The 57,671-nt window shown below is 50.7% G+C and carries 51 protein-coding genes; 29 read left to right on the forward strand and 22 right to left on the reverse strand.

All coding sequences use genetic code 11. The annotated features are described in order from the left end of the window. From ACFVYJ_RS00005 to ACFVYJ_RS00030, 6 genes are all read left to right on the forward strand, one after another. The coding region (locus tag ACFVYJ_RS00005) for a hypothetical protein (protein WP_463254680.1) at window positions 1–180 on the forward strand (180 nt) is incomplete at its 5' end. 87 nt (window positions 181–267) lie between these two features. Next, window positions 268–1,446: a cell division protein FtsZ gene (ftsZ, locus tag ACFVYJ_RS00010; RefSeq protein WP_419414119.1), complete on the forward strand. Its 1,179-nt coding sequence runs from the start codon at window positions 268–270 to the stop codon at window positions 1,444–1,446. Window positions 1,447–1,526: 80 nt separating this feature from the next. Further along, window positions 1,527–2,441, forward strand: a complete 915-nt coding sequence (gene lpxC, locus ACFVYJ_RS00015) for a UDP-3-O-acyl-N-acetylglucosamine deacetylase (RefSeq protein WP_419414120.1) — start codon at window positions 1,527–1,529, stop codon at window positions 2,439–2,441. A gap of 229 nt (window positions 2,442–2,670) precedes the next feature. Then, complete coding sequence (gene secA, locus ACFVYJ_RS00020; protein WP_419414121.1) at window positions 2,671–5,412, forward strand: preprotein translocase subunit SecA; 2,742 nt, start codon at window positions 2,671–2,673, stop codon at window positions 5,410–5,412. A 67-nt stretch (window positions 5,413–5,479) separates the two neighbouring features. Further along, entirely contained in the window at window positions 5,480–6,697 is a 1,218-nt protein-coding gene (gene argJ, locus ACFVYJ_RS00025; RefSeq protein ID WP_419414122.1) for a bifunctional glutamate N-acetyltransferase/amino-acid acetyltransferase ArgJ, read from the forward strand. Between the two features lie 20 nt (window positions 6,698–6,717). Next, on the forward strand, window positions 6,718–7,644 hold the full coding sequence (locus ACFVYJ_RS00030) for a Nudix family hydrolase (protein ID WP_419414123.1): 927 nt from the start codon (window positions 6,718–6,720) through the stop codon (window positions 7,642–7,644). Here the strand turns inward: ACFVYJ_RS00030 and yacG are convergent. The 5 genes from yacG to pilB are packed head-to-tail and all read right to left on the reverse strand — an operon-like array spanning window position 7,625 to window position 12,268. Then, entirely contained in the window at window positions 7,625–7,849 is a 225-nt protein-coding gene (yacG, locus tag ACFVYJ_RS00035) for a DNA gyrase inhibitor YacG (RefSeq protein ID WP_419414124.1), read from the reverse strand. The genes ACFVYJ_RS00030 and yacG overlap by 20 nt on opposite strands. Before the next feature lie 3 nt (window positions 7,850–7,852). Then, window positions 7,853–8,464, reverse strand: coding sequence for a dephospho-CoA kinase (gene coaE, locus ACFVYJ_RS00040; RefSeq protein ID WP_419414125.1), 612 nt, complete (start codon window positions 8,462–8,464; stop codon window positions 7,853–7,855). 2 nt (window positions 8,465–8,466) lie between these two features. Further along, a complete protein-coding gene (locus tag ACFVYJ_RS00045; protein WP_419414126.1) occupies window positions 8,467–9,309 on the reverse strand; it encodes a prepilin peptidase in 843 nt (280 codons plus the stop codon). 3 nt (window positions 9,310–9,312) lie between these two features. After that, the gene (locus ACFVYJ_RS00050) at window positions 9,313–10,539 is read right to left on the reverse strand and encodes a type II secretion system F family protein (RefSeq protein WP_419414127.1); all 1,227 of its coding nucleotides are present in this window, start codon (window positions 10,537–10,539) and stop codon (window positions 9,313–9,315) included. A gap of 16 nt (window positions 10,540–10,555) precedes the next feature. Beyond that, window positions 10,556–12,268, reverse strand: a complete 1,713-nt coding sequence (gene pilB / locus ACFVYJ_RS00055) for a type IV-A pilus assembly ATPase PilB (RefSeq protein WP_419414128.1) — start codon at window positions 12,266–12,268, stop codon at window positions 10,556–10,558. Window positions 12,269–12,591: 323 nt separating this feature from the next. On the opposite strand from pilB, the gene ACFVYJ_RS00060 reads away from it, so the two are divergent. Both ACFVYJ_RS00060 and ACFVYJ_RS00065 read left to right on the forward strand, forming a co-directional pair. Further along, window positions 12,592–13,029, forward strand: a complete 438-nt coding sequence (locus ACFVYJ_RS00060; protein ID WP_419414129.1) for a pilin — start codon at window positions 12,592–12,594, stop codon at window positions 13,027–13,029. Window positions 13,030–13,093: 64 nt separating this feature from the next. Next, on the forward strand, window positions 13,094–13,432 hold the full coding sequence (locus tag ACFVYJ_RS00065) for a hypothetical protein (protein WP_419414130.1): 339 nt from the start codon (window positions 13,094–13,096) through the stop codon (window positions 13,430–13,432). A gap of 145 nt (window positions 13,433–13,577) precedes the next feature. Here the strand turns inward: ACFVYJ_RS00065 and nadC are convergent, their stop codons facing one another. After that, window positions 13,578–14,429, reverse strand: coding sequence for a carboxylating nicotinate-nucleotide diphosphorylase (gene nadC, locus ACFVYJ_RS00070; RefSeq protein WP_419414131.1), 852 nt, complete (start codon window positions 14,427–14,429; stop codon window positions 13,578–13,580). 83 nt (window positions 14,430–14,512) lie between these two features. On the opposite strand from nadC, the gene ampD reads away from it, so the two are divergent. Further along, on the forward strand, window positions 14,513–15,067 hold the full coding sequence (gene ampD / locus ACFVYJ_RS00075) for a 1,6-anhydro-N-acetylmuramyl-L-alanine amidase AmpD (RefSeq protein WP_419414132.1): 555 nt from the start codon (window positions 14,513–14,515) through the stop codon (window positions 15,065–15,067). Here ampD and ACFVYJ_RS00080 read toward each other — a convergent pair. After that, the gene (locus ACFVYJ_RS00080; protein ID WP_419414133.1) at window positions 15,064–15,786 is read right to left on the reverse strand and encodes a 16S rRNA (uracil(1498)-N(3))-methyltransferase; all 723 of its coding nucleotides are present in this window, start codon (window positions 15,784–15,786) and stop codon (window positions 15,064–15,066) included. The two genes, ampD and ACFVYJ_RS00080, sit on opposite strands and share 4 nt — an antisense overlap. 225 nt (window positions 15,787–16,011) lie before the next feature. Here ACFVYJ_RS00080 and ACFVYJ_RS00085 point away from each other — a divergent pair, with 225 nt between their 5' ends. The 6 genes from ACFVYJ_RS00085 to phbB all read left to right on the forward strand — a co-directional run bounded on the left by ACFVYJ_RS00085 (window position 16,012) and on the right by phbB (window position 23,365). Further along, a complete protein-coding gene (locus ACFVYJ_RS00085; protein WP_419414134.1) occupies window positions 16,012–17,379 on the forward strand; it encodes a DUF4856 domain-containing protein in 1,368 nt (455 codons plus the stop codon). 23 nt (window positions 17,380–17,402) lie between these two features. Further along, window positions 17,403–18,410, forward strand: coding sequence for a sterol desaturase family protein (locus tag ACFVYJ_RS00090; RefSeq protein WP_419414135.1), 1,008 nt, complete (start codon window positions 17,403–17,405; stop codon window positions 18,408–18,410). 91 nt (window positions 18,411–18,501) lie between these two features. Then, a complete protein-coding gene (locus tag ACFVYJ_RS00095) occupies window positions 18,502–19,551 on the forward strand; it encodes a Fe(3+) ABC transporter substrate-binding protein (protein WP_419414136.1) in 1,050 nt (349 codons plus the stop codon). A gap of 104 nt (window positions 19,552–19,655) precedes the next feature. Continuing rightward, window positions 19,656–21,314, forward strand: a complete 1,659-nt coding sequence (locus ACFVYJ_RS00100) for an ABC transporter permease (RefSeq protein ID WP_419414137.1) — start codon at window positions 19,656–19,658, stop codon at window positions 21,312–21,314. 11 nt (window positions 21,315–21,325) lie between these two features. Beyond that, window positions 21,326–22,462, forward strand: a complete 1,137-nt coding sequence (locus tag ACFVYJ_RS00105) for an ABC transporter ATP-binding protein (RefSeq protein ID WP_419414138.1) — start codon at window positions 21,326–21,328, stop codon at window positions 22,460–22,462. A 153-nt stretch (window positions 22,463–22,615) separates the two neighbouring features. Next, window positions 22,616–23,365 carry an acetoacetyl-CoA reductase gene (phbB, locus tag ACFVYJ_RS00110; protein WP_419414139.1) on the forward strand — a complete coding sequence of 250 codons (750 nt, stop codon included), beginning with the start codon at window positions 22,616–22,618 and terminating at the stop codon, window positions 23,363–23,365. Window positions 23,366–23,415: 50 nt separating this feature from the next. Here the strand turns inward: phbB and ACFVYJ_RS00115 are convergent, their stop codons facing one another. Both ACFVYJ_RS00115 and ACFVYJ_RS00120 read right to left on the reverse strand, forming a co-directional pair. After that, window positions 23,416–26,232, reverse strand: coding sequence for a DUF349 domain-containing protein (locus ACFVYJ_RS00115; RefSeq protein WP_419414140.1), 2,817 nt, complete (start codon window positions 26,230–26,232; stop codon window positions 23,416–23,418). A gap of 168 nt (window positions 26,233–26,400) precedes the next feature. Continuing rightward, the gene (locus ACFVYJ_RS00120; RefSeq protein ID WP_419414141.1) at window positions 26,401–26,832 is read right to left on the reverse strand and encodes a YchJ family protein; all 432 of its coding nucleotides are present in this window, start codon (window positions 26,830–26,832) and stop codon (window positions 26,401–26,403) included. A 97-nt stretch (window positions 26,833–26,929) separates the two neighbouring features. Between ACFVYJ_RS00120 and sbcB the strand changes: the two genes are divergently transcribed. Both sbcB and ACFVYJ_RS00130 read left to right on the forward strand, forming a co-directional pair. After that, complete coding sequence (sbcB, locus tag ACFVYJ_RS00125) at window positions 26,930–28,390, forward strand: exodeoxyribonuclease I (protein ID WP_419414142.1); 1,461 nt, start codon at window positions 26,930–26,932, stop codon at window positions 28,388–28,390. Further along, the gene (locus tag ACFVYJ_RS00130) at window positions 28,387–28,836 is read left to right on the forward strand and encodes a hypothetical protein (protein WP_419414143.1); all 450 of its coding nucleotides are present in this window, start codon (window positions 28,387–28,389) and stop codon (window positions 28,834–28,836) included. Before sbcB ends, ACFVYJ_RS00130 begins: the two co-directional genes overlap by 4 nt. Here the strand turns inward: ACFVYJ_RS00130 and ACFVYJ_RS00135 are convergent. Beyond that, window positions 28,833–31,670: an insulinase family protein gene (locus ACFVYJ_RS00135; RefSeq protein ID WP_419414144.1), complete on the reverse strand. Its 2,838-nt coding sequence runs from the start codon at window positions 31,668–31,670 to the stop codon at window positions 28,833–28,835. The two genes, ACFVYJ_RS00130 and ACFVYJ_RS00135, sit on opposite strands and share 4 nt — an antisense overlap. A 177-nt stretch (window positions 31,671–31,847) precedes the next feature. Between ACFVYJ_RS00135 and ACFVYJ_RS00140 the strand changes: the two genes are divergently transcribed. From ACFVYJ_RS00140 to ACFVYJ_RS00150, 3 genes are all read left to right on the forward strand, one after another. Beyond that, window positions 31,848–32,231: a DUF6394 family protein gene (locus tag ACFVYJ_RS00140; protein WP_419414145.1), complete on the forward strand. Its 384-nt coding sequence runs from the start codon at window positions 31,848–31,850 to the stop codon at window positions 32,229–32,231. Between the two features lie 9 nt (window positions 32,232–32,240). Then, window positions 32,241–33,947, forward strand: a complete 1,707-nt coding sequence (locus ACFVYJ_RS00145) for a potassium channel family protein (RefSeq protein WP_419414146.1) — start codon at window positions 32,241–32,243, stop codon at window positions 33,945–33,947. An 84-nt stretch (window positions 33,948–34,031) separates the two neighbouring features. Next, the gene (locus ACFVYJ_RS00150; protein WP_419414147.1) at window positions 34,032–34,892 is read left to right on the forward strand and encodes a Tim44 domain-containing protein; all 861 of its coding nucleotides are present in this window, start codon (window positions 34,032–34,034) and stop codon (window positions 34,890–34,892) included. A gap of 49 nt (window positions 34,893–34,941) precedes the next feature. Here the strand turns inward: ACFVYJ_RS00150 and yaaA are convergent, their stop codons facing one another. From yaaA to ACFVYJ_RS00165, 3 genes are all read right to left on the reverse strand, one after another. After that, complete coding sequence (gene yaaA, locus ACFVYJ_RS00155) at window positions 34,942–35,718, reverse strand: peroxide stress protein YaaA (protein ID WP_419414148.1); 777 nt, start codon at window positions 35,716–35,718, stop codon at window positions 34,942–34,944. A 94-nt stretch (window positions 35,719–35,812) separates the two neighbouring features. Next, window positions 35,813–36,046: a DUF2789 domain-containing protein gene (locus ACFVYJ_RS00160; protein WP_419414149.1), complete on the reverse strand. Its 234-nt coding sequence runs from the start codon at window positions 36,044–36,046 to the stop codon at window positions 35,813–35,815. Window positions 36,047–36,150: 104 nt separating this feature from the next. Further along, window positions 36,151–36,447, reverse strand: a complete 297-nt coding sequence (locus tag ACFVYJ_RS00165; RefSeq protein ID WP_419414150.1) for a hypothetical protein — start codon at window positions 36,445–36,447, stop codon at window positions 36,151–36,153. A gap of 175 nt (window positions 36,448–36,622) precedes the next feature. On the opposite strand from ACFVYJ_RS00165, the gene ACFVYJ_RS00170 reads away from it, so the two are divergent. The 3 genes from ACFVYJ_RS00170 (at window position 36,623) to ACFVYJ_RS00180 (ending at window position 39,770) form a co-directional block, all read left to right on the forward strand. Further along, a complete protein-coding gene (locus ACFVYJ_RS00170) occupies window positions 36,623–37,903 on the forward strand; it encodes a tryptophan--tRNA ligase (protein ID WP_419414151.1) in 1,281 nt (426 codons plus the stop codon). 19 nt (window positions 37,904–37,922) lie between these two features. Then, entirely contained in the window at window positions 37,923–38,771 is an 849-nt protein-coding gene (locus ACFVYJ_RS00175) for a sulfurtransferase (protein ID WP_419414152.1), read from the forward strand. 69 nt (window positions 38,772–38,840) lie between these two features. Beyond that, complete coding sequence (locus tag ACFVYJ_RS00180; protein WP_419414153.1) at window positions 38,841–39,770, forward strand: Dyp-type peroxidase; 930 nt, start codon at window positions 38,841–38,843, stop codon at window positions 39,768–39,770. Here ACFVYJ_RS00180 and ACFVYJ_RS00185 read toward each other — a convergent pair. Both ACFVYJ_RS00185 and cysK read right to left on the reverse strand, forming a co-directional pair. Continuing rightward, window positions 39,750–40,688: a bile acid:sodium symporter gene (locus tag ACFVYJ_RS00185; protein ID WP_419414154.1), complete on the reverse strand. Its 939-nt coding sequence runs from the start codon at window positions 40,686–40,688 to the stop codon at window positions 39,750–39,752. The genes ACFVYJ_RS00180 and ACFVYJ_RS00185 overlap by 21 nt on opposite strands. A 75-nt stretch (window positions 40,689–40,763) precedes the next feature. Next, the gene (cysK, locus tag ACFVYJ_RS00190) at window positions 40,764–41,732 is read right to left on the reverse strand and encodes a cysteine synthase A (protein ID WP_419414155.1); all 969 of its coding nucleotides are present in this window, start codon (window positions 41,730–41,732) and stop codon (window positions 40,764–40,766) included. Window positions 41,733–41,916: 184 nt separating this feature from the next. On the opposite strand from cysK, the gene ACFVYJ_RS00195 reads away from it, so the two are divergent. Then, complete coding sequence (locus ACFVYJ_RS00195) at window positions 41,917–42,405, forward strand: tetratricopeptide repeat protein (RefSeq protein WP_419414156.1); 489 nt, start codon at window positions 41,917–41,919, stop codon at window positions 42,403–42,405. Here ACFVYJ_RS00195 and ACFVYJ_RS00200 read toward each other — a convergent pair. From ACFVYJ_RS00200 to ACFVYJ_RS00215, 4 genes are all read right to left on the reverse strand, one after another. After that, entirely contained in the window at window positions 42,402–43,820 is a 1,419-nt protein-coding gene (locus tag ACFVYJ_RS00200) for a DUF4139 domain-containing protein (RefSeq protein WP_419414157.1), read from the reverse strand. The two genes, ACFVYJ_RS00195 and ACFVYJ_RS00200, sit on opposite strands and share 4 nt — an antisense overlap. After that, the gene (locus ACFVYJ_RS00205; protein WP_419414158.1) at window positions 43,813–45,798 is read right to left on the reverse strand and encodes an SUMF1/EgtB/PvdO family nonheme iron enzyme; all 1,986 of its coding nucleotides are present in this window, start codon (window positions 45,796–45,798) and stop codon (window positions 43,813–43,815) included. Before ACFVYJ_RS00205 ends, ACFVYJ_RS00200 begins: the two co-directional genes overlap by 8 nt. Before the next feature lie 107 nt (window positions 45,799–45,905). Next, on the reverse strand, window positions 45,906–46,754 hold the full coding sequence (gene kdsA, locus ACFVYJ_RS00210; protein ID WP_419414159.1) for a 3-deoxy-8-phosphooctulonate synthase: 849 nt from the start codon (window positions 46,752–46,754) through the stop codon (window positions 45,906–45,908). 39 nt (window positions 46,755–46,793) lie between these two features. Next, a complete protein-coding gene (locus ACFVYJ_RS00215; RefSeq protein ID WP_419414160.1) occupies window positions 46,794–47,210 on the reverse strand; it encodes a hypothetical protein in 417 nt (138 codons plus the stop codon). Window positions 47,211–47,392: 182 nt separating this feature from the next. Between ACFVYJ_RS00215 and ACFVYJ_RS00220 the strand changes: the two genes are divergently transcribed. Beyond that, the gene (locus ACFVYJ_RS00220; protein ID WP_419414161.1) at window positions 47,393–47,914 is read left to right on the forward strand and encodes a HugZ family pyridoxamine 5'-phosphate oxidase; all 522 of its coding nucleotides are present in this window, start codon (window positions 47,393–47,395) and stop codon (window positions 47,912–47,914) included. An 8-nt stretch (window positions 47,915–47,922) separates the two neighbouring features. Here the strand turns inward: ACFVYJ_RS00220 and ACFVYJ_RS00225 are convergent, their stop codons facing one another. Then, window positions 47,923–48,132 (reverse strand): DUF2788 domain-containing protein, encoded by a 210-nt coding sequence (locus tag ACFVYJ_RS00225; RefSeq protein ID WP_419414162.1) that lies wholly within the window; start codon window positions 48,130–48,132, stop codon window positions 47,923–47,925. Between the two features lie 388 nt (window positions 48,133–48,520). On the opposite strand from ACFVYJ_RS00225, the gene nrdA reads away from it, so the two are divergent. The 3 genes from nrdA to yfaE all read left to right on the forward strand — a co-directional run bounded on the left by nrdA (window position 48,521) and on the right by yfaE (window position 52,274). Then, window positions 48,521–50,785, forward strand: a complete 2,265-nt coding sequence (nrdA, locus tag ACFVYJ_RS00230) for a class 1a ribonucleoside-diphosphate reductase subunit alpha (protein ID WP_419414163.1) — start codon at window positions 48,521–48,523, stop codon at window positions 50,783–50,785. Between the two features lie 78 nt (window positions 50,786–50,863). Further along, on the forward strand, window positions 50,864–51,994 hold the full coding sequence (gene nrdB / locus ACFVYJ_RS00235; protein ID WP_419414164.1) for a class Ia ribonucleoside-diphosphate reductase subunit beta: 1,131 nt from the start codon (window positions 50,864–50,866) through the stop codon (window positions 51,992–51,994). Between the two features lie 13 nt (window positions 51,995–52,007). Next, complete coding sequence (yfaE, locus tag ACFVYJ_RS00240) at window positions 52,008–52,274, forward strand: class I ribonucleotide reductase maintenance protein YfaE (protein WP_419414165.1); 267 nt, start codon at window positions 52,008–52,010, stop codon at window positions 52,272–52,274. A gap of 240 nt (window positions 52,275–52,514) precedes the next feature. Here the strand turns inward: yfaE and ACFVYJ_RS00245 are convergent, their stop codons facing one another. Together ACFVYJ_RS00245 and cysG are read right to left on the reverse strand one after the other, a co-directional pair. Continuing rightward, the gene (locus tag ACFVYJ_RS00245; RefSeq protein WP_419414166.1) at window positions 52,515–54,266 is read right to left on the reverse strand and encodes a diguanylate cyclase; all 1,752 of its coding nucleotides are present in this window, start codon (window positions 54,264–54,266) and stop codon (window positions 52,515–52,517) included. A 445-nt stretch (window positions 54,267–54,711) separates the two neighbouring features. Then, a complete protein-coding gene (gene cysG, locus ACFVYJ_RS00250) occupies window positions 54,712–56,136 on the reverse strand; it encodes a siroheme synthase CysG (protein ID WP_419414167.1) in 1,425 nt (474 codons plus the stop codon). 154 nt (window positions 56,137–56,290) lie between these two features. Here cysG and ACFVYJ_RS00255 point away from each other — a divergent pair, with 154 nt between their 5' ends. Beyond that, complete coding sequence (locus ACFVYJ_RS00255) at window positions 56,291–57,409, forward strand: enoyl-CoA hydratase/isomerase family protein (RefSeq protein ID WP_419414168.1); 1,119 nt, start codon at window positions 56,291–56,293, stop codon at window positions 57,407–57,409. Window positions 57,410–57,671: the final 262 nt, after the last annotated feature.

Below are 57,671 nucleotides of genomic sequence, written 5' to 3' on the forward strand. Positions count from 1 at the left end.
CATGGTGTACGGGGCATGGAAGATATTCTACGCAACCCGATCTATGCCACCGGCCTGGGATTGTTACAGTACGCCAAACAGGACCGCAGTGGGCAGCCTCCGGTGGTGGATGTCGCAGACTTGCCGGTCAAAGAAAATATTATTTTAAAACTTAAAACCTGGATTCAGAACAGTTTCTGAAATCCGTGATGAAGATTTAATACCGCGCCGGAATGTAGTCGTAGGCGCACAACCTAAGTACCAAGCGTGTACTTAAAGGAGCTGGAGATGTTCGAACTGATGGATAGCGTACCGCAGAATGCGGTAATCAAGGTGATAGGCATTGGCGGTGGCGGTGGTAATGCCGTACGTCATATGGAAAACGGCGATTTGGAAGGGGTAGAGTTTGTCTGTGCCAATACCGATGCGCAGGCCTTAAGCTCGATGCTAGCTCAAACAGTTCTGCAACTGGGCAATACCCTGACAAAGGGCCTGGGCGCTGGCGCCAATCCGGAAGTCGGCCGTGAAGCCGCGATGGAAGATCGCGAACGCATTGCTCAGCTGTTGGATGGTGCCGATATGGTATTTATCACAGCGGGTATGGGCGGTGGAACCGGCACAGGTGCGGCACCAATTGTTGCTCAGGTAGCGAAAGAACTCGGCATATTGACCGTCGCAGTTGTGACTAAGCCGTTCCCGTTTGAGGGGCGTAAGCGCATGAGTATCGCGTTAGAAGGTATTAAGGAGCTACGCGAAAATGTGGATTCCTTGATTATTATTCCAAATGAAAAGCTCATGCAGGTGCTGGGTCGTAATTGCACCCTGCTCAACGCATTTGAGTCTGCTAATGATGTGCTCAAAGGGGCTGTTCAGGGTATTTCTGATCTGATTACCCGCCCGGGTATGATCAACGTCGACTTTGCTGATGTGCGTACCGTGATGTCAGAAATGGGCATGGCGATGATGGGAACCGGTACTGCTATTGGCGAACATCGCGCGTCGGAAGCAGCGGAAAAAGCAATTAAGAGTCCGTTGCTGGATAATGTTGACCTTAAAGGTGCCAGCGGCATCCTGGTGAATATTACGGCCGGGCTGGACCTTGGATTGGGTGAATTCACTGAGGTGGGTAACCTGGTAGAAGAGTACGCCTCAGAGAATGCCACGATCGTGATTGGCACAGTCATTGAGCCTGAACTTACCGATACCATCAAAGTTACAGTCGTGGCAACGGGTCTGGATAAAGCTGATGCGCCGGCAAAGCCGGTACCAGTGGCCGGTTCTGGCACTAAAAAAGCCGATGGATCACTGGATATGGCTCAAATTGAACTGCCAACTATATTGCGCCGCAAAAAAAATGAGGCGCTGGATGGACCGGCAAGAACTGAAGCGTCAACAATGCAACAAACAGGCACGGAAGGTGATAGTTATTTGGATATTCCAACTTTTCTGCGTCGACAGGCTGACTGATGGGGCAGTTTGCTTGTTACGTAGGTAATATATTTGTTATCATCTGTCGCTAATATAGCCCTATTTTATCTGGCACAGGCATGATCAAACAGAGAACGTTAAAAAACAGCATCAAAGCCACTGGTATCGGTTTGCATACCGGTCAGAAGGTATATCTGACGCTGAAACCAGCACCAGTGAATACCGGAATCGTTTTCCGTCGTACTGATCTGGATCCGGCAGTCGAAATTTGTGCGCTTGCACACAATGTGTCAGACACTACCCTGTCCACCAATCTGGCTCAGGGTGATGTGCGGGTTGCTACGGTAGAACACTTGCTTTCCGCTATGGCCGGTTTGGGCATCGATAATGCTTATATCGAATTGAGTGCCGAAGAAGTGCCGATCATGGACGGCAGTGCAGCACCCTTTGTCTTCCTGATTCAGTCCGCGGGTCTGGAAGAGCAGAATGCGCCCAAGCAGTTCATTCGCATCAAGAAAGAAGTTCAGGTCGAAATGGATGGCAAAACTGCCAGCTTTAAACCTTTTGATGGTTTTAAAGTTGGCTTTCGTATCGACTTTGATCACCCTGCATTCGACGGTCGGAAAATGGAAGCTAGCCTGGATTTTTCCAGCACCTCTTTTGTGAAAGAAGTGAGCCGGGCGCGTACCTTCGGTTTTATGAGCGATTATGAATATCTACGCTCTCAGAATTTGGCGCTGGGTGGCAGTTTTGACAACGCAATTGTTGTGGATGATTACCGGATTCTGAATGAAGATGGTCTGCGTTATGACGATGAATTTGTTAAGCATAAGGTACTGGATGCTGTGGGCGACTTGTACCTGCTCGGCAAAAGTTTGATTGGTGAGTTCTACGGTAATAAATCCGGCCATCATTTGAACAACCGTTTGCTGCGTACTTTACTGGCGCAGGAAGATGCCTGGGAAATCGTGACATTTGAAGATGGTGCAGAAAATGCGCCGATCTCTTATCAGCAGCCGGTTGCTGCTGTCTGAGAAAAATAAATATCTTAAAAGCCGAGCCCTGAGGGTTCGGCTTTTTTGTTTCTACTGCTGGGGCGAAAGCTGAATGTTTTTGTTTCTGGACAAAGATCATCCCTTTGGATTCAAATTTTTGTCCCAATAAAGGTAGAATGCTGACTTTGTTTTGCTGCCGGGTGAGGGAGTTTTTTCCACCGAGCGAACAAGCAACCCGATAAGAATTCATACAAGGTGCCGGCGAAAAATGCTGACAGGATTGTTTAAGAAAGTATTTGGTAGCAAGAATGATCGTGAGCTGAAGCGAATGGGGCGCACCGTTGCCACCATTAATGCGCTAGAAGCGGATTATGAAGCGTTAAGTCCAGAACAAATCAAGGAAAAAACCGCCGAGTTTAGACAGCGTCTGGCTGAGGGTGAAAAGCTCGACAGGCTGTTGCCTGAAGCTTTTGCATTGGCGCGTGAAGCATCCAAGCGCGTTATGGGTATGCGTCACTTCGATGTACAGATGATCGGTGGTATGGCGCTGAATGATGGCAAGGTTGCAGAGATGCGTACTGGTGAAGGTAAAACGCTCGTCGCTACCCTGGCCGCATACCTGAATGCACTGCCTGGTGAAGGTGTGCATGTTGTCACCGTCAACGACTACCTTGCCAGCCGAGATGCCGAGTGGATGCGTCCGCTGTACGAAGCGTTGGGCTTAACCGTTGGCGTCGTGCTCTCCGGGCAGCAAGCGGAGCAGAAACGTGCTGCTTATGCTGCAGACATTACTTACGGGACCAACAACGAGTTCGGTTTTGATTATCTGCGAGACAATATGGCGTTCAGCCTGAATGAAAAAGTTCAGCGCGATTTTAATTTTGCCATTGTCGATGAGGTGGATTCTATTCTGATCGACGAAGCGCGTACCCCGCTGATTATCTCGGGTCCTGCGGGTGACAGCTCAGAGCTGTATCGCACCGTCAATCAACTCATTCCGCAGCTGATACAGTTTGAAGGTGAAATTGATCCACAAGATGACAGTCAGGAAATTGCTGAACACTTCGCTGTTGATGAGAAAAACCGTACGGTAGAACTCACCGAGGCAGGCCACCAACTGGTGGAGGATTTGCTGATCAATGCGGGTCTGCTGACAGAGGGTGAGAGCTTGTATGCACCTCAGAATCTGAACCTGCTGCATCATATTCTGTCTGGCCTGCGAGCACACCACCTGTTCCAGCGCGATGTAGATTATATTGTCCAGAACAATGAGGTGGTGATTGTTGATGAGCACACTGGCCGAATCATGCCAGGCAGGCGCTGGTCTGAAGGTCTGCATCAGGCAGTAGAAGCTAAAGAAGGGGTGCATATTCAGAATGAAAGCCAGACTTTTGCGTCGACCACCTTCCAGAACTACTTCCGTTTGTATGAAAAGTTATCGGGTATGACGGGTACCGCGGATACAGAAGCATTCGAACTGCGTCAGATTTACGGTTTGGATGTGCTTGTTATTCCAACCAACAAACAGGTTACGCGAAAAGATTCGAATGACCTTATCTACATGACCATGGAAGAAAAGTACGAAGCGATTATCGAAGATATTCGTGACTGCCAGGCGCGTAAACAGCCTGTATTGGTGGGTACTGCGTCGGTAGAGTCATCTGAGTTAATCTCATCTGCGCTGACTAAGCAGAAGATTACCCATAATGTACTGAATGCCAAAAACCACGCGGGTGAAGCAACCATTATCGCGGATGCGGGTCGTCCCGGTGCGGTGACGATTGCTACCAATATGGCAGGTCGTGGTACCGATATTGTGTTAGGCGGTAAGCTCGAAGCTGAACTGGCGGCATTGGACAATCCATCTGAAGCACAAATTGCTGAAATTAAGGCTGACTGGGTGCAACGTAACCAGTTGGTATTGGATAGCGGTGGTTTGCATATTATTGGTACTGAGCGCCATGAGTCCCGGCGTATCGATAACCAGCTGCGTGGTCGTGCAGGCCGTCAGGGTGATCCAGGGTCTTCGCGTTTTTATCTGTCGCTGGAAGATGATTTGATGCGGATTTTTGCTTCCGATCGTGTCCGTCAGTTGATGCAGGCGCTGGGGATGGAGCGTGGTGAAGCGATCGAGCATAAAATGGTCAGCAATGCGATTGAAAAAGCCCAGCGTAAAGTTGAGGGGCGTAACTTCGATATTCGTAAATCGTTGCTGGAATATGATGATGTCGCCAATGATCAACGTAGCGTGATTTATGGGCAGCGCAATGAACTCATGGCGACTGAAGATATTTCCGATACTGTTATTGCCGTTCGCGAAGAAGTAGTCGATAACAAAATTTGTGAATTTATCCCGCCACAGAGCCTTGAAGAACAGTGGGATGTGGCAGGATTGGAAAAAGCTCTGGAAACCGATTTTGCGGTGGCTTTGCCGTTACAGGCGTGGCTCGATAATGATGACTCTCTGCATGAGGAAACGCTGAAACAGAAGATTCAGGACTCCATAGCAGATGTTTATCAGCAGAAAGAGGCGCAGGTCGGGGTTGATACTCTGCGCAACTTCGAGAAGCAGGTAATGCTGCAGGTTCTCGATACTCTTTGGAAAGAGCACCTGCAAACCATGGATCATCTGCGTCAGGGGATTCATCTACGCGGATATGGTCAGAAAAATCCGAAACAGGAATACAAGCGTGAAGCCTTTATATTGTTCCAGGAGCTGCTGGAAAATATTAAACGTGATGTGATTCGTATTCTGAGTCACGTTCAGGTTCAGCAACCTGAGCAGGTTGAAGCGTTGGAGCAGCAGCGTCGAGAGCAGGCTGCACAACAGAAAATGGATTTCACGCATGCCCAGAGCAGTGGTATGTCTGAAGATGGCGTTGCTGATGAACAGCAAGCGGCGTCAGCGGACACTCCGTTTGTGCGTGAAGATCGGAAAGTCGGCCGTAATGAACCATGCCCTTGTGGCTCGGGTAAAAAATACAAACAGTGTCATGGCCAGTTAAGTTAAATTAGCGGTCAGTTTTATGTCTGAAAGCAGCCCTGGGCTGCTTTCTTGCTTTGATGAGGTAATGTTTATGGCAGTAGGCCCCGATACGCTTCCCATGCTTTATCCAGTAGCCGGTTTTCGTTTGGGTATCGCCTCGGCGGGCATCAAAAAGCCGGGACGTAAAGATGTTGTGGTGATGGAGCTTGCAGAGGGCGCCACTGTGGCGGGGGTGTTTACCACCAATGCGTTTTGTGCCGCCCCCGTCACACTGTGTAAAAAACATATGTCCCAGGTAGCGAGTCGCTATTTGCTGGTGAATACCGGCAATGCTAATGCCGGTACAGGGCAGCAGGGAATGCTGGATGCGCAAGCTTCCTGTCAGGCATTAGCGCAGTTGACAGGGCAGCCGGTTGCGTCTGTGTTGCCTTTTTCTACCGGTGTGATTGGTGAAAAGTTACCGGTCGATAAAATTATTGCGGCTCTGCCTGCGGCGCTGGAAGGATTGTCTGAGACTAACTGGGAGCAAGCTGCGACAGGTATCATGACCACAGATACGCGGCCTAAAGCGGCTTCTATTCAGTTTGAATGGCAGGGCAAGACGATTACCCTTACGGGTATCAGCAAAGGGGCCGGCATGATTAAGCCGAATATGGCGACAATGCTAGGTTATGCTGCCACTGATGCAGCAGTGAGCCAGGAGTTGCTGCAATGCTTGTTGCGTGAGTCAGCAGAAAAAAGCTTTAACCGAATTACGATTGACAGTGATACGTCCACTAATGACGCGTGTATGCTCGTGGCAACGGGTGCTGTGGGGGTTGAAGTCAGTGAAGCCAATCCAGCATTACTGGCGTTATTCCGGAAGCATTTACAGGCCCTGATGTTACAACTTGCCCATGCGATTGTGCGCGATGGCGAAGGTGCGACTAAGTTTGTCACAGTTCAGATTGACGCTGCTGCGACTACCCAGGAAGCGCTGGATACTGCCTATGCCATTGCGCATTCGCCCTTGGTGAAAACCGCGTTGTTTGCATCAGATCCGAACTGGGGGCGAATCCTGGCCGTGGTAGGTCGAGCAGGCTTGCAGGATCTGGATGTCGATCAGCTTGAAATCTATCTGGGCGATGTATGCATTGTACGTGATGGTGGTCGTGCTGCTGAATACACTGAGTCCGCCGGTCAGGCCGTAATGAATGGCGAAGAGATTACTATTCGAGTTGTACTGAACCGCGGCACTATTACAGAAACGGTTTGGACTACAGACTTGTCCCATGATTATGTCAGTATCAATGCTGACTATCGTAGTTAACAGCTGGCAGTAAGCGTGTAATGAAACAGATCCACGTCGCGGCGGGTGTCGTCAAAAATGCTCAGGGGGCAATTCTTCTGGCTCGCCGTCCTGTAGATAAACATCAGGGCGGTTTGTGGGAGTTTCCCGGTGGCAAAGTCGAGCCTGGTGAATCTGCTCAAGCAGCGCTGGCAAGGGAGTTGGCTGAAGAGGTGGGTATTGACATAACTGCCAGTCGCCCACTGATACAGGTTGCACATCGTTATCCAGATAAATCAGTGTTACTGGATGTGTTTTTAGTGACCGGTTTTTCTGGTGAGGCGAGGGGTTGTGAAGGCCAGGCGATTTGCTGGACTGAGCCTGAAAATTTACACCAATTTGAATTTCCGGCTGCCAATACACCGATTGTGGCGGCCTGTCAGTTACCAAACAGGTTACTTATTACGGGTGATGTAGCTTCACCGCAACGCTGTCTGAGGCAAGTCGAAAGTGCGTTTTCCCGGGGGGTTGGAGCGGTTATGCTGCGCACCGCTCACCCGGATAGAATCGAAATTGCCGCGGAATTGCAGTTGCTGTGTCGGCAACAGCATAAGTTATTTATCCTGAATGGTTCTGTGGCAGAAGCTGAAATGCTTGGTGTTACTGCATTGCATTTGAATAGCCAGCGATTAGGCGAAATTTCTGGTCGAGATGCCTTTGCCGGGCAGTGGTTGAGTGCGTCTTGTCATAGCCCTGAAGAATTGCGGCTGGCCGCAGAAAAGGGGATGGATTTTGCGCTGTTATCGCCGGTCATGCAGACTGCATCACATCCCGAGGTTGCCCCGGTGGGGTGGCAGCAATTTTCAGACTGGACCCAATCCTGTGCCATGCCGGTCTTCGCGCTCGGTGGCCTGCATGAAGCAGACCTTGATGTCGCATACCACCATGGTGCTCAGGGTATTGCCGCTATCAGTGCTTGGTGGGATTAAGCGGCACCTGTTGCTCAAAATCTTCTGCTTCAGAACTGCTTTGGTCACTGTTGCCAACCGTCGGAATTTGGTATTCCTCATTGGCCCAAGCACCCAAATCAATGAGCTTGCAGCGCTCACAGCAGAAAGGGCGAAAAGGGTTATCTGTGGTCCAAAGTGATTTCTTGCCACAGCTGGGGCAATTGACATGTGGCTTACTGCTCATAGCTTAACTGCTGTCCTTGAGTTGTTGGTTTAATACTGACATCAGGCGCTGAATTTCGTTGGCAAGATCTGTTTTATCACCCGAATTATCAAGGATAAAGTCTGCTTTGTCGCAACGTGCATGCCGTGGCATCTGAGCCGCAATAATAGCACGTACTTGGGCTTCTGAATTTTCGTCCCGTTGCATTGTACGCTGGAGTTGCAGGTTTTCCGGCAGATCAACGACCACAATGTAATCGGTCAAAGTATGCTGATCCGTCTCTAATAATAACGGTGAGCTGAGTACATTAAAGCTGTCTGTGGGGTTTGCCAGTAACTGGACGATTCGCTGGCGAATTAATGGATGCAGTAGCTTTTCAAGCCAAGTGCGCTCAGCAGGGTCAGCAAAAATAATCTGTCGCAGGGCGGGGCGGTTTAGTTCGCCTGTTTTGTCGAGTATGGATGGGCCAAAGTGCCGGGTTATTTGCTGCAGGCCAAAGCTGCCCGGAATCACAACTTCCCGCGCTACGACATCGGCATCAACAATTGATATGCCCAGTGCCTGCAAATGATCCGATACTGCAGTTTTCCCGCTGCCTATACCGCCGGTCAGGCCAACTACAAATGGACTTTTCATACTCAGAATCCGGCAAATTGCAGATAACTGCCGGTGATCTTGTCACCCCATAACAAAGCAACCCAGCCGGCAATTGCCAGGTAAGGTCCAAAGGGTAGTGGTTGCTGGTGCTCATGACGTTTGCAGACAACCAACGCGATGCCTAAAACGGCGCCAACTAATGAGCTGAGTAGAATAATCAGGGGGAGTTGGGCGATACCTGCCCATGCGCCCAGCGCGGCAAGCAGTTTGAAGTCGCCATAACCCATGCCTTCTTTGCCGGTGAGTAATTTAAACCCCCAAAATACGGCCCAGAGGGACAGATAACCAGCCGCCGCACCCCAGATTGCACTTTCCAACGCGGTAAATAAGCCGGTGGTATTAATTAGCAGTCCCAGCCATAAAAGGGGTAGAGTCAGATTGTCAGGTAATAGTTGATGATCAATATCAATAAAGATCAGACACAGTAAAACCCAGCTAAAAACGATCAAAGCAAGAGTTTGAAACGTGAGTCCGTACAGATAAAACAGGCCGCAGCCGAGTGCGGCGGTAAATAGCTCTATCAATGGATAGCGAACCGAAATACCCGTTTTACAATTGCTGCACTTACCGCCGAGAAAGAGGTAGCTAATGATGGGAATATTTTCGTACCAGCGGATCTGATGGTTACAGGTTGGGCAGCGAGATGCGGGAATGGCCAAATTCAGGCAGTCGGTTGGTTCTACTCCGGTACGTGCTGCTTCCCATTCCCGCTCCAGCATCAAGGGGACGCGATGAATGACGACATTTAGGAAGCTGCCTACCGCCAGCGAAAAAATACCGACAGCAGACAGTAATAGCCAAAAAGAGGTTGAATCTGACAGCATTAATTAGCCAACCACGTTACCCAACTGGAAGATCGGCAGGTACATGGCAATGACTAGACCGCCCACCAGAACACCGAGTACTGAAATGATCAGCGGCTCGATTAGGGCGGACATGTTGTCCACAGCGTCATCTACCAGGCCTTCATAGTAATCGGCTACTTTGGACAGCATCTGTTCAAGAGAACCGGCTTCTTCACCAATGGCGATCATTTGGCTGGCCATGTTCGGAAACAGGCCGGTCACAATAATGGCATCTTTCAGTGATTGACCGGTGGAAACGCTGTTTCGGATTTGCAAAATCGCTTCACGGTATATCACGTTGCCTGAGGCGTTGGCAGAAGATTCGAGGGCTTCCACTAATGGCACGCCTGCGGCAAAGGTGGTTTCCAGGGTGCGGGTAAACCGGGCAATAGCAGCGTTGTGCAGTATGCCGCCGATGATAGGGATTTTCAGGCTGGCACGGTCCATAAAATCGCGAAATTTCTGTGACGTTCTACGCGCGCGATTAAAAGCCACAATTCCGGCAACAGCTAAGCCAGCAGCGACAAACCACCATTTCTGGGCATATTCAGATAGATTGATAACAAAACGGGTAAATGCAGGCAGGTCAGCACCAAAAGCTGAAAAAGTGACTTCAAACTCTGGTACCACTTTTATTAATAGGACGGCAGCAACCACCATGCCTACAACAATTACGGCTGCTGGGTAGGTCATTGCCTTACGAATTTTGGCTTTGAGGGCCTCTACTTTTTCTTTATAGGTGGCGATCCGATCCAGCATCTCTTCTAATGAACCTGATTGTTCACCGGCGTGTACCAGAGTGCAATAAAGTTGATCAAAATGCAGTGGGTGTTTGGCAAGGGCAGCGGATAGATCCAGGCCGCCATTTATATCCTGGCGAATGGCCATAATCAGCTCTTTCATTGGATCTTTTTCTACCCCATTGGCGGTAATTTCCAGTGCTTGCACCAAGGGTACGCCGGATTTCATCATAGTCGCCATCTGGCGCGAGAAAAAGGCGATATCAACCGCTTTAACCGGGCGTGATTTCTTGTCAAAGAGGGGGATCGTTAACTCCCGGTTGACTTTTTTCGGAACAATGCCTTGTTTACGCAGCAGGGTCTTTACCTCAGCAACACTAGCGGCCTTGATTTTCCCTTTGCTGGTATTGCCGTTTTTGTCCTTTCCCTGCCAGGCAAAAGATGCGGATTTTTTTTGTGCTTGTGCCATAGTCGCTTACCTGCGTTTAGGTTTTGATAACGCGATTGAGTTCTTCCAGACTGGTAAGGCCAGCCATCACTTTTTTCAGTCCGGCTTGTCGTAATGCTTCAAACCCCTGGGATTCAGCGACTCTGCGAATATCAATTGAGTTGCCGTTCTCCATAATAACTTCCGCTACTTCACCGGACATTTTCAGCATTTCATAGATACCTACCCGGCCTTTGTAGCCTTTGTGGCACTTACTGCAGCCATCAGAATTAGGCTCATATAACTGAATGTTTTTTAGACTGTCCTTCGGAAAACCTTCTTCGAGCAGAGTGGCTTCAGGCAGTGAAAGGGGTTGGCGACAAGTCTGACAAAGTCGACGGGCCAGGCGCTGGGCGATAATCAAGCTTACTGAAGTGGCAATATTAAAGGCGGGAACGCCCATATTACGTAACCGGGTCAGGGTTTCAGGTGCGCTATTGGTGTGCAGGGTAGAAAGCACCATATGACCGGTTTGTGCTGCTTTAATCGCAATCTCGGCGGTTTCCAAGTCGCGAATCTCACCTACCATGACCACATCGGGGTCCTGCCGCAGGAAAGCACGCAAGGCTTCAGCAAAGGTCAGGCCGATTTTGGGATTGACATGGACTTGGTTGATGCCTTCCAAGTTAATCTCTACCGGATCTTCTGCGGTGGAGATGTTGCGCTCTTCGGTATTCAGGATGTTCAAACCGGTATACAGGCTAACCGTTTTACCACTACCAGTAGGGCCTGTTACCAGAATCATGCCTTGGGGTTGTTCCAGTGTTTTCAGATACAGGTCTTTCTGGTTTGGTTCAAAGCCCAGGGCTTCAACCCCCATTTTTGCACTGCCGGGGTCCAGAATACGCAGTACGATCTTTTCGCCCCAAAGGGTAGGCAAAGTATTAACACGGAAATCGATCGCCTTATTTTTGGAGATCTTCATCTTGATGCGCCCATCCTGGGGTACCCGACGTTCAGAGATGTCCATTTTTGACATCACCTTGATGCGGGCTGACAGGCGGGAGGCTAAATTGGAGGGTGGTTTCGCCACTTCCTGCAATATGCCGTCAATTCGACTGCGAATACGGTAGCTGCGTTCGTAAGGTTCAAAGTGAATATCCGATGCGCCGTTTTTAATGGAATCCAGCAAGACTTTATTCACAAACCTTACGATAGGTGCATCATCAGCGCCGTTGCCAGCGTCATCATCTTCATCGGTGGACGCTTCAGTATCTTCCAGCTCCAAATTATCCAGATCACTGTCTTCAAGACCGTCTAGGGTTTGATCCTGGGTATCCAGAAAGGCGTCAATAGTGCGCAGTAATTTATCCTGTTCGACGATGACTGCTTCGGTGGAGAGCCCGCACTGGAACTTAAATTCATCCAGCGCCTGAATATTGGTCGGGTCTGAAATAGCGACATAGAGTTTATTATCGCGGCGTTTCAGTGGTAGGGCGCTGTGTTTGCTGATCAGGGATTCCTTGATCAGTCCCTGGGGCAAGGCTGTCAGGTCATAGGCATCCATATCCAGCAACGGCATGCCGAACTCTTCGGCAGCGGCAGCGGCGGCCCGGTAGCCGCTGACCAGACCCTGCTGAGTGATATAAGCAATAAAAGACTGGTTGTTGTCGCGTGCGGTTTTGACAGCATCGGTTGCGACCTCGGCGGAAAATACACCATCATTGACCAAGCGCTTGGCAAGACCCGTTAGTGGCTGGTTGGGTTGCACAGGGTAAACCTCTCTCTCCATGAACTGCTTTAAAATACCATTGCCGCAGCTGATTTGAAATTAAATCGGCCGATTCAATGAATAGTGTAGTGAGCTGGGCGGGTTTAATGCCCAGAACGGTCGTTTAAAACTATTTTGGATCAAAGTGCCGTGCTGAGTCATACTGCTATTTAAGTCTTTTCATTAAAGGCCGTTATATTCTAAACTGTGGAGAGTGCGGTTTCCCCGGGGGGTATGCTGTGCGTCTCGTAACGGGAATACGTTATAAATCAAACGGAAGTTAATACACATTGTGTACTTCTTTTTCGCTGGAGAACGGAAACATGAAGAAACAGATGAAAAAACAACAGGGTTTTACCCTGATCGAATTGATGATCGTTGTAGCGATCATTGGTATTCTGGCTGCAATTGCACTACCTGCTTATCGTGACTATACGATCAAAGCAACTGTAGGACAGTTGTCAGGTGGTTTGGGTGGTGAGAAAGTTAAGGTTGCTGAAAACTTTTCAAATGGCTCATCTACCAGTGATAACACTATCTGTCTGTCACCGTCATCAGTGGCTAATTGTGCTGGAGCAACGGGAACTCTGAGTGATTTTGGCGAAGCAGGTACAACAGGCGTTTCAGTGGCTTTGATTCCTGATTTTTCTTCAGCAGCTGCTGGCCAAGGCCGTATAACTTGGACATGTGATGTAACTGTTGAAGGCAGAGGTCAGGCCTCAAGTGCTGAAGGTTGTGCAAGAGCATTTGAAGCTCTGTAATAAATACCTATAGCTTGGAATGTTTGAGAGAGGCCTATAGGCCTCTCTTTTTGTGTATATAGATATGAAAAAAAACCTGATAATCCTCTTAATTGCTGCCAGTGTTGGCCTCACCTGGTATATCACCCAAACCACCCCTCGTTTGACGCCTGAAGCCAAAAGTCAGATTGAAAATATTCTACTGCAACGACCAGAATTTCCCGCCCGCCCGGTGTGGTGGAGTGATGATTCTATTCTGGCGATAGGTGTGTTGCCGGACACGGATGTTGAGCAGGCTGCAATGCTGGCGTGTCGGATGTTGCGTGAGCAGGGTGTGACCACAACTGCTGTAGAAATCTACGACGTGCTGAAAATCCAGCAGAACAAGGAGTGGCAGAAACTGGCAGGTAATACGTGCCGTTAACAGCAATTCTTGCTGCTTGTCCCGAAAGGTTTGTTTATCGCAAAGCTACACAACGCTTATGTGTTAGCTGTGGCTGAATGGCGTTTGCTAGGGTGCGCTATATTTGGCTGGGTACCTTGTTGTGTTTTCTGTTTAGCGTAAAAAATTAGACCGATTTGGTCAGCAGGCGCATGGATAGATCGACCGCTTCACAGTGTTTGGTCAGGGCACCGATAGAGATATAGTCCACCCCGGTTTCGGCAATGGGCAGCAGCGAGTCATCGGTAATGCCGCCAGACGCTTCCAGTTTGGCGCGTCCATTGGTCAGGCGAACAGCCTGACGCATATCTGCCAGAGTAAAGTTATCCAGCATGACAATATCTGCGCCTGCTTCGAGGGCTTGATTCAGCTCATCTAAGGACTCTACTTCCACTTCGACCGGTTTCCCCGGCTCATTCTGTCTGGCAGTGAGTACGGCATTGTTGATGCCACCGCAGGCCATAATGTGATTTTCCTTAATCAGAAAAGCATCGTACAGGCCGATACGGTGGTTGTAACAGCCACCGCAGGTCACTGCGTACTTTTGCGCCAGTCGCAGGCCGGGTAGGGTTTTACGGGTATCCAGCAATTTGACTTGAGTGGTTTTTACCTTATCAGCATAGCGCTGGCTGGTGGTGGCCGTGCCAGACAGTGTCTGCAATATATTCAGTGCCGCACGCTCGGCGGTTAACAGGTTACGGGCTGAACCATGCGCTAGAAACAGCACTTGGTCCCGTTCAACCTGATCAGCATCAGCCACCTGCCACTCCAGAACCATGCTGGGGTCGACCTGCCGGAACACTTCATTCACCCAGTCAACGCCACATATTGTGGCGCTTTGGCGGCTGATAACTCTTGCTGTGGCTTGCTCATTGGCCGGAATTAATTGCGCTGTAATATCACCATTGCCTATGTCTTCCTGCAGGAAAAGGGCAACGGCGTTGGGGATATAATCAAGCAGGTCGGCGCGGGTCAGCATGAGGGTTCCTGTAGTAACGGTATGCAAGGGGGGCTATGTTACTATATTCAGCCGATCTGTCTAAATGTGCGGAATGAAAAAAGATGACAGTTATCTGTGCTGAGGGCTGGCTACAGGATGCAGAGCGGGTGCCCTCACCTAATTATGGTCCCCGACCGGAAGAAAGCGATATCTCTTTGCTGGTTGTTCACAATATCAGTTTGCCACCAGGTCAGTATGGTGGCGGATATATTCAGCAGTTCTTTCAGAACCGGTTATCAACAGATGTGCATCCCTATTTTGCGGAAATTAAGGGCTTGCAGGTATCTTCGCACCTGTTGATCGAACGGAGTGGCCATCTGGTGCAGTTTGTGCCCTTTTCGCAAAGGGCTTGGCATGCCGGTGTTTCTGTTTTTGGTGGACGGGATAACTGCAATGATTTCTCCATTGGCATTGAACTGGAAGGTACTGATGATAGTCCCTATACAGCGCAGCAGTATGATATTTTGGCCAAGACCGCTGTGAGTTTGATGCAATATTATCCGGGTATTACCCCCGAGCGAATTGTTGGGCATTGTGATATTGCACCGGGCCGTAAAACTGACCCCGGTGCTGCATTTGATTGGGCTTTGTTTCGACGCTTGCTTGAGCAGGTTTAGACCGGAAACAGCCGTGATAGCAGGGCGGGAACCGCTGTTTCCACCCGTAAAATACGCTTACCAATATGTATTGATCGCATGCCAGCCTGTTGCAGTTTCTCAATTTCGTAAGGAATAAAGCCGCCCTCCGGGCCAATAGCCAGGGTGGTGGGGCTATTCTCAGCTATCGGGCAAGCATCAGCATGATAGGGGTGTGCTACCAGGGCTCGGGTGCCAGCTGTAATAGCCGGTAGTTCATCTTCAACAAAGGGCTTGAACCTTTTCCGTAGCTCGATCCGGGGCATAACAGTATCTCCTGCCTGTTCCAGCCCTAAGAGCAGGTGTTCTTCTGCTGCATCCAGTACTGGGCTGCTCCAGTAGCTTTTATCAACCCTCAACGCATTGATCAGGTAGAGTTTTTTGACTCCCATAGTGGCAGATGTTTGCAGAATGCGTTTAAGCATTTTCGGACGGGGCAAAGCCAGGATGAGTGTCATCGGCAGAGCTGGTGGTGGTGAAGAGTCCAGCGATACCTGCAATATAATGGAATTGTCAGTGCATGCAATGACTGTTGCTGAGCCTAGGTCGCCGTTGAGTAAACCGACTTTTAGCTGATCGCCAAGCGAAGGTTGTTGTACCTGCTTGATATGCAGAAAGCGGCGATCAGTCAATGTTACGTGGCTGTTGGGCTGGTAGCCCTGGGGGCCAAAATCGTCGGTAAAAAGTAGGATAAGATTCATGAGCGTTCAGGCTATAAACAAAGAGCATGGATTTTAGCATTGGTACAGGGTGGCGGGAATGATATGCAATCTTGATCTATATCTAAATGATAATGTTTATCAGTAGCATTATCTATTTGGCGATGCTATATTTGCCAAAACCTACCGGCCCAGCCGGTGTATTTCTGTTTAGTAAACATTAAGGGGTCTAATGTGAACCTGTCAGCACTCTCTGCAGCAGTCCTTTTGAGTATCGCGTCCAACCAGGTCGGTGCAGCCGATAATTATGCGGATTTCCCAATCACCCTAAAGGGATATTCGGGAGATGCAACAGATTCTGTTGCTTATCAGGGGCAGGTTGCACGACAGGTATTGCATACCTCATTGAAAAAGCTTGCACGTAGTAGTGATGGTGACAATGCCAAGCCGTTGTCTCAGTTAATGCAGAATTATTATGCCGGTGGTAAAGCGGGCCTGGATATTATTGATCCGACCAGCCGTGAAGGCTTTCCGTTACATGAGCAAACAGTCGATGACTTGTCGAAAAACAAAAATTTGTCTGACAAAGCTTATAAAGGGCTGGTGACAGGCTGGCCAGGTAACCTGACCGGTGATGAGGTCCTGCAGCAGTTGCTGAAAAATGCGGCCCAGACTCCCGAGGGTTATGACCGCTTGAATGGTTATGATTATTCTCAACTGGTGTCTAAATTCACCATGGGGGCGGTTTTTTACCATCAGGCTGTAGCGAATTATCTGGATAAAAAATTGGCCGCTGATGTGAAGCCGAACGATAAAGCTTACAAAAAGGGTGTGGCCTATACCGGGAAAGAGCATATTTGGGATGAAGCCTTTGGCTATTTTGGTGCTCCCGCGCATACGCTTAACCTGACTGCAGAGCAGGTGTATGCCATTGGTAAACAAAAGCCAGCAGCATTTGCAGTAGCCGATGCTAATGGTGACGGTAAGGTCTCTCTTTATAATGAAATGGCATTCGGGCATGCCGTTTATGCGGCAGGTTCTGATCGTTCCGGTAAGTCTCAGTATTTACATACGATTACTCAGGCGTTTGTCGATGGTCGTAAATTGATCACTGCAGCAAATGGCCAGGCATTAACTGCGGAACAACGTAACCAGTTACAGGGCTATGCCCGTGTTATCGCCAGTAACTGGGAAAAGGTGATTGCCGAAGCGGTGTTTAAATACGCCGGTGAAGTGTATGAAGATTTAGAGAAATTGGATCTGGTGATTGAAACCAACGGTGATGCCGGTAAGTTATTCCGCAACTATGTGAAACACTGGGGTGAACTGAAAGGTTTTGCCCTGGCGTTGCAGACAAGTGGCAAGGACCTGGGTGCCACATCGGTGCAGTTGAACCGTCTGATTGGTTATGGACCCGTACTGCTGGGCAATACCCAAGTGACTGGTGTGAATGCCAACGGTGACTTTATTCAGTCAGAATCCGTGACTCTGAAAGAATATATGCACAGCATGCTGAAAGTGCAGAAATTGCTGTTGGATGAGTTCGCCTTAACTGCGCGTCAGGGTGATGTGTTATCCGACATGTCAGAGCTTGCCGATAAGCTGGGTTCGGGGAAAAGCGCGGAAAACGACTGAGGCTAAGTGCGGCGTAGCTTAGAGTGGATATTACACTATTAGACCAGTTTGCTGATGAACTGGTGAGTGCTTTCATCAACCCCCAGAAACGTGTGTTCTGGGGGTATTTGTTTATGGCGTTTGCTATAGGCATAGGCTGGTTATGTTGGCAGCATCGGTGTTCATTCTTCGGAGCGCTTGGGCAGATGCTGAATCCTGCCGTCTGGTGGTCGCATTCAGCGCGGGCTGATTACAAAATTTTTGTTATTAATCGTCTGTTGATGCTGCTGTTTGGCCCCTGGCTGGTCACTCGGATGGTCTTTGCTGGCTGGTTATTTTATAGCTTGCATGATCTGTTTGGTGGTCGGGTTTTGATAGGGGCATCCCTGCCGCAATGGGCGGTGATGTTCAGTTTCACACTGATATATTTTCTGCTGGATGATGCCAGTCGTTACCTGCTTCACCGATGGTTGCATCAAGTGCCTTGGCTGTGGGCGTTCCATAAGGTGCACCACAGTGCGACCAGGCTGACGCCAGTGACGGTATTTCGGGCCCATCCTGTTGAGGCCCTCTTGTTCACTGTGCGCAGTGCTCTGGTGCAGGGTGTTTGCATTGCGGCCTTCGTATACTTTTTTGGTGACCGGGCTGACCTAATCACAATCTTCGGTAGCAGTTTTATTCTGTTTATATTTAATGTTGCAGGAGCCAATTTGCGGCATAGTCACATCGCCATTGGTTATGGCAAGCACGCAGAAAAATGGTTGATTTCCCCGGCTCAACATCAATTGCATCACTCCACAAATCCCAGTCACTTTGACTGTAATTTTGGTGTCGTACTGGCGATCTGGGATCGGCTGGGCGGTAGTTTAATTGTCAGTAAGCCGGGGCAGCGATTGCGTTTTGGGCTTAATCGGCAACAGCAAAAAGCGCAGCTGCATACACTGCATGATCTCTACCTGTGGCCTTTTTATGAGGCTGGATCGTCCCTCTGGTCTGCTTTATTGACCGTGGTCAAAAAAACGAGGGGAAAATTTGGATTGCTCTACCGATGAGAACAATTATCATTTATACTGAGATTCTTAGTTGTTTTAAAGGCCTGCTTTATGTTGCTTTACAGGCCGAGTCTGACTTTGGAGTGTGTATATGACGCATAGATTGCCTGTGAAAAACCGATCCGTTCTGGGTGTGCTAGCACTGAGTGCTTTTGGTTTGATCTTCAGTGGTGTTGTCTCCGCTGCAGAAGTGAATGTCTACTCTGCGCGTAAAGAGGCGCTGATTAAGCCGTTACTTGATCGTTTTACAGAAGAAACCGGTATAGACGTTAATCTGATCACCGGCAAAGCCGATGCATTGCTAAAACGGCTGGAAGTAGAAGGTGATGCGACCCCGGCTGATCTGTTTGTCACTGTTGATGCTGGCCGTTTGCACCGTGCGAAAATGGCGGCTGTGCTGCAACCGGTCTCCAGTGAAGTTCTGACTCAGCGAGTACCTCAGCACCTTAAGGATGCTGAGCATTATTGGTATGGCTTGTCACAACGTGCCCGCACTATTTTTTATAACAAAGATAAGGTGACTCCAGCTGACCTGAGCACCTACGAAGCACTGTCAGATCCGCGCTGGAAAGGCAAGATCTGCATGCGCTCATCAAGCAATATCTATAATCAGTCATTGGTGGCTTCACTGATTGATGCGACCGGTGAACAGTCTACTGAGCAGTGGGTTAAAGGCTTGGTTGCTAATTTTGCTAAGCCTCCGGCGGGAGGTGATACCGATCAGTTACTGGCGGTTGCTGCAGGTGTTTGTGAGCTGACTCTGGCTAATACGTATTATTTTGGTCGCATGCTTGGCTCTTCTGATGCTAAATACCAGGCTGCCACCAAAAAAATTGGTGTTTTTTGGCCTAACCAGGCAGAAGGTCAACGGGGCGTACATGTTAACGTCAGCGGTGCCGGTCTTACCAAATATGCCCGCCATGTGGCTGAGGCTACTCTGCTGATGGAATACATGGTGTCTGATGAAGCGCAGGTCTGGTATGCGGAAACCAATAATGAATATCCAGTGGTTGACGGGGTTGAGCGCTCGGATGTATTGAGTAAACTGGGCAGTTTCCGGGCAGATCCGATTGCTTTGAATCGGTTGGGCGAAAATAATCGTGCCGCGGTGGAATTGATGGATCGTGCCGGCTGGAAGTAATTCCTGTGTAATTTAGCATGGCCCGTGCAAGATGCCCGCATCCAGGATGCGGGCTTTTCTGTTTTTTGTAGTGGCACCTTTATCATCGGTGTCTGAGGATGAAAATGAGTCAGGCGGTAAACCCCATGCCCTGGTGGCATCGGCTGAACTTACTCGGTTTTTGCGCGGTGTTTACCGCGCTGTTGCTGGCGTTACCTATTTTGGTGATCGCTGGTAACGTCCTGTCTGGCTCAGGTGAAGTGTTTCAGCATCTGTGGGACACAGTGCTGGCGGATTATATTACCAACTCGCTGCTGTTGATGTGGGGCGTGGGCATAGGGGTATTGGTGATCGGCGTGCCTACTGCCTGGCTGACCAGTGTCTGTGATTTTCCTGGCCGACGCCTTCTAAGCTGGGCATTGCTGCTACCTCTGGCTGTGCCAGCATATATTATCGCGTATACCTATACTGGCCTGCTGGATTTTGCCGGTCCAGTTCAAAGTATGTTGCGTGAAGCGACAGGTTGGGGCTATGGAGATTACTGGTTTTTTGAGGTGCGCAGCCTGACCGGTGCCATGTTGATGTTGACGCTGGTGCTGTACCCCTATGTGTATCTGCTCAGCCGTGCAGCGTTTCTGGAACAGTCCTCCAATACGCTTGAGGTGAGCCGCACCTTGGGACTGAGTAATTTTCAGGCGTTTTGCCGTGTCGCATTACCGTTAGCCCGCCCCGCCATCATTGCTGGCCTTTCTCTCGCCTTGATGGAAACACTGGCAGACTACGGAACGGTGCAGTATTTCGGTGTGACGACTTTTACCACCGGTATTTTTCGTACTTTTTATGGCTTTGGCGATGCGGCGGCGGCTGCACAACTGGCCGGTTTTTTATTGTTGTTTGTGGCCTTGCTGGTAGTGCTGGAGAAATACTCCCGGCGCAAAGTGCGTTATCACTCATCGGCTGAGTATAAAGCGAAGGCTAAACGCCTAACATTGTTTGGCTGGCGCGGTTGGCTGGCCACGAGCTACTGTTTTGGTCCGGTGCTGTTTGGCTTTTTATTGCCCGCTTTTCAGCTCGCCTGGTGGTCCTTTACGCAAGCGGAAGTGGAGATGACAGAGTTTCTTCAGCTGGCTTGGAACTCGTTCTACTTGGCGCTTCTGGCCGCGGTGATTGCCGTCAGCTTTGCTTTGTTATTGGCGTATGCAAAACGTTTGTCGGGCCACCCAACGGTGACCGGTGCCGTTGCTGTGGCGGGAATGGGGTATGCCTTGCCCGGTACTATCATTGCTGTGGGTGTGATCATTCCCTTTGCCTGGCTTGATCATCGACTGATCGCGCTGGCCCGGGAGTGGCTTGGCATGGATCCGGGCTTGATACTCTCGGGTACGCTGATTGCACTGCTATTCGCATATACGGTGAGGTTCCTGGCAGTATCCTTAGGTGCTGTGCAAAGCGGTTTGGAAAAAATTAAACCCAGCCTGGATGGTGCAGCACGAACGTTGGGCTGCTCGCCCATGCAGGTATTGCGTACAATACATATACCGCTACTGCGTAGTTCGGTACTGACCGCTGTATTGATTGTGTTTGTTGATGTTTTGAAAGAGCTTCCGGCGACGCTGATTTTGCGCCCCTTCAATTTCAATACATTGGCAGTAAGAGCATTTGAATTGGCTTCCGATGAACGCTTAGTGGATGCGGCTCCGGCATCACTGTTGATTGTGCTGGTGGGGCTGGTCCCCGTGATTTTATTAAGCCGTACCATCAGCCGTGGACGTGCCGGTAGCTAACAGGATTGAAGATGAACACCAAAGTGAATCCCGTGTTACAGCCTCAGCTTGAAATTGACAATGTCACCATCAGCTATGGTGATATGGCTGTAGTGAAAAATGCTTCCCTGACGTTAAAGGCGGGTGAGATCGGCTGTCTTCTGGGGCCTAGCGGCTGTGGCAAAACCACGTTGCTGCGTGCTATTGCCGGCTTTGAGCCCTTGTATAAAGGCCGTATACGGATGCGTGGTCGGGTATTGTCTACGGATACGGCTCGGGTGCCGGTAGAGCAGCGTAATATTGGCATGGTATTTCAGGATGTTGCCTTGTTCCCGCATTTGACGATTGCCGATAATATCGCGTTTGGTATTCGTCACTGGTCTAAACAGAAACAGCAGCAACGGATAACTGAATTACTGGAATTGGTCGGTCTGCCTGACATTGGTCAGCGTTACCCGCATGCGCTTTCAGGTGGCCAGCAGCAACGCGTGGCACTGGCACGGGCCATGGCACCTAAACCGCAACTGTTGCTGATGGATGAGCCCTTTTCGGGCCTTGATGCCAACCTGCGCGAAACGCTGGTGCCAGAAGTGCGAGAAATCCTATTGCGTGAAAAGATGTCAGCGTTGCTGGTGACGCATGATCAGATGGAAGCTTTTGCCATCGCTGATCAAATTGCAGTAATGCAAAATCACTGTATTCAACAGTCAGGCACGCCCTTCAGTATCTACCATGAGCCCGATAACCGGTTTGTCGCTGATTTTGTCGGCATGGGTGAATTCCTGCATGGTTGGGTAGAAGATGCATACTCTGTCAAAACGGCACTGGGGGTGTTGCAGGGGCGTACACCGCATGGTTTTGCTCAGGGGGCTCAGGTCGAAGTGTTGATCCGGCCCGATGATATTCAGCATGCTGATGATGCTGAATATACCGCTATCATTACTCGCAAGTGGTTTCGTGGTTCTCATTATCTCTACTATGTAACATTGGGTTCTGGTGAAACGTTGCCATGTATCACCTCCTGCCATCATGATCATGATGTGGGTGAGCCGATTGGCTTACGTATCACGTTGGATCATCTGGTGGTGCTGCCTTACTGTGATCCGGAGCAGGAAGTTTGTGAGCTGCAACCTACCGAAGTCACCCAGGCTATCTTGCCTAACCACTGATTTTCTTGTCTTATGAGCCTTAGGTGGATCTACTTTCCACCTTAGTCATATGTTGCTTCACGGCTGCCCGGATTATGATCAGGGTGACGATTAGAGCAAATAAGGCTGCGGTCATGCTGCGGCCACTAAAATATATAATATAGGGGATGCATAATGAGCCAGAAGGTTGCACTGGTGACCGGTGGTACCGGTGGTTTGGGTACTTCTATCTGTCATGCTTTGGCGGACAGTGGATTTACAGTTGTGGCGGGTTATAACAGTGGTGGTAACCATGAAAAAGCCAAAGCCTGGCAGGCAGAGCAGAAGCAAGCCGGGTACGATATTCATGTGGCGTATGGTGATGTGACAGATGCAGATTCCTGTGCGTCTTGTATCAAAACCGTTGCAGAGCTGACCGGTGGTACAGTCGATGTGTTGGTGAATAATGCCGGTATCACGCGTGACGGTCAGTTCAAGAAAATGAGTTGGGAGCAGTGGGACGAAGTCCTGAGTGCTAACCTGGACTCTATGTTCCACATGACTCGTCTGGTCATCAATCCTATGATTGAGAAGGGCTGGGGTCGCGTTGTTAATATTTCATCTGTAAATGCGCAGAAAGGTCAGTTTGGTCAGTGTAACTATTCTGCTGCTAAAGCAGGGATCCATGGTTTCACTAAGGCTCTGGCTCAGGAAGTGGCGCGCAAGGGTGTAACGGTTAACACTGTGTCACCGGGTTATATTAAAACCGCTATGGTAGCCAAGATTGCACAGGAAGTTCAGGATCAGATCTGTTCCGGTATTCCTGTGGGGCGTTTTGGTACGCCAGAAGAGATTGGTCGTACCTGTGCTTTCCTAGTAGATGACCAATCCGGGTATATAACCGGTGCTGATCTTTCAGTGAATGGTGGTTTGCACATGTCCTGATGCCCAAGAGGTATCATTAAAAAGCCCGCATTTTGCGGGCTTTTTTGTGGTTAGAATTGGGCTGATACTACAGCGTGCTGATCAGACTGTGGCAGCTCAAGCAGTGGATCGAGTAGCGCAAAAAAACGATCCTGCAGGTATTCGAAATGATTACAGAATGGCTCACAGAGCCATTCATATTCTAATGACAGTATCGCTGCCAGCGTATAGGGCTGGTGCGACTCAAGGCTGTGCTGCAGGCGTTGCAATTGATACTCCATGCGGCGAGGCTGGTCTTCGGCAGGTGTCGTTTGCTGGCAGGCAATTTCCAAGCGTATGCATAGTTCCCGCAAGCGGTCATCCTGCCGGGCCAGTGTGGTTTCGAGCGTTTCCGGTTGCTCAGTCAGCTGGAGCAGAGTACTACGGCGTTGTTCCATGCCTTGTTGTAAAGCTTCGGGTAGCGCAGCCATGGATTGCCAGCCCTGTAACAGGTCTGCTGACTGCTCTGCATCACCTTCCAGTAACAAGTCTTCTAGCTGCTCGCACAGTTGGGCGTTGTGGCGCAGGCTGGAATAGTCTGTACGGTTGAATTCCTGAACGGCATCATGCTGTTGTTGGATGAAAGCGACTGCCGTATCGATCTGTTGGTGCCGTGTTTTAGCGTCAGGTTGCTGTTGCGCTTGCTGTGCTTGTGCCAGCCAGTGTTGCATGGAAGCGAGTGACTGCGGTTGTTGCTGCAGCGCTTCCAGCTCAGTGATTAAACTGTCCAGACGATCATGCTCTGTTGTGTCCTGTTGCAGTTGCTGAAAAATGCGATTGCAGTTTTCGCGGAAAGATTGCCATAGGGGCTGTTCCTGCCGGCGAGGTGCGGCGCCCAAGGCTTTCCATTCTTGCTGCAGTTGTTTAGCGGCGGTGGCTGCACAGTGCAAATCCGCTTGCGTTAACAGTTGTGCGCTTTGCTCTACCAGCTGTTGTTTGGCTTGCAGAATGTGTTGGTTTGCTTGTCCGGCACGTTCCTGCAATTGTTCCAGTAGCTGGTTGAACCTTTGCTGGATCTGCTTGCCAGGGGCGCGATCCACCGGGCTCGCCTTGCGCCAACGTTGTTTAGCATTATTAATTAACTGTTTAAATGAGTCAGGCAGGGCGCTACTGCCATCGACCACTGCATCGAGTTCGTCACAGATCTGCTGACGAAGCTGTAGATTTTGGTTGCGTATTTCACGTTGTTCGGCAAAGTAGGCGCTGCACGGGGCATAGGCACGATCGGCAGCACGCTTGAAGCGTTTCCAGATCTGTTGATCATGTAGCGGGTCATCTGCGTCCAGTATTTTCCAGCGTTGTTGCAGGTCGCGGATCTTGCGGGCCCGGCTCTCCGGGTCTAACTCAGCTGCATCAATCAGTGATTCCATTTCATCACACAGTGCCAGCTTCTTAGGTGTGACTGCAAACGCTTGCCAGTCCTGCTGTTCTGATAGGGTATCAGAGAGCTGTTTGAAGCGAAGTTCAAGATTTCCGGGCACTCGGGGCAGGCTGTTGAGAAGCCGTTCTGTTTTATGCAGTAACTTTGCCGCCTCCTTGACCTGGCCAGTGGCGAAGCTGTCGTCTACCTGCTTTAGATTATTTTCAAGCCGCTTTATCTGGTCTTGCTGCTCTTGTCGCAGAGTGCCCAGTTGGCTTTCCGCCACCTGAATGGCGCCACTCAGTTCATCTAATAAGGGGGCTGTTGATAGCTCATTTGGCCAGCTAAGTTGCTGCATTAACTTATGACATTTTTTGACGGCATCAGGCAGTTTTTCAAGCTCGGTGTCAGGCAGATTATCAATCTGTTGCTGCAGCTCAGGCTGGCTATCCAGATAGTGCTGCCAACGGTCCAGCAGGCGTTGAATATGAGACTGCTTAGTTGCCAGATCCTGCGACAGGTCGGTCGGAGAGGCGTGTTTGAGTAGGTCAAACTCAGCCGCCAGAAACTCAAGGTTGCTGGGTCGGATCTCAGCACTGCATAGGCGCTGCAGGAAATCTTCTAATTGTTCATTCAGCTGCATCAGTGCACGTTTCTGCTGGGTCTCAGCCTGCTGTTGTGCAGCTTTTTGTGCGGCGGCATGCGCCACTTTATCAACCCGTGACTGGCACTGCTGTTGCAAACGCAGGAACAACACTTTTTCTTCGCTATTGGCGTAGCACTGCAACGCTGGCCAATCCTGCTGCAGTACTTTCAGCTTGGCGCAATAAAGCTCGCAAAAGGTAGCACTGGTGAGCTGTTTCAGTTGGGTCAGTAGATCAGTAATCTTTTGTTGGGCGTCCTGTTGTTGCTTAGCGGCTTCCCGGAATTGTTGCAACTTGTCCCGGGTAATCTGAAAGACTCGTTTGTCTTTGCTGCGGGCGTCTTTGTTGAGTTGCTCAAGTAGTTCCGGGGAGGTCAGCTGTTCTGCTGCCTGAATACGCAGTGATGCCCTGCCAGACTGGCACGCTATGGTGTATAAGTGTTGATCTGAACGCAGGTGTTTAAGTGTGTGCCGTGCAACCGTTTGCTCAGTGCTGTTTAAGGTAATATGACATAGCAAATCATTATCCTGAATCTGCTGGATAATGTTGATGCGCTCTTCTGCAGACTGATCTGCATCGGGTTTGAGTAAGAGCTGGCTGATACGGTGCAGCGCTTGTTGCCGGACACTGTCGATACTTTCCCGGCGGCTGATTTTTAGCAGTACGGGCAGAGTATGGAGTTTTTCCGTGGCGGCTAATCGTACTCGCTCATCGCGATCCTGTAATGCCAGCTGGCATAGGGTATCTGAGCCATCTGGAGTATTGGCATTGAGTTTAGCAACGGCTTTTAACCGGATGCCCGGTTTAGAGTGTTGCCATTTGGGTTTAAAAAATCGTGCCAGCATAACGTCCTTAGCTTTGGCCCGATGTGGTTATCTTTTGTCTGGCCAAAATCCCCTTGAGGGGTGGCCTATTCTAACCCAGAATCAAAATTGGAACAGGGTTGACTTTCTTCAGTAAGAGAAAAGTCGCTAGACAATTATGCTGCGAAAGCAGCGTGGGTGGTTGGTAATTTAATCCGTCAGCATTACTTCAACATCACCGTCGACATAAAACCACTGGCCACCATCCTGGCGGAAGCGAGAGGTTTCGTGTAACACCCCCGTCTCATCACCTGCGGTAAAGCTGGCTTTGAATTCAACAGTGCCATTGGTGTCATCGTTTTCGCCGGCTTGTTTTGCAACAACCCTCAGGCTGCTCCAGATCGTGGCTTTGGTTTGTTCGTTCAATACGGCCGCATCGTCTGGCCTGCGCATCTCTGGGGCTGTGGTGTCAATTAGATAGTCAATGGCCCCCAAACTGAAAGCGGTATAGCGGGAGCGCATCAGTGCTTCTGCCGTCGCGGCGTTTTTTTTACCGCCAATGAGTGGTTCACAGCACAGGTTGAAAGGTTGGGTTGAGCCGCAAGGGCAGGCTTTGCAAACGGCTTCTTGGTCATGCAACATGGTCAAGTCCTCTGGGTCATTAATTCCAACGGGTAACAGGCTGCAAATCTAGACCAAAGTATAGTCAAGATTACCCTTCATTGTGTAAGGATATAACATGGCGTCGCCGCCTTTAACCTTCTTTTGGCATGATTACGAAACTTTTGGCGTTGATCCCAAACGCGATTGGCCTGTCCAGTTTGCTGGCGTGCGCACCGATGCCGAACTTAACATTATCGAAGAGCCGGTAATGTTTTATTGTCGCCCCGCAGATGATCAGTTACCACACCCTGAAGCATGCTTGATTACTGGCATAACCCCGCAGCATGCTTTACGTGAAGGGCTGACAGAAGCTGAGTTTGTGGCGCGTATTCATGCTGAGTTGGCACGCCCCGGAACCTGTGGTGTTGGTTATAACAGTCTGCGTTTTGATGATGAGGTTACGCGAAACGCCCTGTACCGTAATTTTTATGACCCCTATGCTCGGGAATGGCAAAATGGCTGCTCTCGCTGGGATATCATCGATATGCTGCGCCTGACCCGGGCTTTGCGGCCTGAGGGGATTAATTGGCCGCGGCATGAGGATGGTACGCCTAGCCTGAAGTTGGAAGATCTCACGGTGGCCAATGGCATCGATCATGGGAATGCCCATGATGCGTTATCGGATGTGTACGCCACCATTGAAATGGCGCGTCTGGTGGCAGCCGCACAGCCTAAACTGTATCAGTTTGTGCTGAATAATCGCAGCAAACAGGCGGTACAGGCGCAGCTGGATATCTTGCGACATAAACCTGTATTGCATGTGTCTTCTAGGTATCCGGTGGAGCAGGGTAATGCTGCCATAGTGGCACCGTTGGGTAATCATCCGGTGAATAAGAATGCGGTGCCGGTATGGGACCTTCGTTATGATCCAACCCCATTGATGACCCTGCCGGTGGCGGAACTGAAACAGTTGCTTTATACCCGTCGTGATGCGCTGCCCGAGGGTGCTCCCCGTATCGCACTCAAGTTGGTGCATGTGAATAAATGTCCGATTATTGCGCCGGCGGGCATGTTAAATAAAGCAGAGGCAGCGCAACTGGATATTGACGGTGATACTTGCCGTGCACATTTGCAGATTATTCGCAGTTTCAGTGGGCTGCAGCAACGTCTGACAGAGCTGTATACGGACTCGACTTTGGCCGCTGAGGTTGACCCTGATCTTATGTTATACGGTGGAGGATTCTTCAGCCCCGCCGATAAAAAGCTTATGGATCAGGTGCGCCAGGCAACGCCGGATGAATTGGTAGATATGGAATTACCCTTTCAGGACCCGCGTTTACCGGAGATGTTGTTACGTTATAAAGCCCGTAATTTCCCTGCGATGCTTAATGATGAGGAGCGTTGTTGTTGGGAGGAGTTTCGCCGGGAGAAGTTATTGTTGGGTAAAGATGGGCACCTGAGTATGGCGACGTTTTCCGAACGTCTGAATGCGTTATATCAAGCGCCAGATATAAATACAGACGGGCGGACTATATTGGAAGAGTTAGCGCTTTACGCTGAGTCGATATACCCCTACGAAGAGAACCACAGTGAATGAACAGATTGGGTGTCGGTGGATGTTGGTTGTTAGTATGTGGCCAATTGCTGGCCGCAGATAATACAGCGGTTGATGCTCCCATTCCCTATGAGGTGATGCGCTCCGGTACTGCCAGCCAAACCTGGGAGTCTGGTGAGTCGGTATACGACGCACTGGGGCGGGAAGGGTTTGACCGTGAACCGATGGTCGAAATTCCGCCACGTGACAACCCGAGCAACCTGCCACAACCTAGCGTCATTTTGTACAGCGAAACGGAAACAGTCTTGGTCGATTTTGACGCTGCAATGACTAATTCCGGGCAAACGAAAGCCAGTACCAAACCACCACGGGCGGAAGATAGGGTTTACAATCAGATTCAGGAAGCAGACCGTCGTGGGCGCTGCTTCCTGCTGGGCAAGGGTTGTGAGTTCCTGGCTCAGCCACCGCAACCTGATGCAGCGGACTAAGGCTGTAGCGTCAGAAATTTACTCTCTTGTCTATGCTGTTGCATGACTTTACTCGCCGATTGCCCGGTACCTTCAGATTGACCTTCCTGTATGCCAAAACTCCGTACCAGCAATGTGCGTTGCCGTAAGGTAGTCAGCATTTGCTGCAGCTGCTGTACATCCAATTGTAAAATTGCCTGCTGCAATGTCTGACGTCTATCAAATCCCGTTGCTCCCAGATCCAGTTCTCGCCAGTAACGCTGGCTGCGTTCGGTCAGACTGTTTTCCTGCTGCATTACCCGGCTGATGACGCTATTTTTGAAGTTTGTAAGGGTTTCTGGTGGCAGTGATGCGAGCTGCTTTTGCCATTGATCCAAGAAGGCATCCATGGCGCTTTCGATTGTGACAGCCCCGCTGTTGGGTGACTGTACGATCAATCCGATACCACTGCTGTCACGCAGCTGAATCGGTGTCGCAAAGACGATATATCCCAGTTGCTGTTCGGTGCGCAGTTCAGAGTAAAACGGCGCAGCCAGTATTTCATGTAATACAGCAACAGCAGCGCGGGAGTGAGTACTCAGATCCGGTGCCTGCAGATAGAGTGAAACAGCGGCATCGTTATGGTCAATGTTTAGGGTTTCAACCAACCGCTGGTTTTCCGGTAACTTGACGATCTGCGCTGACTGAATTTTAGGGTCGGTCTGAGGGATGGCCAGTTCGCGAGTCAGGATGTCGGCATAAGCCTTGGCATCGCTTGCTGACAGGTTGCCATGCGCCAGCACCCGGACTTGTGGTTGCGCCAATAACTTGGGTACAAAGCCGCTCAGATCATTAATTTTCAGGTCGGCCAGAGCGTCAAGCTGGGCTTCGCGACTCCATTGTGGCAGTAACATTTCCACCAGTTTGTTGTTGGTTTGATTGAAGGGTTTGTTTTTTTTCTGATTTTCCAATTGCTGCTGTTTTTTTAGCTTTAGTCGCTCAAATCGGTTGCGATCAAATTGGCTGTCCGACAGGGTATGAGCGACCTGCTGTAACAACAGTTCTAATTTATCGTTATAACCGGACAGGCGTACTGTAAATCCGGTCAGGTGTGGATAAATATCTGTGTTAAGACCGGCCAGCAGAGCGTCATACAGGGTTTCATTTAACCGGTCAGTCAGCATCTGGGTGTACAGGCTGGTTAGCAGCCAGTTTTTTGCTGAATGGTTAGCGAGCTGACTTTTAACCGTGAAGTACAGATTAGCGCGGGGTACGCGGAAGTCTTTATCTAGCTGATACCAGAGATCAAAGGCGGGTTCATTTCTGAGGGCATAGGGTATAGAGGTCGCCTGATCTGCGGGTTGAAGACTTAGATCTGTGGCAACAAATGGATTGGTAGGCCGGATGCTTAGTCCGTCAGCAACCCCGGGCTCGGCATATTGGGCGAGTTGCGCTTCAGGGATCGCGTTAAGTTGATAGGGCGTTTGGTAGTGTGTTTCTACCTGATCCGTCGCTATTTCGGGAGCACTTAGCGTTAGCAGCATGTTCTCCGGGCTGATCTGTTGCAGAAAGGTCTGTATCTGTTGCCCATCAAACTGTTCATAAATGTAGTTGGCGGCGATCACCTGCTCGGCGGGGTAGCGTTGCAGTTGCTGGGATAACCGGCTGACTTCATGTATCGGTTCACCATTCTCCCGGAAGCGAAAGGCGATTTGGCTCAGCTGTCGCATTTCATCGTATAGCGCTTGTTTGATGCCCTGTTGCTGCATCAACTCAATATAATCAAAAAATAGAGCAACAACTTCCTGGTAGCGTTCAAAGCCCGCTGGTGTTAACTGAATGATCGCCATAAATGAGGCTTGTTGCGGCAGGTCATGCCCAGGGGAGGCTGCTAGCCCGGTAGCCCAGCCGCGCTGTTTAAGCAGCGATAACAAGCTGCCCGCGCCTTCGTAGCCAATCAGGTCGCTGATATAACTCAACGGTTTTTGACGCCAGAGACTGCGGGTTTCCGGCATCGGAAAGGTAAGGCTGAGGTTGCGGTTATCTTTCAGTGTCTGCACATTGAGCTGGCGGGGTAACTGCTCTGGCAAAAACAGGGGCTCGGTTTCTATAAATGGCGCTAATTGCCGGTTTTTTACGGTGCTGAATTTTTTGCGCACCATCTTTTCCAGGTCATCGAGTGACTCGCGACCCAGTACCACCAATGCCATTTGGTTAGCTGAGTAATACTGGTTATAGAAGGCGATCAAGTCATCTCTTACAGCAGAACCGGGTCGGTCGGCCAGGGTTTCAAGGCTGCCTACGTTGAAGCGGCTATAGCTGTGCTGTGGGTTAAGTGCCTGTTTCCCCGCGGCGTAGGTCCGTCGCCCATCATCGCGGATTTTTGCCTGGTATTCGGAATCCACAGCATGACGCTCACGGTCAACGTATTCGGCACTGAACAGTGGAGCGATGAAAAACTGGGCAAACCGATCTAGCGTGGGTTCCAGGGCTTCGGCTTTAACATCAAAGAAATAGTTGGTGTTTTCCTGGGCGGTAAATGCGTTGTGACTGCCGCCATTGGCTTGAATGAATTGCTGGTATTCGCCAGCTGTAGGGTATTTTTCTGTGCCTAAAAACAGCATGTGTTCCAAGAAGTGCGCCAGACCAGCACGTGCTTCCGGGTTAGCGGATGAACCAATCGCAACATTCATCGAGGCGGCTGCCTTATCGCTGCTGGGGTCAGATATCAGCAGCACCTGTAATGCGTTGTTAAGGGTGAGGGCGCGGTAATTTCTTGGATCATTAGGGCTTTTGTTGACGTCTGCCAGAGCCTGCCCGGTCAGCAGTAATAGCATGGTCAGCCAGACAAACCGTTTCGCTCTCATCAACAGCATGGATATCCTTCCTTCTTGCCTGCATCAACTGAATGGAGTGTTTCAGACCGGAGAATAGCTTTGCAGTTCCCGCCTGCCTAGGGTCTAACTATCAGATTTTACAGCATTCAAACCGTGATTCATTGTCAGGGGGTGCTACAATCGCTGATATAGTCTTGCAGTTTGGGGAACGACAGGATGAACAGAGAGAAGGTCATTTTTGCATTTTTTATCGTGCTGGCCATGACACTTAACTTTGGTTTTTGGATGGGGGAGATCGATAACCCCGCACATCACAATGTCTATGAGTTCTTTTTTGCCATTGTGGTGAGCATGATCTGCACCGTGCTTAAGTTCGGCGACAGGACGCATTTAGGTGCATTGATGCTGGCGACCTCTCTGGTGGCTGACCTGCAATTGGTGATCGCTGCCTGTATCTGGGGCTATGCCGAGCAAGTGACGGGTGTCGGCATGAATGCTTCCAATATGTCGAGCGTGGTATCACTCAGTAGCGGTGCCCTACTGGCTAATTTGGTATCAGTGGTTCTACTGGTGCTGGAAACCGCTATGCTGCGGCGTTGATACGGATAGATGAAAAACGTGCTCTATCTGCTGCTTAGAAGACTCAGGGTGCCCTTGATCACCCTGATTGTCGTCTATGCCATTTCGGTACTGGGTTTTGTGTTGATTCCGGGGCGCGACCCCACCGGTCAGCCGTACCAGATGGATTTCTTTCACGCCTTTTATTTTGTCTCTTTTATGGGCTCGACCATCGGTTTTGGCGAGATCCCCTATGCGTTTACCCCGGCACAGCGGCTCTGGACGTTGGTGTCTATCTATTCCACGGTGATTGCCTGGTTATATGGCATCGGTTCCTCGCTGGCCTTGCTGCAGGAACCGATGTTTGGCCGCTTGTTGCGTCGCCGTAGCTTTGCTCGTGCCGTTAGCCAGCTGAATGAACCCTTTTATCTGATTTGTGGCTATGGGGTCACCGGCAGTGTGCTGGTGAAACAGTTGATCCGGCGTGATATCCAAGTTGTGGTATTGGATATTAACAGTGAGCGAATCGATACTCTGGAGATGGACGACCTGTCGGTCACCGTGCCGGCTCTCAGTGCAGATGCTTCTCTGCCGGATGTTCTGGATGATGCCGGGTTACAGCACCCATCCTGTATTGGGGTAATGGCATTAACCAACCAGGATCAGGTCAACCTTTCTATCGCTATAGCCAGTAAGTTGCTTTGCCCTGAGCGGATGGTGATCAGCCGCACTGAGTCCGATGCGACGCGGGATAACCTGCAATCCTTTGGCACGGATCTGGTGGTTGATCCTTACCGCACCTACGCGGAGTACCTGTCTTTGGCGGCGCATGCGCCCTACATGCACCTGGTGTACGACTGGATTCATAATCCGTTTCATCGCCCTATCTCCAGTGTTTATCAGCGCACCCGTGGCCGCTGGATTATTTGTGGCTATGGACGCTTTGGTGGTGCCCTCTACCGGGCATTTGATGAAAGCGATGTTGAGCTGACGGTGGTGGATGTGGATGCCCACCAACTGCAAGACATTCCCCATGCGGTAGAAGGGGTTGGCACCCAGGCTGATACGTTGCTGGAAGCCGGTGTTAACGATGCGGTGGGCATTGTGGCCGCCACGGGCAATGATGCTGATAATCTGTCAATTATCATGACTGCCCGTGAATTGAACCCTAAATTATTGACGGTTGTGCGCCAGAATATTCAGGCGAATAACCTGGTGTTTCGCAACTCTGGAACCGATTTTATTATGGAACCGGGGCGTATTATTGCTAACCGGATTCTGGCCCATGTGAAGTCCCCACTGCTGCCAGCCTTTATTGAGCGCATGCTTAACCAATATGATGATGAGTGGGCGCGACAGCTGATTCAGCGTATGAGCGCAGTGATAGATGAAGAAATGCTGGAATGCTGGTCAGTGACAGTGACTCAGGCGTCGTCTCCGGCGCTGTATCAGGTGTTACAGGAAAATGCTGAGGTGGCGCTGGAGTGTTTGTTACATAACCCTTATGACCGTGGTCTACGGCTGGATGCCTTTGCAATTTTGTTGAACCGGCAGGGTGAATATCACCTGCTGCCGGACAAAACAATGCTGTTACAGCCGGGCGATGAAATTCTCTTTTGTGGGTTAAACAAAGCCTACCTACAAATGCAGTGGAGCCTGAATAATATCAATGTTATTCATTACCTGCTGACCGGGGATGAACCAAGTCAAACGTTGCTTTCCGGGTTATTACAGCGTTTTTCTTCAGGCCGAAGTTAAAACGCTACACTATCCTATGAATAGCACTGGCAGCCATTGCAGGGACACTTTACACTTGCGCCACTAATCCACTTGGAGCCACCGATGCGTCATCGTTTTATTCTGTTAGCCAGCTTGTTACTGTTGTTGCCGTTCGCGGAGTCGGCTGAAGCCAAACGCTTTGGTGGCGGCGGCTTTTTGGGCAAGTCTTATTCTGTGCCGAAAAAATCACAACCCGCACCCACGCAGCAAAAGACAGCGCCAAAGGAACAATCCGCGCAACCGGCGGTGCCTTCGCGAAGTCGAGGGGCGGGTGGTCTGATGGCTGGCCTGTTAGCGGGAGGCCTGTTTGGCGTACTGCTATTTGGTGGCGCGTTTGAAGGTTTTCAGCTGTTAGATCTCTTGTTGCTGGCGGGAGTTATCTATCTGGCTTATCGCCTGTTCTTTGCCGGACGCCGACCCGTTGCCGCAGATGCAAGTACTGGAGCGCAACACCGGATGCCGGTAGAAGAGGCTTCTGCAGGCAGGACAGCGTCACAACAGCCCTCTACGTTTATTCAGACTTCTGAGTGGGGAGTGGCCGCAACTGAAGTGAAACTGCCGCAGTGGTTGGATAAAAATGCATTTCTTGAGGGTGCTCAACGACACTTTATCCATCTGCAGCAGGCTTGGGATCGCTGTGACTGGACGGAAATACAGAGTTATTGTTCTGCGGAATTGTTTGCGCAGTTGCAAAGTGAACGTGGCAAATTGCCGGATAATCAGGTGACCGAAGTCGTATCAGTAATGGCCGACATCGTGAACTGTGCGGACAAAACCGATCAAGTAATTATCAGTGTGCATTTTTATGGCTGGCTGCGTGAAGATGCCCAGCAGACAGTAGAATTCAGTGAAGTCTGGCACCTGCGCCGTGATATGGCACCAGCGGCTAGCGATTGGTTCATCGTTGGTATTGAACAACACTAAGGTCTTGAATAGATCGATAACAAGAGGTGTCCCAGGGACACCTCAATATTTATTCGGCATGGTCGCGGATAAATACCCATTCATCACCTGAGCTTTGCTCCGGTGAATAATAATAGCCCTCAAGATCAAACTGTTTGATCTGCTCAGGTTCTTCAATCCGGTTCTGCAGGATGTATCGGCTCATCAGACCCCGGGCCTTCTTGGCATAGAAACTGATCATCTTGTACTGCCCGTTTTTCCAATCCTTGAATTGCGGCGTGATAATGCGTGCCTGTATGTTTTTACTTTTTACTGCTTTGAAATACTCATTTGACGCCAGGTTAATCAGTACCGCTTCAGCGGCGTTGGCCAGCTCGTCATTTAAACGCTGACACAGGGTTTGATCCCAGAATTGGTATAGGTTGCTACCGCGTTGATTGGCCAGCTTAGTACCCATTTCCAGGCGATAGGGTTGAATCAAGTCGAGTGGTTTGAGTACCCCATACAAGCCGGAAAGGATGCGCAGATGATCCTGCGCATAGCGCAGATCGTTTTCAGTCAGGGTTTCGGCATCCAACCCGGTATAGACATCACCCTTAAATGCCAATACCGCCTGTTTGGCATTATCCGGCGCAAACGGGGTTTGCCAGGAACCATATCGCGCGACATTCAGGCTGGCCAGTTTATCGCTCAGTTTCATCAGGCTGGCAATATCCTGAACTGAAAGCTGCTGCAGAGTTTCGATCAGCTCTGCCGACTGCTCGAGATAAGCGGGCTGAGTATAGTCAGCGGTCACAGGCGGTGTTTCGAAGTCCAGTGTTTTGGCGGGAGAGATCACGATCAGCATATGGGGTCATCTGTCTGCTTGTTATTCAGACAAAGCATCATACCTGCTGTGTTGCTGACAAAAAAGCCATCGGAAGATGGCTTGTTGTCTGAAATCAGTTTCTTAACTGGGCATCCAGTTCATCGACCACTTCAGCCCAATCACTGTCATCACTAATGGCCTCACGCAGAAAAGCAGATTGGGAATCACTCCAGAATGGTGCATCAGCCAGGGTTGTATGAGGATCCAGAGAACGATGAGCTTGGATGAAACTGGTAATTTCCCCATGTTGGCTGGGCAGGCCTAACTGCTGAAACAGTGCGGAAAAAGTATGCTCTGATGTGTACATGCTGACCTCCTTGAATGCCAGTCGCAGAATATCTGCGTCGGCTGCTTAATCGTTCTAAGCATGGTTAAGTGTTGGCCAGCAAGTCAAGGCTGTCAAAAACGTGGTTATTCTGGCAATGACTTGTTAGTGCTGACGTTGCGTTTCTGGAGCAGAGTATGCGCCAGAACGCACAGGGCGGTGCCCGTACAAACTAACAGTGCCGGAATCAGTGGATTGGCAAAACCGCCACTCAATTTGATGCTGGCGGCACTGAATATAAACCCGCCAAACATGCACAGCATCGCATGTATTAATGCGGTAATGACCAATTGAATACGCCAGGTCGTGATGTTGGTCAGGTACCAGACAAAGGCACCAAGTAATGCAGCGAGGGTAATCAGAGAGGGCAGCAAATCAATCATCTTTCATCATCCAACTCGGGTAGGGTTGTTGTTATTGTCCCTGGTGGGATTGTGTTTGATTTCTACCATGACCGGCTTTAGCTGGGAAGCCCTGCACAGCAATAAAAGATTTAAGGTATCATAGCCGCGATTATTTCGGCGTGTTGCACAGTGACAGATAGAGAAGATTGATTAAATGGATAAAAAATCGGTACTGACCGGTATAACCACCACCGGCACCCCTCACATTGGTAACTACCTGGGGGCAATCAAACCGGCAATTGAGATGAGCCGTGACCCGGCACTCAATAATTTCTATTTTTTGGCGGATTACCATGCCTTGATCAAATGCCATGATCCTGAGCGTGTCGCGACTTCTACCCGTGAAATAGCGGCTACCTGGCTGGCGTTGGGGCTGGACACTGATAAGGCAACTTTTTACCGGCAGACGGATGTTCCGGAAATTACCGAGTTGACCTGGATCCTGACCTGCATGACCTCCAAGGGGCTAATGAACCGCGCCCACGCTTATAAGGCGGCCGTGGATGAAAATCGGGATGCGGGTAAAGAGGACCTGGACGATGGCGTGACCATGGGTCTGTTCAGTTACCCGATCCTGATGGCGGCGGATATTTTAATGTTCAATGCTGATCTGATTCCGGTAGGTAAAGACCAGATTCAGCACATTGAGATGGCGCGTGACGTTGCCGGTCGCTTCAATCATACCTATAAGCCTTTGTTTACCTTGCCTGAGGCAGTGGTTGATGAGCAGACCCAGCTGATTCCCGGTCTGGATGGTCGCAAGATGTCAAAAAGCTATGACAATACCATCCCGCTATTCTGTCCGGCTGATGAGTTGCTCAGCTTGATTAACAAGATTAAAACCGACTCACGTCAGCCGGGTGAAGCCAAAGACCCTGACAGCAGCACCCTGTTCCAGTTATACAACTGCTTTGCGGATGCGAGCGAAGTGGCAGCGATGCGCCAGGCTTATGCTAATGGCATCGCCTGGGGTGAGGCCAAACGGGAACTGTTTGAGTTTCTGGATGCTAAGCTGGCGGCTCCCCGGGCTGAATATAATGCCCTGATGCAAGACCTGTCTGCCGTCGATGCTATTCTGCACAAAGGAGCTGAGAAGGCTCGTGCGGTAGCTGCGCCTTTACTGGAGCAGGTACGCATTGCAGCAGGTATACGCCCACTGACGTATGTGGCACCAAAAACTGAAGCTGCAACCGATAAGAAAAAAGAAAAATCGGCAGAAGAAATTGCCCGCGCAGAAGAGGGTCGTCGTCGTGCCATTCTGATGCCGCTGCGTCCTTTGCTGCAGCAGGTTGAGGCGGCCGATGATAAGTCGGCAATGGCTCAGGCACTACTGGCAGAAAAACAGGCTCAGATTGAGGGTCTGAAGAAAAAAGCCAAGCAAAAGGCTGAAAACGAGTTGGCTTTGCTGAAGGAAGAGTGGGCCGCTTTCCTTTAATCTTGTCACGGAGGCGTATATGTTTCATACGCTGCTGGACGCTGAAACCCTGTTTCAGACACTAAAGCAAGATACGGCAGACGTGCTGCTGCTTGACTGTCGTTTTGACCTTGCAGACCCCCAGGCGGGCTTGTTCGCTTACAGCGAAGGTCACCTGCCCGGGGCGTTTTTCCTTGACCTTGAACGTCACCTCTCGGCACCGGTCACTGAATCCACCGGAAGACATCCGCTACCTGACCCCAATGCGCTTCTGGCGACACTGAATAGCTTTGGTCTAACAGCTGGTCATCAGGTTGTCGTTTATGATGACTGTGGCGGTGCCATGGCTGCCAGAGCCTGGTGGTTAATTCGCTGGCTGGGGCATGAGGCGGTGGCGCTGCTGGATGGTGGGATTCAGGCATGGCAGGCCGTAGCCGGTGAACTGTCTCGAGTAATGCCCGTGGCTGAGGCCGGGCAGGATTATCAGCCCCGACCACAACCGCAACTGGCGTTGGCGTTGGACGCATTGCTGCCGACCCTCAAAATGGCTAAAGCGGTGCTGGTGGATGCCAGGGCTGCAGCTCGGTTTCGTGGTGAAATGGAACCCATTGATCCAGTGGCAGGCCATGTGCCGGGGGCGCTTAACCGGCCACTGACTGACAACCTGGTTCAGGGGCGCTTTAAACCGGCTGAACAGCTGGCACGGGAATGGGTGGCGCTGCTTCAAGGGCTGCCCGCTGCATCCGTGGTTCATATGTGCGGTTCTGGCGTTACTGCATGTCATAATCTGCTGGCGATGGAACATGCCGGGTTATCGGGGTCACGGTTGTATCCAGGTTCCTGGAGCGAGTGGATTCTTGATCCGCAGCGGCCAGTAGCCCAAGACTGAAATTATTTTCTATACTGACCTGAAAATTTGGGTTGCGGGGTGCTGTTACCCTGAAAGAGGAAACGCAATATGAGTAGTTTTCAGACGGGTGTAATTGCTGAACCTAGCCCTGCTGCCTTGTTCATGACGTTTAATCAGAGTCATGATGCTAAGGCCATAGAAACCATTAAAGAGGTGTTGGCGGGGGTGCCTGAGCTACTGGCAGAGTTTAGAGAACGCTTCCCCGGTGCAGAGCTGCATTTGGTTGCTGCGGTTGGCAGTTGTTATTGGGACACGCTGTTTTCCCGACGCCCGGTTAGCCTGGAGCCTTTTCCTGCTTTGGAAAATGGAGCCTTGCTGGCACCCTCGACCCCGGTCGACCTCTTGTTTCATATTCGCTCACGTCAGCCCGATCTCAATTTCATGCTGGCTCATACTCTGCGCACCAGCCTGGGTAGCGCAGTTCAGCGAATTGAAGAGGTTAACTGCTTTCGTTTTATGGATGAACGTGATCTGACCGGCTTTGTTGACGGTACCGAAAATCCGCAGGGTGAAGATCGCATTGATGTGGCGCTGGTGGGCGAGGAAGATCCGGAATTTTCCGGTGGCAGTTATATCCACCTGCAGCGTTATGTACACAATTTGGCGCTGTGGCAACAGCAAGGCCTGAAAACCCAGGAAGATACCTTTGGTCGGACCCGGGATGACAATATTGAGTACGAGTCGGCGGATAAGCCATTAACGGCGCATACCAAGCGTACGTCATTGAAAGATAGTCAGGGGAGGTCTATTGAAATACTGCGCCATAGCCTGCCCTACGGTGACAGTGAACAGGGCGGATTAATGTTTGCCAGTTACTGCCGCTCGCCTGAACCGTTCACTCTGATGTTACAAAGCATGGTTGAGGGTGATGGTGAAGGGCATACAGACCATCTTCTGCGATACACCCGCGCCATGACCGGGCAGGCATTTTTTGCCCCGGCAATCTCACTGCTGAGTTCACTGGCTAATCGGAGCTAGTCGCAACCTTGGCTCTAACAGTGAGTCAGTAAACAGCATCAGGAAGTGGAACAATACGCAGGCCAGGATGGCTTCGCCGATGGGTACATTCAGATCCAATGCCGCCAGCACACTGATCGCCACCGGCAGGGTTTTCTGGGATACGGTAAACAGCATGGCAATGCGAGCCCGTGGGTCCAGTCCCAGCAGTCGACTGGCAATAAATGCCAGTAACATCAGACTGAAATGGATCAACCAGGTTGCGACGGCAATCTGCCATAACACCTTCAGTTCCAGTGCCTGAAATATTTCATGGGAACTGGACAGTGCCATCCAGACGGTGACAATAATGCAGGTTGAAGGCAGATAGCGCAGTATGGCGTGACCTGGATTGAAAGACAGTAAACGGCGCAGTGCCAGGCCTGCAAGAAAAGGCAGCAATACCAGCAGCACCAGCGATTGCAACAGCGGCAGCGGATCGATCTCCAGGCTGCCCTGGCTATCCAGTGTCAGGCCCAGCATAAATGGCAGGGTAAAGACGCCTACCAGATTTAATACCACAGTAATGATTAATGCCCAGAGCGGGTAACCATGACTTAACTGGGTCATGACAATACAGGTTGAAAGGGTGGGAGGTACCGCCGCTTTTACCAGAATGCCCAGCGCCAATCCCGCCGGTAGCGCCAGCAGTTGCGTCACACCCAAGCCGATCAGCGGTGCGATGAACAACGCAATGATGCCGGCTGCGCCGAGGGCATAAAGAAACTGTCGGTCTTTGGGCAGTTCCTTGAGGTTGGTTTGATAGCCATTGACCAAAAAGATGGTGACCACCATCCACGGGATCAGTCCCAAGTCTTTTAGCTGTCCGCCCGGTTCTGGCAGCCACCAGGCCACAATAAAACTCAAGACAAGGCCGACAGGTAAATACAGCGATTGCACAGTGGTATTCCGCAATAGGGTAAGTTTCAGAGGTGGTCATGACCACATTGCTGTAGCCATGACCGAAGGGGTGGCTTACTGGGTCAGCTCGTTTTCGGTAAAGATACCATCAAACAGCGCTGAAGACAGATAACGTTCGCCGGAATCCGGAAGTATCACGACGATATGCTTGCCTTTGTTTTCCGGTTGCTGGGCAACGCGCAATGCCGCGCAGGTGGCGGCACCGCAGGAGATGCCGGCGAGAATGCCTTCTTTCTGCATCAATAGCCGGGCAGTGGCGATAGCATCTTCATTGCTGACCTGTTCCACCTGGTCAACTATTGCCATGTCCAGGTTTTTGGGCACAAAACCGGCACCGATACCCTGAATTTTATGTGGTGCCGGGGTGGGGTCTTCGCCGCGCATTGTCTGGCCGATCACCGGCGAATCAATGGGTTCAACCGCCACTGATGTAATGGCTTTGCCCTTTTCCTGTTTAATGTAACGAGATACCCCGGTAATGGTGCCGCCAGTGCCAACACCAGCGACCAGAATATCAATGGTGCCATCCGTATCATTCCAGATTTCCGGCCCGGTGGTTTTGCTATGTATATCCGGGTTGGCCGGGTTTTCGAACTGCTGCAACATCAGATACTTGTTCGGGTCGCTATCGACAATTTCCTGTGCTTTGGCAATGGCGCCTTTCATGCCTTTGGCCGGTTCAGTCAGTACAATCTGCGCCCCCAAAGCCTTCATGAGTTTGCGGCGCTCCAGACTCATGGATGATGGCATGGTGAAAATAATCTCATAACCGCGGGACGCTGCGACAAAGGCCAGTGCAATACCGGTGTTGCCACTGGTTGGCTCAACCAATGTGATGCCCGGTTTGAGTAAACCTTTTTGTTCGGCCGACCAGATCATGCTGGCGCCGATTCGGCATTTTACTGAACCGGCGGGGTTGCGGGATTCGAGCTTGGCGTAGATGTTTGCATCCGGTGCCAGACGTTTCAGATGAACCAGGGGGGTGTTGCCTATGGTGAGGGAGTTATCGGCGTAGATCTTCATGATCGCTGTCTCTGTCTGATGTTTTCTTATGCTAATGCAGAATTAAAACCGCTTCGGGTATAACAGTATAGACAGGTAAAGCTAAAATCTCGTCCCTTGATGCGGTTTTTCCCTACCCTTTACTGTGCCCATGTTGGGTTTTTGCTAGAGTGGTTGCGAGACTCGCTGCTCTTCGGAGGAATAAATGAAATCTATGCTTAATCGCCTGCTGGCACCGCTAGTATTCTGGATTGGGCGGTCTTTGTTCCACAGTGGTTTGGGGCGGGGCTCAGAGAAGAAGCACCACCGGGTGATGAAGCTGCTGCGCTTTGCTGCCGACAGTGGCTATGGTCCAGCCCTGTCGTTGTATGGGCACTTGCTGCATTTTCGTGGTGATGGTATTCAAAACCGGGTGCAGGGTGGTATTTATCTGCAGCAGGCTGCAGAGCAGGGTGACCAAAAAGCCCAGTATCAAATGGGGCGTATCTTCGAAGCCGGTTATGAACATTATTTTCAACCGGACCCTTCTCAGGCGCTACGTTACTACCGTAAGGCGGCAGAACAGCATCATCAATTAGCGGTTAACCGCTTGATTCAGGTATTTGAGCAAGGAGAGCTGGGCGAAGCAGCAAACGCTTCTGCTGCCGAATACTGGCGCCAGCAGAAGCCTGCATTGGAGCATAGTGCGGGTTAGCGTTTTTCCATCTCGACAGAAAAATTCAGCACTGTATCGCCTTTGGCCGGTACCTCAATAATCCAGCGGGCACTGCCTCCCATCACTTTTTCATAGGCCAGATTACTTTGCAGCATCTCCCAGCTTAGGGGGAAATTGGCGGTCAATTCCAGCTTGGCAGGAGTTGCACGACTGTTGCTGATACGCAGTTCCTGAGTTACCTGAAAGCCATTAAACGTTTTACTGAACTGGGTCTGGCGGCGATGAATATTCACATCAAAGGCTTTGCCTAACACCAGCTCTACGGTTTCCTCTTTCCCTGTGTGGTTGATATTGCCGCCGCCAATAAACTGCAGTTGACCTGCACTGTCTGGGCTGAAAGTACGCAAATTACCACTTGGCAGGGGTATGCCAAGATGGCTGTTTTCATCATTGGTGAAGCGCAACCCCAAATCCGGTTTTACTCTGTGCTCATTGCGCTCCAGCGTAGGGTAAACCAGAAACTGATACTGGTAGCTGCGTTCCACCGGGACATCTTCGGCCTTTACCAGTGCGACCTGCTTTAGTTGACCATTCAGCAGATCAACTTGGCGGGGCAGTGTGTAGAGGTGGAAATCCTGTAATGTTTCCGGGGCTACCTGGCTATCAGCAGCAGCTGATAGGGCGCGCATCGCTTCGATGCCCTGACGTTTATATTGTGGATTATTGGGTTGGTTGACGGTGCCTGCGAGCAAGCTGATCTGGGCTGCTGGGAAATCAACACCGGTATTGTTCTGCAGGGTTGCCATACCATCTATGCTGATTCGGGTGCCATCCTGATTCAGCGTCAGTAGGTAGTCCATGGTCCAGTTCATGCCGCCGGTCAGGTAACTGATCTCAGCGGACTGACGCTTGTTGGTACCTTCAGTGCTGAAGCTCAGGCTGGGTTTCGTCAGCAGTTGTTCTGGCAGGGATGGGAAAATAAATCGCCACTGTTGCTGATTCAGTGGAATGGTTTCAAATCGGTTACCTTGTTTGATCAGCGCCCGGTTGCCTTCGTAACTCAGCAGGGTGACCTGGCTGATCTCTTCGTGGCCGGTAGCAAGGTTCAAACGTGCCAGTTGCAGGTCTTTACCGATGTAATGCTGTAGCAGACTGTTCTGGTTTAACAGGTTGGTGTTCAGGTTTTGCTCATAGATACGGCCAGCATTGGCAATACGCAGGCTTTCCGGCTGCAGCCGTTGACTGACATCCTCGAGAATTACCTGTTGCCCGGATGTAAGCTTGGGCAGGCTGCGGCTGTCTCGGACCAGGCCCAGGTTCTGGTTGTAAAGAGTCAGGCTTAGTTGGGTGCGGGTATCGGCAGCGACCTGAAGGTTGGTCGCAGCCGAACTGTGGGTGTTGGCCAGCAGTACGCTACCGGCGAGTACTGCTAGCAGTAGAGAGCGATTATTCATTAACACTGTCCTTTGTCGGCTGAGTCAGATCCAGAGCTATTCGGAAACCCCAGCTATTTCTTCGGCTATTGGCCGGATGCCGATACCGGCTTGACGGGCGGATCAGACGACTGATCTCAAACCAGGAGCCACCGCGCATCACCCGTTGCTGACAACCGCTGCTGAGAAAGGCCCGACCATCGGCAAGACGGGTGTCATAATGCTCCTGATAGCAGTCAGCAACCCATTCATCCACATTGCCTGTCATATCGTGCAGTCCCCAGGGATTAGCCGGGAAACTGCCGACAGGAGCCGGTTGCTTGCCATCCCACTGGCTGCCACATTCATCACAGACAGCCATGTTGTCGCGGAGTTCATTACCCCACCAGAACGTGGTCGTGGTACCGGCTCTGGCGGCGTACTCCCATTCAGCTTCACTCGGCAAACGGTAGGGCTGTCCGGTGGTGTTACTCAGCCAGCGGGTATAGGCCACGGCATCCTGCCAACTGACATTGGTGACCGGCATGTTCTCCCGGCCCCAGCCGCTGTCCTCAGGCCGTGTGCGGCCAGTGCTGGCGGCAAACAAATCGTATTCTGCAAAACTTACTTCAAAGCGTGACAGTGCAAACGGCTTAGCGATGTTAACGGTATGCAGCGGTGTTTCGTTATCATCGCCTTCGCCACTGATATCCCCCATCTGAAAGCTGCCTGCTGGCAGGATTACCATTTCAGGCCCGTAGCGTTTGCCGTTGATCTGATCGCGAAACACCTGAATAGCCGGATCTTCTGCCTGCGCTGCACGTTGTTGTGACAGGGAAGCCAGCTCTGCCTGCAGAGCAGTCAGTTGTTGCGTCTGTGTTGATAACAGGGCCTGGTTGGTGGCGGATTGCGAGGCGTACTCTTGGTTATCCTGTTGCAGTGTACGCAACTGCTCGGTCAGCACATTGATTTGTGTGAGTTGCTGCTGGTTTGACTGTTCGTTAAACCAGCCTGAACTGAACCAGCCAACCCACACCCCCAGCAAAAACAGACTGCTGGCAATGGCAATCTGTTTAACCGGTAAGTTGACCAGCTGGGTGAGTAATCCTGCAGATGGTTGAGGCTCTGGCTGAGGTGCTGCCTTGGCCGATGCGGGGGTGGCAGTTTCGCTGCGGGTGTCAGGTTCGACAAACAAACCGCGTGCCAGTGCCGAGCAACTTGGCGGCCGCTTGGCCGGATCTGCTGCTAACGCCTGTTTTAATAATTTAAATTGCTCGTCTGTAATGCCCTTCGCCTGGCGTAGGTTATCCCCATTGCGTTGCTGTAACGGGGTATCAGCTGCAAATGCGGTTTGGCCACCAAGCAGCTGATATACCAGGCAGGCATAACTGAATACATCAGCCTGCCGTGTTAGAGGGTGATGGCGTTCTGCTTCCGGTGGCTGATACGGGTCAGCATGCTGCAGATTTTGTTCTGCGGGTAGGTGGCTTAGTGATTCACTCAGTTCAAACCCCAGTAGTTTGATGCCCTGGCTGGGTTGGATAAAAATCAACTCCGGGGTCAGCAAACCATGCGGTAAGTGGAGAATCTGAAAACCACTGTCCAGCGCATGTGCTAGCTGTTTCAGTAAAATGATGAGTTGCGGTTGTGCGGGTAACTGTTTTTTGTCCAGTAGCTGTTGCAGCGTTAGTCCCTGTATTGGGGCGTAAGCCAGAAACAGGTCTTTCCCGGCTGACTGGAATGAGCCATAACCTTCCAGCAGAAATTTGCTCTGCAGTTGTTTACTCAGGGTGGCATGGCGTTTCAGTGCTTCGGTCAGTAAGGGTTTTTCTGGGCGACTGCAATGGGGAAACAGCAGTGTGGCTTTGGGCGTGTCTTTTACCAGGCAGTCTTCAGCCAGCCAAAGGGATGCAAAGGGCAGGTTTCCCAGCGGCTGCAGTAGTTTGAAACGACGATGCTCAGGGCCAATTAGCTGGCCCGGTTGCAGGTCAATGGCAGTGGAGTCCGATCCGTTTGTCACACACAATATCCTGAGGTTGCAGTTCCGGCAGCAATCTAACTATCGGCTTAGTTTGCGCATGCTGGAGTCTCTGTGCAACCACAGGTGAGTGAAAGCTGTGACAGTGTTTAAGCTGAGGTGTCCAGAGGTGGGAAGGATTTCACCAGCTCGTCGACTGCTTTCATTTGTGCCAGATAAGGTTCTAGTTTGGCCAGCGGCAGTGCGCAGGGACCATCACACTTCGCTTGTTCTGGCATTGGGTGGGCTTCCAGGAACAGGCCTGCGATGCCTTGGGATAAACCCGCGCGGGATAGTTGTGCGACCAGTGCTCTGCGGCCATCGGCTGAATCGGCACGACCGCCGGGCATCTGCAGTGCATGGGTGGCATCAAACATAACCGGGAAACCGAACTCTTTCATAACGGAAAAGCCCAGCATGTCTACCACCAGGTTGTTATAGCCGAAGCTGGAGCCGCGTTCGCACAGAATCAGTTGATCATTTCCTGCTTCCTGGCATTTGTGCAGGATATGTTGCATTTCATGGGGTGCCAGGAACTGAGCTTTTTTGATGTTGATTACGGCGCCAGTCGCTGCCATGGCGGCGACCAAATCGGTTTGCCGAGATAAAAATGCGGGCAACTGGATAATGTCGCACACTTCAGCGGTGGGGGCTGCTTGATAGGGTTCATGAACGTCGGTGATCAGTGGCACCTGAAAGGTCTGCTTGATCTCTTGCAGAATCTTGAGGCCTTCGTCCAGACCCGGACCACGGAAGGAGTTAAGCGAAGAGCGATTGGCTTTATCAAACGATGCTTTGAATACGTATGGAATATCCAGACGCTGGGTTACTTCAACATAATGCTCAGCAATTTTCATGGCTAGATCGCGTGATTCCAGCACATTCATGCCGCCAAACAGCACCATGGGTTTATCGTTGGCAATCTCAATGCCTGCGACAGTAACGGTTTTTTGTTGCATCGGAAGCGGACTCTCTGTTGTCAGTTCAGAAGGCCGATATTATACGTTATCGACAGGGAAAAGGGCGGCATATTTGGCGACCCATTCCAGTGCGGCTTCCTGCTCGCTCAGATCACGTCCTTCCTGCAGCAGCACCGCTTTACGATACCGATGGATATAGCACAGCTGCTCCAGCATTCGTATGCGCATGACGTTATCCGGCTGCTGAAAGGCAACGGTCACCTGATAGCCCTCTTCGCCTGGTTGGCAGGCGGCAATCTGGCCCTGTACCTCAAAGTCAGATTCGATCTGAGGAATGCTGATCCCGACAGAACTGCCGATGGAGAGTTCGGATGCGCTGTGACAAAGCAGTTTGAGTTGTTGGTGACTGATTTCAGGGGTAAGAAGGGAAGGCATCGGATGTAATTCGATGGGGATTTCGTCCGGGTGAAGGATATAGACCTGTAAACTGCCCATGACGGATGTCCTGTGTCTGACTGACTTAACAATGTTAGCGGCTGACGCTTCATTGTCTTTACACTGTCAACTTAACTGTAGCTGATAAAATTACTCTCTGTAGTGTTATACGCTATTAGACTGTGGTTGTATCACTTAGCAATCAGGTGTGACCGGGCGCAATATGAGGAGCATGAAAACTCATGGCAGATGATGCTGAATCATTGATGCAGCTTGCTGAAGCTTGCAATAGCCTGCAACAGGCCAGTCGTACCTTGTTGATCTCTACGCTGGGTGAACAGCAGCAGCCAGAAATCAGTTACGCGCCTTTCTGGCGGGATGAAACGGGTCAGTTCTGGATCTTCATCAGTGAGCTGGCCGGGCATTGCCGTAATCTGCTGCGCCATCCTGCAGCGTCGGTGATGTTTATTCGTGATGAAGCGGATTCGAGCAATCTGTTTGCCCGTGAGCGGTTGACCTACCCGTGCCGCGTTACCGAATATGGTCGGGATTCAGATCAGTTTGCTGCGGTGCTGCCGCAGATGGAACAGTGCTTGGGAAAAATGATCAGCATGTTACAAGGCTTGTCAGATTTCAGGCTGTTTTGTTTACAGCCGATGCAGGGGACTTATGTGGTGGGTTTTGGTCGGGCTTATGAAGTAGACCCAAAGACCGGGTTGCTAAGTCATATTGATGAGGCGAGACTTAAGCAGCGGGGGCAATAGAATGACGGCTAAATGCCACCACCGCCGACCATTTCAACGACAACGGTTTTGATCAGGAAAGCGACGAGACCAAGGCCCAGAGCAAAGAACAGAATGAAGGTACCAAAACGGCCTGCATTGGATTTTTTTGCCAAGTCGTAAATGATGAAAAAAATGAAAGTGGCAAAAATTAATAAGCCAACATTCAGAGCAATTGCTTCCATCTCGGCCAAACGCATTGGCTTTTCTCCACGCTAAAAAAGTGGCGCAAATTTTACCTGATCTTTGTAGTCAGAGACAGACCCATGAAGCACGCTTAATCCTGTGCTTTTGTCACGGAAAAAATTTTTTTTCTGATGCTTTGCGATAGTGAATTACTGAAATCGCTGAAACCCGCATGAACTCTGAGATAGCACCAATTTGTATAGTTTGCTGTCGTAAAACGGTGCAAAAATCAAGAGTTGCAATCAGGGGCCGTATAACTATATTTTGTGTCCTAAAGGGGTGCGGATACTACATGTTGTGTATTCGTGGCCTGGAGTAGAGCTGCTGTACTCACGTTTTTGCTTGTTCTTTAGGCAAGGGCGGGGCAGCACTGAATAATAAAATCTTGGGCTGGGAAGACTGATGCAACAAGAACTGATGGTTACCAAGCGTGACGGACGGCAGGAAAAGCTGGACCTGGAAAAGATTCACAAAGTCGTTATCTGGGCAGCCGAAGGACTCGATGCGGTATCACCATCAGAAGTAGAGTTAAAAGCCCATCTGCAGTTTTTTGAAGGTATGCGTACCTTCGACATTCATGAAACCCTGATCAAATCCTCTGCGGATCTGATTTCGGAGCAGGCGCCTGATTACCAATACCTCTCTGCCCGACTGGCTATCTTCCATCTGCGCAAACGTGCTTTTGGCCGGTTTGAACCGCCGCACCTGTTTGAGCATGTCTCCACCCAAGTCGAAGCAGGGCGTTATGACCGTCACTTGCTGGAAGATTACAGTGAGTCTGACTGGGACACCCTGAACGGTTACCTTGATCACAAACGTGACATGAACTTTTCCTACGCTGCGGTAAAGCAGCTGGAAGGTAAGTATCTGGTACAGAACCGTGTCACCGGAGATGTGTTCGAAAGCCCCCAGATTCTATATATGCTGGTTGCAGCCTGTCTGTTTGCTGACTACCCGCAGGAAACGCGTCTGGATTATGTGAAACGTTTCTATGATGCGACCTCGCTGTTCAAACTGTCACTGCCTACGCCTATTATGGCCGGTGTACGTACTCCGACGCGTCAGTTCAGCTCATGTGTGTTGATTGAGTGTGGCGATAGTCTGGACTCAATCAATGCCACTGCGGCGTCTATCGTCAAATATGTGTCCCAGCGTGCAGGTATTGGCATTAACGCTGGCCGTATTCGTGCATTGGGTAGCCCGATCCGTCACGGTGAGGCCTTCCACACAGGTTGTATTCCGTTTTATAAACACTTCCAGACAGCCGTGAAATCTTGCTCCCAGGGTGGGGTACGGGGTGGTGCCGCAACGCTGTTCTATCCAATCTGGCATCTGGAAGTTGAATCTCTGCTGGTGCTGAAGAATAACCGTGGGGTGGAAGAAAACCGTGTTCGCCACCTGGATTACGGTGTGCAGATCAACAAGCTGATGTATACCCGCCTTATTAAGGGTGAAAACATCACGCTGTTTAGCCCGCATGAAGTCCCAGGGTTGTATGAAGCCTTCTTCGCCGATCAGGATGAGTTTGAACGCCTGTATGTTAAATACGAGCAGGACCCATCCATTCGTAAGCAGTCCATCAAGGCGGTGGAGCTGTTCGGTATCCTGGCGGCTGAGCGTGCTCAGACCGGTCGTATTTACATCCAGAACGTCGATCACTGTAATACCCATAGCCCGTTCAACCCAGAATATGCGCCGGTTAAGCAGTCCAACCTGTGTCTGGAAATTGCACTGCCGACTAAACCGCTTAAAGATGTTAATGATCCGGATGGCGAGATCGCACTCTGCACCCTCAGTGCGTTTAACCTGGGGGCAATTGCAGATCTGGACGAGCTGGATAATTTGTCTGACCTGATTGTGCGTGCTTTGGATAGCCTGTTGGATTATCAGGATTACCCGATTCCGGCGGCGCAAACGTCCACCATGAACCGTCGTCCATTGGGTGTGGGTGTGACCAACTTCGCCTACTACTTGGCGAAAAATGGCGTTAAGTACAGCGATGGCTCTGCGAATGGTCTGGTGCACCGTACCTTTGAAGCGATTCAGTATTACTTGCTGAAAGCCTCCAATGAGCTGGCGAAAGAGCGCGGTTCTTGTCCTAAGTTCAATGAAACCACCTACGCCAAAGGCTTGTTGCCGATCGATACCTATAAGCGTGAAGTGGATGATTTCTGTGAAGAACCACTGCACTACTTCTGGGAAACCTTGCGTGAAGACATTCGTGAGTTTGGTCTGCGAAACAGTACCCTGACCGCGCTGATGCCTTGTGAAACCTCGTCTCAAATCACCAATTCCACGAACGGTATTGAGCCGCCACGCGGATTTGTCTCGGTCAAAGCGAGTAAAGATGGTGTGATGAAGCAGGTGGTGCCGGAATACTCTGAACTGAAAAATCAGTATGAGTTGCTCTGGAGCATCCCTAACAATGTTGGCTATCTGCAGCTGGTGGGTATCATGCAGAAATTTGTCGACCAGTCGATCTCAGCCAACACCAACTACGATCCGGCCAAGTTCCCGAATGACAAAGTGCCTATGAAGCAACTGTTGCAGGACTTGCTAACCGCCTACAAGTACGGTGTCAAAACTCTGTATTACCACAACACTCGTGATGGAGCCTCTGATCAGGCCGAAGATGAAGGTTGTGAAGGCGGCGCCTGCAAACTGTAAGGCGCAACAGCGATGACTCTGCCGCAGGTAGGGTCAGTTTTCCGGTTTTTAGTCAGTTTTTCAGGATAAGTAGCCCGCATGAGTTACAGCACGTTTAGTCACAGTGACCACGATGCCACTAAAGAGCCTATGTTTTTTGGCCGCAGTGTTAACGTCGCCCGTTATGACCGGCAGAAGTACCCGATTTTTGAAAAGTTGATTGAGAAGCAGCTGTCTTTTTTCTGGCGGCCGGAAGAGGTTGATCTGTCGACTGACCGCAAAGACTTTCTCAAAATGCCAGAGCATGAGAAGCATATCTTTCTCAGCAACCTGAAGTATCAGACGCTACTGGATTCGGTTCAGGGTCGCTCGCCGAATATTGCATTTCTGCCGGTGGTTTCACTGCCAGAGTTAGAGACCTGGTTTGAAACCTGGGCGTTTAGCGAGACGATTCATAGCCGCTCTTACACCCATATTATCCGTAATATCATCACTGAACCGTCAGAAGTCTTTGACCAGATCGTTACCAATCCAGAGATTATCCGGCGTGCGGATTCGGTGACCCGTTTGTATGACGAGTTTATCGAATTATCCAGTATCTACCAGATCCATGGTGAGGGGCTGCATACGATTCATGGGAAACCCCATGACACCAGCCTGCGTAATCTGAAACGTAAGCTTTATCTGACACTCGTTTCCATCAACGTGCTCGAAGCGATCCGTTTCTATGTCAGTTTTGCTTGCTCGTTTGCGTTTGCTGAGCGGGCAATCATGGAGGGCAATGCCAAGATCATCAAGCTGATCGCTCGGGATGAAGCGTTACACCTGACGGGCACCCAGCACATGCTGAATATCATGGCGTCCGGTAATGATGATCCAGAATTTAAAGAGATCGCTAAAGAGTGCCAGGAAGAGGTGTACCGCATCTTCAGCGAAGCGGCAGAGCAGGAAAAAGATTGGGCGCAGTACTTGTTTCGTGACGGCTCAATGATCGGTCTTAACGCCCAGATTTTGTCGGATTATGTTGAGTACATCACCAATGTGCGTATCAAAGCGTTGGGCTTGCAGGAAGTATTCCCTGCCCGTCAAAACCCACTACCGTGGATGAACGCATGGCTGATCAGCGATAACGTACAAGTCGCGCCACAGGAAGCGGAAATCAGCTCCTATCTCGTGGGCCAGATTGACAATGAAGTAGCAGACAGTGACTTCGACGGTTTCGATCTTTAAGGAGTTAACAAGGATGTCCGGTGTACCGCGCATCAAGGTGAATCATCACCTTACCTTCTTCTATCAATATGAATCCACTTTGTTGGATGCGCTGGAGTCTCAGGATATTCCAGCGCCATACAATTGCCGCGGGGGGTACTGTGGCTGTTGCAAGGTGCGTTTGCTGGAGGGAGAGGTGGAGTATGTGCAGGACAGTTTATTGGACTTGCAGGGTGACGAGATTCTCACCTGTTGTTGTATTCCCAAAAGTCATATTGAATTGGAGCTGCCGGAGGATTAGGCCGCTCGCTTCAATCATTCCTAGTTATCTTATCCACAGCCTGTAACCGACCTATTTGCGGCGTTGTTTGCTGGTGTTTAACAGTATTTTTCATGGATACTTTTCGCTTATCGCATTGTTTTTTATATTTTTTTGTCTTTGTTTTAGCGAAAGCGTTGTTGGGTAAGCAAGAAATTTATTTTGCAGTGCAAAAATCTTGTGCACTGGGTTATCCAGAGGCTGTTGTGTGGTACCTGGGTGTTATGAGGCGGGGCAGCTTTCTGTTTGCGGACGATAAACCACGACCCGGTTGCGGCCCTGATCCTTGGCTTGATAAAGCGCTTTGTCGGCCCGGTTAATCGCTTGCTGCAGGTTGTGCTCTCCCGGTTCCCAGCAGGCAACACCGAAGCTTGCGGTGATCCGGACCGTGCCGGTTTCTGCTTCCAGCTCAAGTGTTTCTAAAGCTTTTCTCAGGCGTTCAGCGAGAACGACAGCTTCCTCTTCACTGGTTTCAGGCAGTAACACTAAAAACTCTTCACCACCGTGGCGGGAATGACTGTCAATGGAGCGTAAACAGGTGTTGATCAGCTCTGCGGTGCAGATCAGTACCTTGTCACCATACAGGTGGCCATAGGTGTCATTGATGCGTTTGAAGTGATCGAGATCCAGCAGGATGACAGCCAGGCTACGTTGATAGCGAAAAGCACGGCTTACTTCTTTTTCCGCCTGGTCGGAAAATGCCCGGCGGTTCAGAATGCCGGTGAGTGGGTCGGTAGTGGCCATCTCAATCAGTTTGCTCTCGGCTTTACGGCGGGCATCGACCTCTTCGCGTAAATCCTGCGTGCGTTCAGCAACGCGTTTTTCCAAGTGTTGCTGGGCTTCTCTAAGCTGCTGTTCACGACTGGAAAGGCGGCGACTCATTTTGTTGATATGGTCAGCGATTAAGCCCAGTTCGTCATGCCGTGTAATGGGAATGGTGTCGGTAAAATCGGCTTCTGCATTATGTTCCAGCGCGACGACAATGCGCTGAATACGATGCATGATCCAGCGGTCAAACAAGTGTGAAATCAGAATGTAGGCCAGGCCGAGCACCGCAAGTATCGCCAGTGTGCTGACGCTGAGCATCTTTTGCATTAGCAGCGTAAGCGGTGATAGGTCAAACTCGGTTCGAATCACCAGATACTCAGCGCTGTGTAAACGGGAACGATTCAGGTCGGCTCGGCTAAGGAAGTAAAGCGTATTGCCAACTTGCTGCCTGATAACCTCGTATTCTGGAATTTCAGGCAGGTCAATCAGGTTGATTGGCTGAGTGTCCTGCAGGAAAGGGAACGCCGAGTAGTTATTGACCAGATAGATATCTACGTGCTCTAGCAGTGGGCTGGTAGAGGTAATTTCAGTGAAGAAGTCACCAAAGATAAAGTTCATATACCGGGTCGAGCGATTACGGCTGAGAAACTTTTTCACATCGTAGGATACTTCAAAGATGTAGTCAGAACCCTCTGGGCTGAAGTAGGCATAGATAGTGATCAGGCCAGTTTGGCTGGATACGTTGATACGATCCACTTCCAATCGGCCGGTGCCAAAGAAGTCCAGCAGATACTGATGAAAGCCTTCATTTATGGTGCCTAGCTCAAAGCCCAAGTCTGGCAGGAAATTGGTCGCTACTACTGAAGTGTTTTTATCAATAACGTAAATGCCATCAACCTGATGTTGTTCGGCCAGGTCTTGCAGTTTGTCCGGTGTCCATTGCATCGCGCTGAAGGGTTGTTGGGTCAGCGTCTCCGTGATAATGGGCAGTACCGAGCGGGCATGGGATTGTATCTGACGCTCGTCGTAGGCAAGCAGTTCGTCAAATACCTTGAAGCGCTCGCCGACATGCTGATGCACCTCTTCGACCTGCTGTTTCAGCTGGTTATCCATCTCACCGCTGCCCATATAATACAGCGCAAGGCTGAGCACTGAGCCAGTGCCCAGGACAGCAAGGGTGATCAGAATACGGATAAGTCTTTTCACGGGCTCAGGGTCGTCATCGAAGTTAACAACCAACTATAACGTAAAATGTTTAAGAAAGCGTTATAGCCATTTTACTTATATGGTTTTTATTGTACGTATCATGTGTGCCTTTTGATGGGGCAAAAAAGGGCTCGTGGCTTCAAAAATGGGCAAGGAAAAATAAGATGCGCACAGTTTTTATTGTAGATAGTCTTTGACTTCAAGAATTTTTCTTATTTTTGTTTTTTCTGTATTGATATTTATAAGTATTTGAAAAATATGGATTTAATTCGAGTGTGTGCAATTTCGACAATTTGTGACGAAGTACCGTTTGATGGGGCTTACAGCCATCTACCCCAATAATATCCACTGTTTTATCCACAGGTATTGGGGACAACTTCGGTCGACCATATCAGGCTGCTGTTTTTGTTGCATTGCGGTGATCTGGTCGACTGAAAAATTATGGTTAGTGGCCTGCTTTTACCGGTGTCAGGTTTTGTGCCAATACCTCTTCACCAAACCAGCTCAGGTTGTCATGCAGGGCAACCACTTCGCCGATGATGATCAGCGCTGGCGCGGGCAGTTGTGCCTCTGCCTGAAGTGCCGGCAGGGTTTCCAGAGTGGCGGTGAGGACTTTCTGATCCAATGCAGTACCGCGGGAAACGATGGCGGCAGGAGTACTACCCGGTTTGCCATGCTTAATCATCTCCTCACAGAGGTGCGGCAAACTGTGCAGTCCCATATAGAACACCAATGTCTGATTAGGGTGTACCAATTCGTTAAAGTTGAGATCGGAGCTGCGGTTTTTCAGCTGACCGGTAATAAATTTAACTGATTGAGCATAGTTACGGTGGGTCAGAGGAATCCCGGCGTAGGTTGAGCAGGCACTGGCTGCGGTGATACCCGGCACGACCTGAAACGGAATGTTGTGTTGCTTGAGGCTTTCCAGTTCCTCGCCGCCGCGACCAAAGATAAAGGGATCGCCGCCTTTCAGTCGTACAACCCGCTTACCCTCCAGCGCATGCTGCACCAGCAGGGCATTAATACCCTCTTGCGGTACGGCATGGTTATCACGCTTTTTGCCGACAAATACCAGGTCGGCATCCCGGCGGCACAGGTCCAATACGGCATCTGACACCAACGCATCGTAGAGCACGATGTCGGCTTGCTGCATCAGTCGCAGAGCTTTAAATGTCAGAAGCTCTGGATCACCCGGACCGCCACCGATCAGGTAGACTTCGCCTATCTGGTGTTCGGGGTTTTCGTGCTTCAGCTTGTCTTCGATCAGCGCAATCGCTTCCTGATCCCGACCGGCAAATACCTTCTCTGCGACCTGTCCCTGTAACACTGATTCCCAGAACATACGGCGCTGATTAAGGCTGCTAAAACGGGCTTTTACCTGATTACGGAATTGCTGCGCGATTTCTGCCAGTCGGCTGTAAGAGCGTGGAATCCAGGTTTCCAGCCGGGCACGAAGTAAACGTGCCAGTACCGGCGCACTGCCGCCGGATGAGATGCCAATAACAATCGGTGAGCGGTCAACAATCGCCGGGAAGACAAAGGTACACAGTCGAGGGTTGTCCACCACATTCACCGGGATGCCATGTTCAACCGCATCATAATGTACCCGTTCATTAAGCTGGTCGTCATCTGTCGCCGCGATCACCAGAATTTTATCTTCCAGCAATCCGCTATGGTATTCCCCGATAATGCTCTGGCCTGCGGATTCGTCCAGTAGGTTTTGCAACTCATCGCACACCTGATGAGAGACCACACTGATCCGGGCACCGGCGCGGCACAGCAGGCGGGCTTTGCGCAGAGCAACTGCACCACCGCCAACCAGTAAAACAGGCTGTTCGGTCAGTTTGAAAAATAGAGGTAAATAATCCACGAGGAAGTACTCCGGGCGCAAAAAAAACGTATGCTGCTAGTTTAACAGCAGGCTGGATGCATACCCAGAAAGTAGGGCGGATTTGTTCGCCAAACTGCCCCTAAAATAGTGAATTGAAAATTTTGCTTTCCGTTTAACAGCCAAGGAGCCAGGTGTGACCGAAACCAGCGCCCAGACCGTCCCTGTACTTTTTAATGAGCTGCCATTACGCCAGGGCGGCATCGCACTTCAGGTGGTGTTAAATGCGCCGCGCACGCTTAACGCGCTCAGTTTAGCGATGATTCAGCGTATTCAGCCGCGCCTGGATGCCGCCAGAAACGATCCGCAGGTCAAAGTGGTGCTGTTGCAGGGGAGTGGGGAAAAGGCGTTTTGTGCCGGTGGGGATGTGGTTGAACTCTGTCATGCGATCCGGCGCGGCGACCAGCAGCTACCGGAAACCTATTTCAGCGCGGAGTACCGCCTGGACTACACCCTGCATACGTTCCCTAAACCTGTCATCTGCTGGGGCAGTGGCATTGTCATGGGTGGCGGCATGGGATTGATGAATGGCAGCAGCCATCGTGTAGTCACCGAACGATCTATGTTAGCCATGCCAGAAGTCACCATAGGCCTATATCCGGATGTGGGTGGTAGCTGGTTTCTCAATCATATGCCGGGGCAGGTAGGCTTGTTTCTGGCATTAACCGGCAGTCGGCTGAATGCCGCTGATGCCCTGTTGCTGGGGCTGGCTGACCATTATATGGACAGTGCCCACCTGGATAACCTGATTCATCATCTGCAACAGGCCGACTGGGATCAGCACAGCAATCATGCGGTCGTCAGCCAGGTGTTGGCCCATGTAGCGCGGATGCCTTATCCGGACCTGCCGTTGACCTCCAATGTATTACAGCATTTTGGCCTGATACAACAACTGATGCACGACTTAGATCCCTGTGTATTGCGAGAAAAACTTGAGGACCTGGCGAGTGACGATGCCTGGCTGCAGCGGGCGTTGCAAACGATACAGCATGGCAGTCCGCTGGCTATGCGGCTGATTCAACAACAGTTGGCACGCTGCCGTCATCTGTCACTAAAATCAGTGTTTCAGGCTGAACTGGCGTTGTCAGTACAGATCTGTCGGCAGGGTGATTTTGCTGAAGGGGTCAGGGCCCTGTTAGTGGATAAGGATAATAAGCCGCAATGGCGGTTTGGCTCATTGACTGAGGTGCCAGTGGCGTTTGTGGAGGCGTTTTTTGCGTCGCCCTGGGAGGTGAATCCCTTGGCTGATCTTTGACCTTGCTGACGTAGCGCAGTTTTGGACTCGCGTTGCCGGATGTTATTCTCACTTTGTTCACGCCTCACGGCGTGTTAAGGGGATTGGCGGCAAGCCCCTTAACAATCCCCAGTCGCCCTGCTGCTGGATTGGCTACGCCAACGTCCCTGCGGGCTTCAGTAACAAGCGCGGGCGAAAAATTCGGCCTGCGGCCTCAAACAGTTCTGTCTTGAATCGCTTGTCACTTCCAGGCCTCGGCTGCGCAGAAGGGGAATAAGGGTGC

Source organism: Pontibacter sp. JAM-7 (genome assembly GCF_048548695.2).
In the GTDB taxonomy this organism is placed as follows: Bacteria; Pseudomonadota; Gammaproteobacteria; order Pseudomonadales; family Balneatricaceae; genus Neptuniibacter.

Excerpts from the sequence above, each read along its gene's own strand:
- ftsZ (WP_419414119.1), top strand. The coding sequence starts at position 268 with ATGTTCGAACTGATGGATAGCGTACCGCAGAATGCGGTAATCAAGGTG.
- lpxC (WP_419414120.1), top strand. The coding sequence starts at position 1,527 with ATGATCAAACAGAGAACGTTAAAAAACAGCATCAAAGCCACTGGTATC.
- secA (WP_419414121.1), top strand. The coding sequence starts at position 2,671 with ATGCTGACAGGATTGTTTAAGAAAGTATTTGGTAGCAAGAATGATCGT.
- argJ (WP_419414122.1), top strand. The coding sequence starts at position 5,480 with ATGGCAGTAGGCCCCGATACGCTTCCCATGCTTTATCCAGTAGCCGGT.
- ACFVYJ_RS00030 (WP_419414123.1), top strand. The coding sequence starts at position 6,718 with ATGAAACAGATCCACGTCGCGGCGGGTGTCGTCAAAAATGCTCAGGGG.
- yacG (WP_419414124.1), bottom strand. The coding sequence starts at position 7,849 with ATGAGCAGTAAGCCACATGTCAATTGCCCCAGCTGTGGCAAGAAATCA.
- coaE (WP_419414125.1), bottom strand. The coding sequence starts at position 8,464 with ATGAAAAGTCCATTTGTAGTTGGCCTGACCGGCGGTATAGGCAGCGGG.
- ACFVYJ_RS00045 (WP_419414126.1), bottom strand. The coding sequence starts at position 9,309 with ATGCTGTCAGATTCAACCTCTTTTTGGCTATTACTGTCTGCTGTCGGT.
- ACFVYJ_RS00050 (WP_419414127.1), bottom strand. The coding sequence starts at position 10,539 with ATGGCACAAGCACAAAAAAAATCCGCATCTTTTGCCTGGCAGGGAAAG.
- ACFVYJ_RS00060 (WP_419414129.1), top strand. The coding sequence starts at position 12,592 with ATGAAGAAACAGATGAAAAAACAACAGGGTTTTACCCTGATCGAATTG.
- ACFVYJ_RS00065 (WP_419414130.1), top strand. The coding sequence starts at position 13,094 with ATGAAAAAAAACCTGATAATCCTCTTAATTGCTGCCAGTGTTGGCCTC.
- nadC (WP_419414131.1), bottom strand. The coding sequence starts at position 14,429 with ATGCTGACCCGCGCCGACCTGCTTGATTATATCCCCAACGCCGTTGCC.
- ampD (WP_419414132.1), top strand. The coding sequence starts at position 14,513 with ATGACAGTTATCTGTGCTGAGGGCTGGCTACAGGATGCAGAGCGGGTG.
- ACFVYJ_RS00080 (WP_419414133.1), bottom strand. The coding sequence starts at position 15,786 with ATGAATCTTATCCTACTTTTTACCGACGATTTTGGCCCCCAGGGCTAC.
- ACFVYJ_RS00095 (WP_419414136.1), top strand. The coding sequence starts at position 18,502 with ATGACGCATAGATTGCCTGTGAAAAACCGATCCGTTCTGGGTGTGCTA.
- ACFVYJ_RS00100 (WP_419414137.1), top strand. The coding sequence starts at position 19,656 with ATGAGTCAGGCGGTAAACCCCATGCCCTGGTGGCATCGGCTGAACTTA.
- ACFVYJ_RS00105 (WP_419414138.1), top strand. The coding sequence starts at position 21,326 with ATGAACACCAAAGTGAATCCCGTGTTACAGCCTCAGCTTGAAATTGAC.
- phbB (WP_419414139.1), top strand. The coding sequence starts at position 22,616 with ATGAGCCAGAAGGTTGCACTGGTGACCGGTGGTACCGGTGGTTTGGGT.
- ACFVYJ_RS00115 (WP_419414140.1), bottom strand. The coding sequence starts at position 26,232 with ATGCTGGCACGATTTTTTAAACCCAAATGGCAACACTCTAAACCGGGC.
- ACFVYJ_RS00120 (WP_419414141.1), bottom strand. The coding sequence starts at position 26,832 with ATGTTGCATGACCAAGAAGCCGTTTGCAAAGCCTGCCCTTGCGGCTCA.
- sbcB (WP_419414142.1), top strand. The coding sequence starts at position 26,930 with ATGGCGTCGCCGCCTTTAACCTTCTTTTGGCATGATTACGAAACTTTT.
- ACFVYJ_RS00130 (WP_419414143.1), top strand. The coding sequence starts at position 28,387 with ATGAACAGATTGGGTGTCGGTGGATGTTGGTTGTTAGTATGTGGCCAA.
- ACFVYJ_RS00135 (WP_419414144.1), bottom strand. The coding sequence starts at position 31,670 with ATGCTGTTGATGAGAGCGAAACGGTTTGTCTGGCTGACCATGCTATTA.
- ACFVYJ_RS00140 (WP_419414145.1), top strand. The coding sequence starts at position 31,848 with ATGAACAGAGAGAAGGTCATTTTTGCATTTTTTATCGTGCTGGCCATG.
- ACFVYJ_RS00145 (WP_419414146.1), top strand. The coding sequence starts at position 32,241 with ATGAAAAACGTGCTCTATCTGCTGCTTAGAAGACTCAGGGTGCCCTTG.
- ACFVYJ_RS00150 (WP_419414147.1), top strand. The coding sequence starts at position 34,032 with ATGCGTCATCGTTTTATTCTGTTAGCCAGCTTGTTACTGTTGTTGCCG.
- yaaA (WP_419414148.1), bottom strand. The coding sequence starts at position 35,718 with ATGCTGATCGTGATCTCTCCCGCCAAAACACTGGACTTCGAAACACCG.
- ACFVYJ_RS00160 (WP_419414149.1), bottom strand. The coding sequence starts at position 36,046 with ATGTACACATCAGAGCATACTTTTTCCGCACTGTTTCAGCAGTTAGGC.
- ACFVYJ_RS00165 (WP_419414150.1), bottom strand. The coding sequence starts at position 36,447 with ATGATTGATTTGCTGCCCTCTCTGATTACCCTCGCTGCATTACTTGGT.
- ACFVYJ_RS00170 (WP_419414151.1), top strand. The coding sequence starts at position 36,623 with ATGGATAAAAAATCGGTACTGACCGGTATAACCACCACCGGCACCCCT.
- ACFVYJ_RS00175 (WP_419414152.1), top strand. The coding sequence starts at position 37,923 with ATGTTTCATACGCTGCTGGACGCTGAAACCCTGTTTCAGACACTAAAG.
- ACFVYJ_RS00180 (WP_419414153.1), top strand. The coding sequence starts at position 38,841 with ATGAGTAGTTTTCAGACGGGTGTAATTGCTGAACCTAGCCCTGCTGCC.
- cysK (WP_419414155.1), bottom strand. The coding sequence starts at position 41,732 with ATGAAGATCTACGCCGATAACTCCCTCACCATAGGCAACACCCCCCTG.
- ACFVYJ_RS00195 (WP_419414156.1), top strand. The coding sequence starts at position 41,917 with ATGAAATCTATGCTTAATCGCCTGCTGGCACCGCTAGTATTCTGGATT.
- ACFVYJ_RS00200 (WP_419414157.1), bottom strand. The coding sequence starts at position 43,820 with ATGAATAATCGCTCTCTACTGCTAGCAGTACTCGCCGGTAGCGTACTG.
- kdsA (WP_419414159.1), bottom strand. The coding sequence starts at position 46,754 with ATGCAACAAAAAACCGTTACTGTCGCAGGCATTGAGATTGCCAACGAT.
- ACFVYJ_RS00215 (WP_419414160.1), bottom strand. The coding sequence starts at position 47,210 with ATGGGCAGTTTACAGGTCTATATCCTTCACCCGGACGAAATCCCCATC.
- ACFVYJ_RS00220 (WP_419414161.1), top strand. The coding sequence starts at position 47,393 with ATGGCAGATGATGCTGAATCATTGATGCAGCTTGCTGAAGCTTGCAAT.
- ACFVYJ_RS00225 (WP_419414162.1), bottom strand. The coding sequence starts at position 48,132 with ATGCGTTTGGCCGAGATGGAAGCAATTGCTCTGAATGTTGGCTTATTA.
- nrdA (WP_419414163.1), top strand. The coding sequence starts at position 48,521 with ATGCAACAAGAACTGATGGTTACCAAGCGTGACGGACGGCAGGAAAAG.
- nrdB (WP_419414164.1), top strand. The coding sequence starts at position 50,864 with ATGAGTTACAGCACGTTTAGTCACAGTGACCACGATGCCACTAAAGAG.
- yfaE (WP_419414165.1), top strand. The coding sequence starts at position 52,008 with ATGTCCGGTGTACCGCGCATCAAGGTGAATCATCACCTTACCTTCTTC.